Origin of the sequence: Halorussus salilacus (assembly GCF_024138125.1) — an archaeon.
Classification (GTDB): Archaea; Halobacteriota; Halobacteria; order Halobacteriales; family Haladaptataceae; genus Halorussus; species Halorussus salilacus.
Map to the genome: position 1 here is coordinate 1,939,139 of NZ_CP099993.1, position 55,456 is coordinate 1,994,594.

Sequence of the window (55,456 nt, forward strand, 5' to 3'; positions counted from 1 at the left end):
TCGGAACGCCGGACACCTCATCGTCCGTGCTACCTGACCAGTCCTCGTCGTCCTCCTGGTCCTTGTCGCTACTGGAGGCTCCGTCCTCGGTGGGCATCAGACTCGCGATGTCTGCCACGGGTCCGGCGCGATTCGGTCTCCCGCTTCGGAGGTCGACGGCCCCGACGTCTGTCGATTCGACGAGGAACTCGACGCCGCCGCGGTACAGAAACCGACCGGTCAGGGATTTACTGCTGGCGGGAGTCTTTCGCTTCGCTTCGGTCAGTTTCCGCTGTGGGGCCTCGCTTCCGCCGTATCCGAGTACCGCTCGCTCGGTCTGGCGGGCGCTCACGTTGATGTATCCGACGTCCTCGCCCCGGTTCTCGATGGGGAATATCCACGACCGGGGCGCGTGCTTCGTCGTTCCGCCGTCTTCGACCCTGGTGTAGAACAGTTCCGGCGACTTGACGCCCTCCGCGCTCCACCGTCCGAACTCGTCCCTCTGTCCGATATCCCCCACGGCCGACCGGGCGATTTTCCGGGCCGTGCTCTTGTCCACGGGTGCGTCGCGTTTCGTGGCCGCAGTTCCGAGTGACGAGAGCGCCGCTCCCGCGAGTCCCGTCGCTCCGATACTCTTCAACACCGTTCGTCTGTTTGTATGATTATCTATCATACAGAACCGATATGTAGATACAGTAACTTAAAATTACTTACTAGATTAGGGATGATATTATTAACTCTTCGTCGAGTGCAACCCGCCCGACCGGGCCCGTTCCCGACCGAAGAAGCCAACATCTTTCCCGCCGGACTGACTAACCGGTTAGTATGAACGCGACGGAGGACACCGGCGACGAGCCAGACACCCGGACCGACATCATGGAGGCGACGTACGCCGCGCTCTGCAAGCACGGCTACGCTGGCCTCACGATGCAGGCCATCGCCGACGAGTTCGACAAGACGAAGGCCGTCCTCCACTACCACTACGACACCAAGGAGGACCTGCTGGTCGCGTTCCTCGACTACCTGCTCGACCGTTTTCTCGACACCGTCGACATCGACGCCATCGACGACCCCGAACAGCGCCTCGTGGCGCTCGTCGACGCCCTCCTGCTCGGGACTCACGAGTCGCGCTCGGAGACCGACCACTGGGAGTACCACACCGCGCTACTCGAAGTTCGCGCACAGGCCCCCCACGACGACGCCTTCCGCGAGCAACTCACCACCAACTACCGGTTCGTCGAGGACGCCGCGGCCGCCATCATCGAGGAGGGAATCGAGCGCGGGGTCTTCCGCGAGGTCGACCCCGCGCGCACCGCGACGTGGTTGCTCGCGACCGTCAACGGCGCGCGACTCCACCAGGTCACGCTCGACGCCGACGTTGCCGAGGACGTTCGCGAGGCCGTGGTCGAGGACTGGGTCGCGTGGCTCCGGAGGCCCGATACCGAATGAGTCGGCTGGTCGGCGGCGACGACCCGAGCGTGCGGTACGTCGTCGGAAGTCTCGTCGCGGGCGTGTTCCTCGGCGGACTCGGCGGCGGGGTCGCGTTCCCGACCATCCCCTCGCTCGGGAACATCCTCGGTCTCTCGTCGCTGTTCGTCGGGCTCATCCTCTCGATAAACCGGTTCACTCGACTCCTGATGAACACGCCCGCGGGCCAGATACTCGACACGATGGGGACCCGCAGGCCGATGATCGCGGGCTTCTTCGTCCAAGGGTTCGTCCCCTTCGGGTACGTCCTCGCGCTGAACCCCGGGCCGATTCCGCTCGACAGCGGCACCATCTTCTTCCTCTCGCGGGCGTGCTGGGGCTTCGGGTCGGCGTTCGTCTTCGTCGGCGCGTTCAGCACCATCACCCACATCACGACGCCCGACAACCGGGGCAAGTGGGTCGGCTACATGCGCGGCGGCCAGAGCCTCGGGTTCCCAATGGGGCTGGTGGTCGGCGGCATCGTGACCGACGCGTTCGGCTACACCGAGGCGTTCCTGGTCGCGGGGGTCGCGGGCCTGTTCGCCGCGGTGGTCGCGGTGGCCGTCCTCCCCGACATCAACGCCGACGTGGAGACGACCAGCAGTCTCCGCCAGCTCCCCGCCATCGTCGGGGCCGACGTCCGCATCTTCACGGTCGGAGCCATCAACTTCGTCGTGCGCTTTCTGTTCGCGGGCGTCCTGCTCTCGACCATCGTGCTCTACGCCGAGGAGTTCGGCATCGGCATCGGGAGCCTCTCGGGCGTCGGCGCGAGCGGCCTCGTAATGGCCGTGAGCGTCGCGGGGTCGAGCCTGACCACCCTGCTCGTGGGCCGGTACTCCGACCGCCTCTCGAACCGGGCCGCGCTCACCCTGCCCGCGCTGACCGTCTTCGCCGCCGGGTTCGCCCTGCTCGCGCTCTACCCCACGCTCGAAGCGACGCTCGTCGGAGTCGCGCTCGTCGGCATCGGCGTCGGCGGGACGAACCCGCCCCTGCTCGCGTACCTCGGGGACATCAGCCCCGCCGACGACGTGGGGAAGCTCGGGGGCGTCTACAACGTCTTCGGCGACCTCGGGTCGACGCTCGGCCCGCTGGTCGCGCTCCCGTTCGCCGAACTGTTCGGCTTTCAGGTGGAGTATCTGGCCTGCGTCGCGCTCGTGGGGGTGGCTGGCCTGCTCGCCGCGAGAACGCTGTACGGCGATAGTTCGACGACCCGGGCCGTGGGCGCGCACGCAGACGACTGAGCAGGACCTGTCTCTAAGAGAACTCCAACGTCGTCGGCGCGCGCTGGCGCGACGCCCGCGGCGTCGCGCCCTCATGCGCGAGGGATGAGGACCGCAGACTGCGAGCAGAGCGAGCAGTCGAGGACCGCAATCGGTTGGGGAGGGTGTGGCCCGCGGTCGCGGTGCGGTTTCGGGAGGACCGAAAGGGGCCGCCCGGTCGCGGTCACGCGAGCGAAGCGAGTGTGACCTCGGGGGCTTTCTGAGTAGTCCTTACTCTTTTTACACTCGCCGCCAAAGCGGAGTCTATGGTCTCTCACGGCGATTTTGTCCCTGATGACTCGAAGTGCATCCGAGTCATCTATGACAAAGAGAATTCCCCGATAAGGGTATTACTTTATGAAGACTGGTATAACCGTCTAAAACCACTCTACGTCCATCTCGAAAAGATTTCTGCTTGTGTATCTATCGATGATATCCCGGATTATATTGAAACACATTTCGAGTGGGTTTCCCAATTATTCGTCGAGATTAGTGCTTATGGGTGGCAAGTCTCATTTGGAATATTTGACCTAATCTACCGACTAATAATGGGATTGGTCATTCGATGGGCAAAAGGACAAATTAGCCTTGGAAAGTTCACTTACAGAGCAGTTGGTCATTCTGGGAAATCGCGAACTGGGATGGCCCCTACTGGTGGTGGAACACAGCTCTTAGAACTACCTGTCGAAGGATAAGATATCGGATATTTGTAATAGTCCCAAAGCGGGAGCAGAGCTATCTACACCACTCCGACAACTCCTTTAGCTCCGCCACCACCGCCGAAATCCCCTCCGCGTCCAGCACCCCGCGCTCGGTAATCACGCCCGAAACGCACTCGCTGGGCGTCACGTCGAAGGTCGGGCTCAGCACCGACACGTCCGCTTCACCCTCGTACACCTCCCCCGAATCGCCTTCCTCCAGATGCACCGCGTCGTCGGTCCGGACCTTGTCCGTGGCCGCCACGGCGTAGACCGCGACCCCCTCCCGCGGGGCCGCGAGCGCGGCCCCGCGGGTGCCGGTCTTGTTCACGACGCGGCCGTCGGGCAGTACCGCGTCGGCACCCACCACCACGGCGTCCACGTCCTCGGTCGCCAGTACGTGGGCCACCGCGGCGTCGGTGTGGAGGGTCGCGTCCGGGCCGTTTTCGAGGCTCGCGAGTTCCTCGGCGACTCCCACGCCCTCCCGCGCCGGGCGCGACTCGGCGACGAAGACCCGGCTCGCTGAATCGAGCGCGTTGAGGACGGTGCCCGACCGCGAGAGAGTGAGGACCGTGGCGTCCCGAATCTCGTCGGCGGCGTTTTCAGCGGCTTCCTCGTCGGCGCGAAACGCTCGCTCGATTCCCTCGCGGGCCGCCCGCTCGACCGCCGCGGGAGTCTGCTCATCGCTGGAATCGGCCATCGCGCGGTTCACGCGGTTTCCGACGGCCGCCATGCTCGGTCGGGCGTCGAGGAGTCGCTCGGCGATTGCGGCGAGCGCCGACCAGTCGCCGGTCTCTCGGACCGCGAAGCTCCCGGCCCGGTCGCGCAGGACTTCGAGCGCGCGCACCGAGACGTACGCCGAGCCGTGGTCCGAATCCTCTGCGACCGCCTCGATGGTGGGCGCGACCCGCGAGTAGGCGGCCCAGAGGTTCGGGACCGTCTCGCGCCGGAGCATCTCGGTCGGGTGGACCCACTCGAACTCGGTCGTCTCCCGGTTCGTCTCGACGTTTCTGTCCTCGCAGTCGAAGAGGTAGGGGGAGACGACCCACCGCACCCCGAGGTCCTCGTCGCCGGGCGATTCCCGGCTTTTCGAGGCGGTCCCCGCCTCGCTGTCGGTGAACTCGAAGGCGACGCCCTTCCGGGCGAGTTCGCAGGCCGACAGCAGGCCCGTCTCCTCGGCGACCTCCTCGCGGGCCGCTTCGTCGGGAGCACCCTCGGCGTGGCCCGCGACCCCGCCCCACAGCCCCGAGTAGGAGCCGACCGCCTCCGAGCGCTTCAGCAGCAGGACCTCCCCGCGGTTCCGGAGGAAGCAGGTGACGACGTGGGTCTCGTCCATGCTCGACTCGTGGGTCGCGACCGGCTTGAAATTGCGGGACGACTCGACTCGGCTCGACGCGACCGCGGTCCCCGCGGTCGCGTCGGTCGGGCTACGACGCCGCGAGTTCCTGCCCGACGGCCTCGCTCGCGGTTGTCTCGTTCGTGGCGGTCTCGTTCGCTTCGACTTCGATGGTCGCAGAATCCGCCGCGTCGTCCGTTTCGGTCGCCGTCTCGGTCGCCGTCCCGGCGTCGTCTCCCGCGGTCTCGTTCGGCTCGGCTTCGGCCGCCGAGACATCCACGTCGGTCCGGACCTCCGACAGCTCTTCGACGGTCGGCGCGTTGGTGATGGTCACCGTCGTCCCCTCGACTTCGACGTGGAACGCGTCGGCGAACTCGCCGCCCGGGACGCGGTAGGTGTTCGGCCCGACCTCCTCGGCTCCCCAGTAGTCGAGGACCTGCCGGTAGCCCTCGACGAACTGCCGGGCGTCCTGCGGGGAGTCCCACGCCAGCCGCCAGACGTACCCGAGTTCGTCGTCGTCGTTCCGGTAGGCGTGGAGCCGGTCGCCGTCCCAGCCGGTCGAGTAGTTCGACTGGTAGCTCAGCGGGTCGAAATCGCCGACTTCGCCCGTCTCGTTGAAGTTGAGCCAGTCGACGGTCGGGACGATCTCGGTCCGGCCCTGACTGTCGTAGTAGGGGTAGACGAACATCGACATCAGCGCCGACTCGCCCAGTTCGGCGTAGCCGGGCCGGTCCCGCGGGTTCACGCGCGTCCACTCGTCGGTGGCCGCGTCGTCGAGGCTGACGTTCGTCGGCGAGTCGGTCCCGTACTTCTCGGGGTGGATGACCTGCTCGGTCGACTCGGGCGGGTCCTCGTAGAGGGCGTCGACCGCGTCCCAGCCCCCGACGTTACGGACGAACTGCACGAACCGCGGGCCGTCGCTGTACGGCTGGAAGTTGAGGAAGTACACCCCCATGTTGGCGAGGTCGCCCGAGGGTCCGGCGGGCGCGTCGAGACACTCCCACTCCTCGCTGCAGCGTTGCTCGTAGAGCGATTCGGTGTAGCTCGCGTCGCCCTCGACCAGTCCGTTCCGGGCGTTGGCGTCGTCGCGCAGGCGCGGGCTGAGGTGGTCGCCCGAGAGATTGTGCGTCCGGTCCTGCCACGCGTGGACGAGTTCGTGTGCGAGCGTCAGTTCGCCGATTCGGAGGTCGTCGGCGCTCTCGGCCACGACGACTATCTCGTCGGCCTCGGGGCTGTAGAAGCCGAGGACGCTCCCCCCGGCGTTCTGGTTCTGGACCTCGATGGCGTCGGTGCCCTCGCCCACGAGGAACATCGCCTCGAACTTCGCGTTGTCGAAGGTCCGGAGTTCGGGCGTGACCTCGCCGAAGAACTGGCGTTCGCGGAGTTCGTCGCGGCTGATGACCGACACCGGCACCGACCCCTCGAACTCGATGCACCTGACCGCCTCGACCCTGGCGGTCGTCCGGGCGACGACCGCCTCCAGTTCGTCGTCGCTCAGCCCGCCGCTCTCGTTCACGTCGAGCGACTCGTCGTACCAGTAGCCGTCCTCCCACCCGATAGCGTCCTCGTCGGGGTCCGAGCCGTCTGACGGCGGCTCGGCGGCGCACGCCGACTCGGCGGCTTGCTCGCCTCCCTGTGCGGTCGCTCCCCCGGCGTCGTGCGCGGTGGCTCCGCCCTGTGCCGCGGTGGCGACCGCAGACTCGTCTGCGGTCGCCTGTGCGCCCATCGCCCCCGCGACCCCCGACGCGGCCACGACGACGACCAGCAGTATCGCTATTTTCTCTCTGCGTGTTGTTACCACAGTTCTTCCCCGTCGGCACCACCACGGCATCCGGGAAAAGTACACCGTCCGTGGCGGGAGTACACCGTCCGTGGGAGGCCCCGCGCCTCTGGGGGTCGCGCTCGCGCGACCCCCAGAGGCGCGCCGGACCTCTCGACCCGCGTCTGACGGGGACCGAGACGCCTCAGCTCCCCGACGATAATCCCTGCCTATCAGGTCGTTTCCGGTCGTTGACGGCCCAATAACAAAGCGCGAACCCGCCGTCTTCCGGGCCGGATACAGCCATGACACGAAGGAGTTCGGACGACGACACGTTCAGTATCGACCGGCGCGACGTGCTGAAGCTGACCGGCGCGGCCGTGGTCGGCGCGGGTGCGTTCGCCGGGTCGGCGAGCGCCTCCAGCACCCAGTTCATCGGGTGCACGCAGGTCTGCACCGGCACCGACGGCGACCACGTCGTCGTCTCGACCGACGACGGCTACGAGTGCCGACTGCTCGACAAGAGCGACGAGGAGCAGGCGACCGAGCGCGACGACCTCGCGTTCGCCGCGGAGGTGTACGCGTGCTACCAGACCGACGAGGGCGAGGCCATCGTGGGCGTCCTCCACCGCGACGCCGACGCAGGCGGCGAGGACACCGCGGTCGCCGGGTTCTGTCTCAATCCGAACGACTGCGCGAGCCAGTACTACGAGTCGGCCGAGGAGGTCCTCTCGGGACTCGACTGCGACGCCTACGACGAGATTCGGCCCGAGTGCGTCGGGTGGGTGTACGACGAGGCCGGAGAGGAGTACCCCGAAGACGAAGAGAGCGACTGAACCGCGGGCCAGCGTTCGAACGCGACGCTCGGACTCGACGTTCGAACGCGACCGGCCGGTGAGCGCTCGCGTGCGAGCGCTCACCGGCCGAGAGTTGCCGTTGCCGAGTAGGCCTTGCCCGTTTCGGACGGGTTTTTATCCGCGACGCGCCAACGACCCGACATGGACGTGTTCGCGGTTCCGGGACTCCCCGAAGTCCGGCCGGGCGACGACCTCGCGGCGCTGGTCGAGCAGCGGGCCGACCTCCGCGACGACGACGTGGTGGTCGTCGCGAGTACCGTCGTCTCGAAGGCCGAGGGTCGACTCGCCGACCTCGACGACTTCCCGCCGAGTCCCCGCGCGAGGGAGATCGCGGCCCGACTCGAAGACCTCTCGGGCGAGCAGAAGGACCCCCGATTCGCGCAGGCGGTGCTGGAGGAGAGCACCGAGATCATCATGGAGGCCCCGTTCCTGCTCACCGCCACTCGGTTCGGCCACGTCGGCGTCAACGCGGGCATCGACCGGTCGAACGTCGGCGACGGCGACCACGACCTCCTGCTCCTGCCCGAACGCCCGAGCGAGAGCGCCGACCGAATCCGGTCGGCGCTCTCGACGGACTCGGCGGTGGTCGTCAGCGACACCTGCGGGCGGCCCTTCCGGCACGGCCAGCGCGGGGTCGCGCTCGGGTGGGCGGGCATCCCGGCCTCGCGGGACTGGCGCGGCGAGCGCGACCGCGACGGCCACGAACTCGAAGTCACGGTCGAGTCGGTGGTCGACGAACTCGCCTCGACAGCGAACCTCGTGACCGGCGAGGGCGACGACGGCCTCCCGGTCGCGGTGGTCCGGGACTGGGACTTTGGCGACCACGAGGGGAGCGAGAACCTCTTTCGCGACGTGGAGGGCGACTTCGTCCGGCAGGCCCTCAGGGGGTGGGAGTTTGCGCGGGATTGAGATAACCCCCGAACACCCGGTCGAGGAACTGGTCGAGCTGGGGACCACGGCGGAGCAGGAGGGCTTCGACACCGTGTTCGCGAGCTGTCACTACAACAACCGCGACCCCTTCATCGCGCTCGACCGCATCGCGGCCGCCACCGACGAGGTCCGGGTCGGGCCGGGCGTCGCCAACCCCTACGAGACCCACCCCGCGACGCTGGCCTCGCGGGTCGCCACTCTCGACGAGGCCAGCGGGGGCCGGGCGGTCTGCGGCCTCGGCGCGGGCGACCGCTCGACGCTCGCCAATCTGGGCTACGACCGCGACCGACCCCTCCGGCGCGTGCTGGAGGCGATGAAGGTCTCCCAGCGGCTCTGGGCGGGCGAGCGCGTCGACCACGACGGCACCTTCCGAGCGACGGACGCGGGCCTGAACTACGAGGTCGGGGCGTCCTCGGACGCCCCGACCTCGGACTCCGAAAGCCCCATCCCCGTCTACGTCGGCGCGCAGGGCCCGCACATGATCCGGATGGCCGCCAAGCACGCCGACGGCGTGCTGGTCAACGCCGCCCACCCGAAGGACTTCGAGTGGGCCGAGACGCAGGTCGAGACGGGCCTCGCCGAGCGCCCCGACGAGCGAGGGGCGTTCGACTTCGCGGCGTTCGCCAGCGTCAGCGTCGCCGACGAGGCGGAGGCGGCCCGCGAGGCCGCCCGACCCCCGGTCGCGTTCATCGTCGGCGGGGCGGCCCCGCCGGTGCTGGAGAGACACGGCATCGACCGCGAGCGCGCCGAGGCCATCGGCGACGCCATCGAGTCGGGCGAGTTCTCGGCGGCGTTCGAGGCGGTCACGCCCGAGATGATAGACGCGTTCTGCATCGCCGGAACGGTCGAGACGGTCGCCGACAGGATAGCCGCGGTGCTAGAGTTCGCCGATAGCTTCGTGGCGGGGTCGCCGCTCGGCCCCGACCCGAGAGAAGCGATCAGCCTTGCTGGGGCGGCCTGCGACCGAGCGACTCGGGAGTGACGTAGTCGACCGCCGCGCCAGCCGCGAGGTAGGCCATCACGAGCGACGACCCGGCGACGAACAGGAACCCGAACAGCATCAACAGCGCCGACAGCGGACTGCTCAGCGCCACCTCGCTGAAGTAGCCGACCATGTCGACGACGTTCTGGATGATACTCACCATGTCCGAGAGTGCGCGTTGGGGGTACTTGTTTTCTGCCATCCGCGAGCGACCGCGTCGCTCGACCCTACCCCGTGAGCGTCGCCGGGCCCGCGTACCGGACGAACTTCGTCGCGGTGTCGAACTCGATGAGTCCGGTCTCGGCCAGCGCCGGGAGATACCGGTGATAGAGTTGGAGCGTCGTGCGCTCGGGGTCGCTCGGAAACGAGTTTCGCGGGTCCTGTGCCAGCATGGTCGCGAGCTCGTCGAGCGAACAGTCGCCGCACGCCGCGACCGCTTCGAGGGTCGCCCACTGGCGGGTGAGGCTCCGTTCGCTGGTGCGCGACCGGAGGAGTTCCGGTCCCCCGAAGTCGTCGTCGGACCGCGAGCGACCTGCGGGTCGCTCGCGGTCGGACTTCCTGGACCGGGAGCTATCCGCGGGCTCCGTGGTCCCAGCGCTATCGGCAGACTCCGATTCCAGCGAGGAGTCGACCACGCGCGTCGTGTGGAGTTGCGCGACCGCGGTCGCGAATCCGCCCACGCCGCCGATGAGCGACAGCACCGCGACGAGGAAGATCGGCTCGACTATCGCGGTCCCCTCGAAGTGTTTGTGCAGGAGAACGAACCCAGCGATGCTCGTGAGCGAGACGATGCCGCCGACCGTCCACCAGAGGGTGCGCCAGAGCTCCTCGGTGGTGAAATCCTCCGTCGCCAGCCAGTAGGCACCGTACATCAGCGTCGCGGGGAGCGCGAGCGTGAGGCCGTACTCGACCAGCATCCACACCGGCGGCGAGTAGGCGTCGGTCATGAGCCTGAGGCCCGCGACCGCGCCGAGCGCGAGCGCGAGCGAGGCGAGCAGGAGCGTCGGGATTTCGACCGAGTGTCGCTCCTCGCGGTCCGATGACGTGTACATTGAACTATCCTCCGAGAATGATGCCTATAATTCTGTCCCCTCTCAAGATGGCGAGAGGTGTGCGTTCGCCGCCGAGGGGGCCGTCTCGACCCCTGACCGGTCGCGCGGGCTCGCGAACCCACCGCGATTCGCCCGTCGCGTCGCCTCCGTGCGGAGACGCCGCTCCCGAGCGCCGCCCGGACGCCGCTGTCCGCCCGGGACGCCTCCGCTACGCTTACCACGGGGGGCTCCGTAGACTCGGCCGTGACAGAGGACGCATCGCTCGACGCCTTCGCCTCCGGGGAGCGGGACGACGAGACCGGCGACCCCGAGACGGGCGTTTCGGGGGACGATTCCACAGCGGACCACGCGGAGACCGATTCCACAGCGGACCACGCGGCGACCGATTCGGCGGCCTCGGCCGCCGAATCGGTCGAACCCGCGAGCTCGACCTTCGCGTGGTCGCCCGAGGGCGGCGAGTGCGCCAACTGCGGCGCGTCGGTCGAGCGACGGTGGCGTGCCGACGGCCAGAAGGACGGCGGGCTGGTCTGTGCCGACTGCAAGGAGTGGTGACCGGCGCGGAGCGATAGACGCGACGCGCGGGCTTTCCTATCGAACGATCCGCCGAGAGCGATGCGGCTAGTACAAGCCAGTATAATACAGTACAAAGCAGTACTACCAGTACAAAACAGTACTACCAGTACAAAACAGTACTACCAGTACAAAACAGTACTACCAGTACAAAACAGTAGGAAACGGTTGGACGCAGTGGGGAACAGTAGCTCCTTGTCCGGTCGTCGGCTCTCGGGAGACCCGAGAACCGACGGCTTCGCGGTTCGCTCCACGCCGAAGCCCAGAGCGAACCCCCCGCTCGGGACAAAAGTTTCAAAGGTGGGGGAGTAAGGTAGTGCCAACAGGCGCACGCGCTCGGCGGCCCAGACGGCCGCCGACTTTCTCGCCCTCCCGCGCCGACACAGCAACCCATGACGGAAGCCAATCAGAACCCGAAACCGCGGCCGACCGACGAGTCGCCCGAGCCCCTCTCGATAGACGAGACGGCGGCGCTCGCCGCCAGCGTCGTGGAGAACGTCGAACGGGTCATCGTGGGCCACCACGACGTGACCGAGCACATCGTGACCACCATCCTCGCTCGCGGGCACCTCCTGCTCGACGACGTGCCGGGCGTCGGCAAGACCATGCTCGCCCGGTCGCTGGCTCGCTCCATCGATTGTGAGTTCAGCCGGGTCCAGTTCACCCCCGACCTCCTCCCGACCGACGTGACCGGGGTGAACGTCTTCGACGAGCGCACCCGCGAGTTCGAGTTCCGGCCCGGGCCGGTGTTCGGCAACGTGGTGCTGGCCGACGAGATAAATCGAGCGCCCCCCAAGACCCAGTCGGCCCTGCTCGAAGCCATGGAGGAGGCACAGGTCACCGTCGACGGCGAGACCCGCGAACTCGACCAGCCGTTCGTCGTCATCGCGACCCAGAACGACGTGGAGGCCGACCGGACCTACGACCTGCCCATCGCCGAGGTCGACCGGTTCACCAAGCGCCTCACGCTCGGCTACCCCTCTCCCGACGAGGAGTCGGAGGTCCTCCGACGCGTGACGGGCCGCCACCCCATCGAGGACCTCGACCCCGTGGCGACCGGCGAGGCGGTCCGACGCGCCCGCGAGGCGGTCGCGCGCGTGACCGCCGAGGACCCCGTCCGGGAGTACGTCACCCGGCTCGCAAACTACACCCGCGACGAGGCCGACCTCGGGGTCAGCCCCCGCGGGTCCATCGCGCTCCTCCGGGCGGCGCAGGCCCGCGCGGCGCTCGACGGCCGCGACTACGTCGTCCCCGACGACGTGCAGGTCGAGGCCGAACCGGTGCTGGCCCACCGGGTCCGGACCGGCGCGGAGACCGGCGGCCGGACCGGTGCCGAACTGATCCGCGAGGCGGTCGAGACCGTTCCGGTGAAGTGAGATGCTGACGCGACGCGGATGGGCGCTCGCGGTCGCCGTCGCGGCCGCGCTGGCGATGGCGACGTGGTTCGGCGCGCGCTCGCTGAACGCCGTGGTCGCCCCGGCGCTGGTCGCGCTCGCGGCGGGGGGCGTCCAGCTGTGGCGCACCCCCCGGCCCGACCTCCGCATCGAGACGCCCGACTACGGGTTCGCGGGCGAGACCGCGACCGTCTCGCTCGACTTCGACGCGGCGACGCCGCTGGCCGGGACGGTCCGCATCTGGACCGACGACGGCCTCCGGGTCGCCGAAGACCGGGTCGAGACGACCGTCGCCGCCGACCCGATAGACTTCGAGGTCGAGCTTCGCGACCGCGGCGTCCGGTCGGTCGAGCGGGTCGAGGTGGTCGCGACCGACGTGTTCGGCCTCGTGCGTTCGCGCTACCGGTACCTCCACCGGTCCGAAGTCGTGGTCTTCCCGAGGGTCCGTCGGCTCCGCGACGCCGGGGAGCTCGCGGCGCTCCACCGCGAGTTCGGTCTCGGCGGCCGCGAGCGGTTCGACTCGCTGCGGGAGTACGCCCGGGGCGACCCGCTCCGGGACGTTCACTGGAAGTCGAGCGCCAAGCGTGCCGACGCCGACCTCGTGGTGATGGAGTTCGAGGCCGACGAGCGACGCCGCCGGGTCGAACTCCTCGCGGAGGCCGACCCCGGCCGGGCCGACGACGTGGCCGAGGCGGCCGCGAGCGTCGCGGCCTTCCTGCTCGACGCGGGGCTGGCGGTCGGGCTGACCGTCCCCGACGACCGGGTCGAACCCGGCGCGGGACCCGACCACCGGACCGACCTGTTCGCGGCGCTCGCCCGGACCTCGGCGGGGAGCGTCGGCGGCTCGCGCCGCGAGCGCGCCGACGCGGTCGTGACGGGACCGGCCGACGCCGACGCGGTCCGGGTCTCGGTCGGCGACCGGACCGTGACGTTCGACCGACTGGTCGGCGACGCGCCGGGCGGGGCCGTCTCCGCGGAGACGGCCCCGCCCGGCCGGGGTTCCGCCGGTCGGAGCGGTCGCGATGGCGGGGGAGGTCGCGCTGGCGGGGGAGGTCGCGCTGGCGGGGACGATTCCGCCGGTCGAAACGGGGGTGAGCGCGCGTGAGCGCCCCGACCGACGCGTCGGTCGGGCGCGCACTCGACCTCGGGGACGCGAGCGTCCCCTACCACCGGCTCGCGGTGGGATCGACCGCGGTGCTGATGGCGACCTACCTCGGCGTGCTATACCACGTCACCGACGTGGTGGGCGGGACGACCGCCCTGCTAGCGCTGGTCGCCGGGACCCTGTTGGCGGGGGCGCTGGTGGCCCGCCGCCTCCGGCCGTTGCAAGCGGGGCTCCTCGGCGGCGGCCTGCTGGCGGTCGGTCTGGTGGCGTACTACCTCGCGGTGCCCAGCGCCTACGTCGCGGCCGGGTCGGTCGGCAAGGTGGTCGCCGACAACGTCGCGCTCCTGACCGGCCTGTCGGTCCTCCGGATGACCGAGGTCGGCGCGTGGGCGCTCGGCGTCGCGCCCGGACTGGCGTTCGGGCCGTGGTACCTCGTCCTGCGTCGGCGCTACGCGCTGGCGGTCGCCGCTGGCGGGGCCGCGCTCGGCTTCTTCGTCCTCACGGGCGACGCCGGGAGCTTCGCCACCCTCGTCGGGTCGCTCGCTGGCGCGGCGACCCTCGGGTTCGGGACGCTGGCGCGCCGCGGCGGGACGCCAGCGCAGGCCGACACCGTCGCGGTCGTGCTGGTGGCGATGGTGGTCGTCTCCTCGACGGTCAGCGTCGTCCCGGGCGGCGCGGCGAGTCCCGTCCTCCCCGGCGGGTCCGGCGGGTCGACGCCGACCGTCGAGGCGAGCGCGGTCACCAACGACGACCGGACCGACATCGTGGGGGCGATTCGGCTCTCGCCCGAGGTCCGATTCAGGGTCGAGGCCGACGAGTCGCGCTACTGGCGGGTCGGGGCGTACGACCGCTACGACGGCGGCGGCTGGATTCGGACGGGCGAAGTCGAGGAGTACGGCCCGCAGGGGTCACCCCCCGGCGAGACCGAGACGGTCACCCAGACCGTCACGGTCGAGACCGATTCCTTCGACGCGATGCCCGCGGCCTACAGGCCGACCGAACTCGTCGAGGGCGACGAGTCGAACACCCGCGTCACCGCGGAGGGGTCGTTCGACCCCGTGGGCACGCTCCGGGACGGCGAGCGCTACGCGGTCGTCAGCCGGACGCCCGACCCCGACGCCGAGGACCTCGAAACGGCCGGGACCGACTATCCCACCGAGGTCGAACAGCGCTACCTCCAACTGCCCGATTCCTCCGAGGACCGCATCCGCGAGCGCACCGACGAGATAACCGCCGACGCCGAGACGCCCCACGCGAAGGCGGTCGCCGTCGAGGACTGGCTGGAGTCGAACAAGGGGTACTCGCTGTCGGTCGACCGGCCCGAGGGCGACGTCGCCGAGGAGTTCATCTTCGAGATGGACGAGGGCTACTGCACCTACTACGCCACCTCGATGGTCGCGATGCTCCGGTCGCAGGGCGTCCCCGCGCGGTACGCGGTCGGCTACACCCCCGGCCAGCGGGTCGCCGAGGACGAGTGGGTCGTCCGGGGCCTCGATTCCCACGCGTGGGTCGAGGTGTACTTCCCGGACGTGGGGTGGGTCGAGTTCGACCCCACCCCGGCCGAGCCCCGCGAGCGCGCCGAGTCGGCCGAACTCGAAGGTGCCCGCGAGAGCGACGCCTCCGACGTGGACACCGACGAGAGTGCTGAGGGGACGTGGACGACGACCGAAACCCCGACGACCGCGACCCCGACGACGACCGAGTCGGGGACCGATTCGGACGGCGAGACGACGGCGACCGCGACCGACCCGGACACCGGCGACCGCGGCGGGACGGCCCCCGACCGCGACGACCTGCTCGACCCCGAAGACGGCGCGACGACGGGGACGACGACGGCGACGACGGGGACGACGCCGACCGCGAGCGGGCCGACCGACGACGAGGGCGTCGGCGTCCCGATGGAACCGCCCTCGCGCGAGGGGGCCGCGCTCGCCGCGCTGGTCGCGGTCGGACTCGCGGCGGCCGCCCGCCGGACGGGCCTGCTCGCGCGGGTCCGCCGGACGGTCTGGCTCTACTGGCAACCCCGCGAGGACCCCGAGACCGACGTTTCCCGGGCGTTCGACCGACTGGAGCACGCGCTCGGTCGGGAACGCCGCGAGCGACGCCCGGGCGAGACCCCCCGGGAGTACCTCGCGGCGATGGGCGACCTCGACGACCGGGTCGAGCGGGTCGGCCGCCTCCACGAGCGCGTCCGGTACGCGGGCGAGCGCGACGCCGACCTCGCCGACGAGGCGGTGGCGCTCGTGAACGAACTGATTCGGGAACGCCGTCCCCTCGGGTAGTCCCCGGGTCGCTTGTCGCCGCCGCGTGACCTCGCGGAAAATAGCGTCGGCCCCGACGCGCTGGCTCGCTCGCGGCTCACGGTTCGGCAGCCCTAGCGATACTGTTTTGTACCCCTACGACCAATCCCCAGACTGTAATGTCGGAAGTCTGCTCGACGTGCGGGCTGCCCGAGGAGCTTTGCGTCTGTGAAGACGTCGCAAAGGAGTCTCAGCAGATCAACATCCGCATCGACGAGCGCCGTTACGGGAAAGAGGTAACGATTATCGAAGGATTCGACCCGAAAGACGTCGATTTGGACAGCCTCTCGTCGGACCTCAAATCGAAGTTCGCGTGCGGCGGGACGGTCGAAGACGACCAGATCGAGCTCCAGGGCAATCACACCGGGCGCGTCGAGGATTTCCTGCGTGACAAGGGCTTCAACGTAGCCTGACCGCTCGCGCGGTTCGCCGACGTTTCAGGGAGAGCGAGTGGCGACGCTTTCGGCGTTTCTAGAAGGGCGCGTCCGGTCCCTCGGACCGCGACTCGCTCTCGCTTTCGTCCCCGCCGTCGGACCGTGCGAACTCGCCGTCCCACTCGTTCAGACCGCCAGCCATGCTCTCGACCCGGGCGTCGTCCGGGACGCCCTCGTAGGAGGCGATGAGTCGGGCGGCCTGCACGCTCGATTTGCCGTGGGGACAGACCGTGACGACGCGCTCCGCGCCGTCGAGGCGCTCTATCTCGTCGGCGAGCGCGTGGAAGGGGATGTTCTCGCTGTCGGGGATGTGGCCCCGGTCGAACTGCGCCTCGGGGCGGATGTCCACGACCCGAACGTCGCACCCCGTTTCGAGCAACTCGCGGACCTCCTCGGGGGAGATTTCTGCGTCCATCGTCTCCCCGTTGTGGGTCGGACCGAATAAGCCCCGCGGTGGCGGGGGCGGTACGCTCCGCTTACCGCCGGGGGAGCCCTCTCACCGGCGTGGCGGGTCCCGGCCACCTGCCGAACAGGTGACCAAAAACCGCAAGTAACGGCGTCCCGTTGGTGAGCGTATGTGGGGTTCCCGGAGAAGCCGGGGAAACGACTCGGTCGAGTGCATCGCGTGCGGTCTCTCGCTCAGTCGGTCGGACGCCCGGGAGTACGACAAGGAGGGAGACCGCTGGGAACGGAAAGGCAAGGAGTTCGAGCACCTCTGCAAGGAGTGTCACGACGACCTCTGTCACCAACCGCGGAACGAACTGGAGGGACTGCTCGTCGATATCGAGGCCGGGAGACTCGACGAACGGGAGTTCCTCGACCGCTACGCCCGGGCGGTCGAGGAGCGTTACGGCCCGCTGGACTACGAGCGGTGAGCGCCCGTTGAACTACGAAGGGCGAGCGCCCGCCGACCCACGAGCGGTGAGCGCCCGCCGAGCGGCGGGCGCTCACCGCCGTTCCGGCGTCGCGGCGTTTCGGGGCGTCGCCGCTCGTGTTCCGCGCTCCGATACTCCTAACTACTCGTCGCCGTAATCGTTCGGTATGACGAGCGACGCGCAGGCCGAGGCCGGAACCGCGGAGGGACAGGGCCCGGTCGAGATTTCGCCGGAACTCGCCGAGCGACTCGACGAACACCGCAAGGAGCTGTTCGAGAAGTTCGAGATTCGCGACGAGTTCCCCCAGTCGGTGCTCACCGAGGCCGAGAAACGGACCGAGGACGTTCAGGAGGACATCCGCGAGGAGGTCGAGGAGCGCCGGGACCTCCGGGAGATGACCACTTGGACCACCGACCCCATCGACGCACAGGACTTCGACGACGCCCTCTCGGTCGAGGAGCGCGACGACGAGTACGTCCTCTGGGTCCACATCGCCGACGTGACCCACTACGTTGACCCCGAGTCGAACATGTGGGCCGAGGCGGTCGAGCGGGCCAACACCGTCTACCTGCCCGCCTACACCATCCACATGTTGCCGCCGGTCCTCGCGGAGACGGTCTGCTCGCTCGTGCCCAACGAGGACCGTCTGGCTCACACCGTCGAGATGCACCTCGACAAGGAGCATCTGGGCTACGAGTCCATCGACATCTACAAGTCGGTCATCCGCAGCGACGCCCGCCTGACCTACACCGAGGCCGAGCGCCTGCTCGACGAACCCGAGACCGCCGCCGACCTGCTGGAGGACCCCGAGGTCGACCTCGCGGAGAAGACCGAACTCGTCTGGGAACTCGCAGACCGGATGCACGAACAGCGCAAGGAGGACGGCAGTCTCGTCCTCAACCCCCGGCGGGACCGCGCCCACACCATCATCGAGGAGTGCATGCTCAAGGCCAACAAGGCCGTGACCCACCAGCTGATGTGGGACCGGGGCGTCGAGGCGATGTACCGGGTCCACCCCCAGCCCAGTCCCGACGAGTGGGGCGAGGCGCTGCGGGAGATTCAGGAACTCGACGGCGTCTCCATCCCGGGCGAGGCGTGGGACGACCCCCGGAAGGCGGTCAACGCCACCCTCGAAGAGGCCCCCGCCCGCCAGCTCGACAAGATCCAGTGGGCGGTGATGAAGGTGATGCCGCGCGCGAAGTACATGAACGACCCCTTCGGCGGCCACCACGCGCTGAACTTCGAGATATACGGCCACTTCACCAGCCCCATCCGTCGCCTGTCGGACCTCATCAACCACTGGATCGTCTACACCAACGACGTTCCGGAGGACCTCGTGGCGCTCTGCGACCGCGCGAGCGACAAGCAGGCCGACGCCGAGGCGTGCGAGCGCGAGTACAAGCAGTTCCTCGAAGAGGTGGGACTCGACCCCAACGCGGTCAACAACCGCGGCATCGAAGTGGTCGAGGAGGACTGAGACCTCGGCCGCGTGCGACGCGGTCGCACGCGGCCGAGAACAGCCGCGGAACCCGGAACCGCACGACACCCGAACTCGATTGCGTGTTATCTCCGACTGTTCGGGGTTAGAGTGCGAAAGCATTGCCGTTCCTCGGTGGTTCGGTTACGACTCTCCTACTCGCCCGAGTTCTAACCTCGAAAGAGTAGTCGGAAATTTTATAATCGGCAACCAGTGTTTACACGTCATGGCATCCCCTCACAAGCGCGTACTCCTCGTGGACGACGAACCGGGGGTCGCCGACCTCGCGGCCGAGTATCTCGAACGCATCGCCGACGACATGTCGGTCCGGACCGCGACGGCTGCCCCCGACGGACTCGAACTCGTCGGCGACGAGGAGTTCGACTGCGTCGTCTCCGACTACAACATGCCGGAGATGAACGGGCTGGAGTTTCTAGAGGCGGTCCGTGACGGGTACCCCTCGCTCCCGTTCATCCTCTACACCGGCAAAGGGAGCGAGGAGATCGCGAGCGAGGCCATCTCGGCGGGCGTGACCGAGTACCTCCAGAAGGAAACCGGAACTGACCACTACGAAGTGCTGGCAAACCGCATCGAAAACGCCATCTCGGAGAACCGCGCGCGGGTCGAGTTGCGCGAGACGGGCAACAAGATCGAGGCGCTTCACGACACCGCGGCGCGCGCGGCGACCTGCACCGACCGAACGCCGCTCTGTCAGCTCGCGGTGGCCGCTGCGGAGGAGATTCTGGCGTTCGACATCTGCGACCTCAGCCTGTGTGAGAACTCCCAGCTCGTCCCGAAGGCCGTCTCGAAGGGCGTCCCGACCGACGGATACTACCGCTCGACGCCGGTCGACGCCGACGACAGTCTGGCCGCTAAGGCGTACCTCGCCGGAGAGACCATCCGCATCGACGACCTCCGGAGCCACGGGGTCGCCCCGGCCGAGTCCGACTACCGGTCGGCGCTGACCGTCCCGCTCGACGACCACGGCGTCTTCCAGGCGGTCTCGCGCGACGTGAACGGGTTCGACGACCGCGACCGCGAGCTGGCCGAACTCCTGTTGGCCCACGTCTCGGCCGCGCTCGACCGCATCGAGTCCGAAGAACAGCTCCGGTCGGAGCGCGACCGGTTCGCCGCGCTCTTCCGCAACATCCCCCACGCCATCGGCGTGGGCAAGTTCGAGGAAGACGCCCCCGTTATCCGGGATGCCAACCCCACGTTCGAGGAGGTCTTCGGCTGGAGCATCGACGAACTCTCGGGCGAATCCATCGACGACTTCATCATCCCTGACGACGAGCGGGCGGCGGCCGAGGCCGAGCGAATCAACAACCGGATGCGCGAGGGCGACCACGTCTCGGCCGAGGAGGTCCGTCGGATCACCGCCGACGGGCCGCGCGATTTCCTGTTGCACACGGTCCGCGCGCCGAGCGACGACACGGACGGCTTCGTCATCTACACCGACATCACCGAGCAGAAGCGCCGCGAACGCGAACTCCAGCGACAGAACGAGCGACTCGACGAGTTCGGTAGCGTCCTGAGCCACGACCTCCGGAATCCGCTCGAAGTGGCCGACGGCAACGCGCGACTGCTCGCCGAGGAGTGCGACCACGACTCGATCACCGCGATTCGGAACGCCCTCGCCCGAATCGACGAGCGGGTCGAGGAGGCGCTCGAACTCGCCGAGCAGGGACGGACCGTGCGCGAGCCCTCCGCGGTGTCGGTCCCCACGGTCGTCGAGGAGGCGTGGACGATGGTCGAGACGGGCGAGGCGACGCTTCGCACCCGCGACCTCCCCGGGGAGGTCGCGGGCGACCGCTCGCGGCTCAGGCGGCTGTTCGAGAACCTGTTCCGGAACTCGGTCGAACACGGGTCTGGGACCGCCGAGCCCGACCCCGAAACCGAATCCGGCCCCGACTCCGGGGACTCGGCGACCTCCATCTCGGTCACGGTCGGGTCGCTCGACCGCGGCGGCGTCTACGTCGAGGACGACGGCGAGGGGGTCGAGGGCGACCACGAGCGACTGTTCGAGCGCGGGTTCACGACCCGCGAGGAGGGCACGGGACTGGGCCTCCGCATCGTCGAGGACATCGCCCACGCCCACGGCTGGTCGGTCCGGGCCGCCGACGGCGACGAGGGCGGCCTCCGGATAGAGATCGAGTTCCGGAGCGTCGACGCCTGAGCCCACCGAGCGTGAGATTCACCACCGCTCGCCGCCAAGGCCGTCCATGGCCGACTTCCCGGACCCTGACTCCCGTCTCGTCCTCGAACCGGACTGCGCGCGGTGTCCCGCGCTGGTCGAGTCCCGCGAGCGCATCGCGTGGGGCAACGGCGACCCCGACGCCGACGTGGTGGTGGTCGGCGAAGCGCCCGCCTTCGGAAATCCCGACGCTGAGACGTGGCGCGGCGGCAACCGGACCGGGATGGCCTACACCTCCCGCCACTCGGGTCGGGCGGTGCGGGACCTGTTCGCCGACGCCGGATTCGCCGACGCCTGTTACTTCACGAACGCGGTGAAGTGCTTCCCCGCCGATGGCGACGACCCCGAGACGAACCGCGAACCCACTGCCGAGGAGCGCGCGAACTGCCGGGGTCACCTCCGGACCGAGATCGAACGGGTCGACCCCGCGGTGGTGGCGACCACCGGCACGCACGCGACGCTGGCGGTGTTGGGGGAGGACGCGCTTTCCGGCGGCTTCCTCGACTCGGTGCTCGAACCGGTCGAGTCGGCCGAGTTCGACGCCGTGGTCCTGCCGCTGGTCCACCCCTCCTACCAGAACGTCTGGCTTCCCCGTCTCGGATACGCCCGCGAGGAGTACGTCGCCGCGATTCGCTCGCGAATCGCGGCGCTGGTGTGAGCCCTTTTGTGTTTGCGGGTCGAATTCGGGAGCGATGAGCATCGTCGCGGAGTTCAGCACCCCCGCGGAGGCGTTCGCGCTCGGCGAGGCGCTCGCCGAGCATCCCGGGATACGAGTCGAACTGGAGAAGGTGGTTCCGACCCGCAAGGAGGTGCTCCCGTTCTTCTGGGCGTGGGGCGGCGACCTCGACGCGTTCGAGGAGACGGTCCGTGACCAGTCAATCGTCGCGGAACTGGAGGTCGTCGACACCATCGACGACCAGCGGCTCTACCGCGTCGAGTGGACGCGGGTACTGAACGACCTCGGACGCATCCTCCGGCGGGCCGACGCCACCGTGCTGGAGGCCAGCGGTCGAGACGACACCTGGCGGTTCGAGCTCCGGTTCGCCTCCCACGACGAGGTCCGCGGGTTCCAGACCGCCTGCATCGACCACGACATCTCGCTGGACCTCGAACGCCTCCACTCGCTGACCGAACTCGACGCCGAGGGCAAGTACGACCTCACGCCCGAACAGCGCGAGGCGCTACTGACCGCGCTCGAAGAGGGCTACTTCGAGGAGCCGCGCGGGATAACCCTCGAAGAGCTCGCCGACGAACTCGGGCTCTCCTCGACCGCGGTCTCGGGCCGGATGCGACGCGCCCACGCGAAACTTGTTACGAGAACACTCGTCACAGATTTCTGATTCTATAATAAAGGGCCTGAATACTACACCCCAAGGTCCAACACTCGACCGCCGAGTTATACTGTAGTGGTCGTCGAACCCGGTCGCTCGGGTGTTCGGCGAATCAGAGGTGTGACAATGGTTGTCGACACGAGCAATACACGGACCGACATCGGTACAGCAGAGCACCCGCCGGACGCCGAACGACGCGTCGGCGAGGGGGACCAACTCGGACGGGCGGTCGTCGCGACGGTGGCGGAGGCGCACGGCCGTGACCCGATGGAGATACCGCCCTTGCACGACACGGTCGACCTCGACGCGCTGGAGACGCTGTTCGGCTCCCAGTACGACGGCACGCCCCGGACGGGCGGTCGCGTCGCGTTCGTCCACGGCGAGTGCGAGGTCGTGGTCGAACCGGGGGTCGTCCGGGCGTATCGGGGCTGAGTCGGCGAGTCGGACTCGTCGACCGACTACAGCAGTCCCTCGGCTTCGGCCAGCAGTAGCGCCTCGATGGTCGCGTCGTTGGCGGGGTCGGCGCGCGCGGCCGCCAGCGCCTCCTCGACCGGGAGCGACCGGACCGACAGGAACTCGTTGTCGTCGAGGTCGGGCTCGACGGGGGACAGTCCCTCGGCGAAGACGATACCGCGCTCGTGGCGGAGGACGCCGGTCGAGCAGTGGAAGTCCTCCAGCAGGCTGACACCGGCGGGCTCGAACCCGGTCTCCTCGCGGAGCTCTCGGGCCCCCGCGGCGGTGTAGGACTCGCCGTCTTCCACGATGCCCGCGGGGCACTCCAGACACGTCTCGCGGATGGTCGGCCGGTACTGTTCGACGAAGACGACCCGGCCGTCGGCCACGGCCACGACGACCACCGCGGGCGGTAGCTCCGCCCAGTAGTACTTCTTGGTCGAGCCGTCGGGCTGTTCGACGAGGTCGTAGCCGCCGGTGTACCAGCCGGTCTCGTACTCCGCGACCGATTCGATGACGCGCCAGTCGTCGCTCATGTCCGGGTCGTCGGCCCCTGCGCGCTAAAGGGTGGCTATCGCTTTTCGGATTCCGCAGTCACCGTGAATCCCGGATTTCTACAGCCCACCGCGAATCTCGAATCCAAGCGGTCAACCGTGGACCGCCCGGAAAATCAGCCGACAGGGTGGGACTGAAAGGGGCCGCCCGCTCGCGTGCAGTTCAGTCGCCTCCGACAGCCCTATTCGCGGCGGGCGTTGCGGAGAGCCGCGAATATCTGTCGGAGCGACCGCGAGCGGGCGGGGGCTTTCTGGGTGTTAGTCGTTGCGTCTGCTCCAACGGTTGGTAGCGAGCGGGCGGGGGCTTTCGGGGCGTTCTCGCTCTCTGAACCGTTTGCTCGGCCTAATCGAACACGCCATCTCCGAGCGACTTTTCACCCGGACGCTCCTATCGCTCTCCACCAGTGAACCTCCACGTCCGGTACGAGGGCGACGACGACCCCGACAAGTGCACCGCGCGCAAACTCGCGCGGTTCGACCTCGCGCAACTCCACCGCACTGCCCGGGAGACGCCCTACGGTATCGTGCTCAACCCCCACGCCGAGCGGGCGCTCTCGCCCGCCGACCGCGCCGAGACGGACAATCTCGTCGCGCTCGACTGCTCGTGGGAGACCGCCGAGCGCGCGCTGTTCGAGATGCCGGGCGTCCACCGCGCGCTCCCCTTTCTGGTGGCGGCCAACCCCGTCAACTACGGTAAGCCCTTCCGGCTGAACACGGTCGAGGCATTCGCCGCCGCGCTGGTGATTCTCGGCGAGCGCGAGCGGGCCGAGCGAATCCTCTCGAAGTTCAACTGGGGCGAGACCTTTCTGGAACTCAACGCCGAACCCCTCCGGCGGTATGCCGACTGCGAGGACTCGACCGAGGTCGTCGCGGTCCAGCAGGAGTACCTCGACGCCGGGAACGCCGAGGCCGAGTAGTCGCCGAAGGCCGCGACCGAGACACGTCCAATCGCGGGGGTCAGCCGACCAATCGCGGGGGTCAGCCGAGCCCGCGAGTCGGGCGGGCGGCGGGCGGGCCCGCCCGCCGCCCGCTCGACTCTGCAAGGTTTAAATGCGGCGACGGCCAACCCCTCCGTATGGCCAGCTTCGACAAAGCGGAAGCGCGAACCCTCGACAAGATGATCTGCATGCGCTGCAACGCTCGCAACCCGAAGGGCGCGGACAACTGCCGGAAGTGCGGCTACGGCAAGCTCCGACCCAAGAGCAAGGAACCCCGGAACGCGTAATTCGCTCGCGTTCTCGGCTCCCCGCGGGATAGTTACTTCTTTCTCGACCGTAACGCGAGCGTATGGACGATTCCGACAGCGACGTCTCGGACCCGCGAATCGCCGCCGAGAACGAGATGGAGTGGACGACCACCGAGCGCGGCGACACCGAATTCCGGCGCAAGCAGTTGGGCCGGGCGACCGGGGGCGAGAAACTGGGCTGTAGCCTCTACGAACTGCCGCCCGGCAAGCGGTCGTGGCCCTATCACTTCCACACCGGCAACGAGGAGGCCGTCTACGTCCTCTCGGGCGAGGGCGTCGTCCGGACGCCCGACGGCGAGACCGAACTCGCGCCGGGCACCTACGCCTCGTTTCCGGTGGGCGAGGAGGGCGCTCACCGGATTCGCAACACCGGCGACGAACCGCTCCGGTATCTCGCGGTCTCGACCATGAACGACCCCGACGTGACGGGCTATCCCGACTCGGGGAAACTCGGGGTGTTCGTCGGAGCGCCGCCGGGCGGCCGAAGCGACGAGCGGATGCTCTCGGGCTACTTCCGCGAGGACGACGCGGTCGAGTACTGGGAGGGCGAGGAGTGAGACCTGCTGGTAGCCAAATCGTTATCCGCTCCAATCACCGAGGTCGGGCATGGACCTCTCGCTCGTCGACCTCTCACCGGTCCCGGACGACGGCACCGCGACCGACGCCTACGCGAACACGGTCGAGACCGCGCGGCGGGCCGAACGGCTCGGCTACTCGCGGTTCTGGGTGGCCGAACACCACGGCATGGCCGACACCCTCGCGGGCACGACCCCCGAGGTGTTGCTCGGCCACCTCGCGGCCGAGACCGACGCGATTCGCCTCGGGTCGGGGGCGGTCCTGCTCAACCACTACAGCCCGTTCAAGGTCGCCGAGGAGTTCGGTGCGCTGGACGCGCTCGCGCCCGGTCGCGTCGACGCCGGACTCGGGCGGGCCAACGGCTCGCCCGCGGCCGACCGCGCGCTCGGGACCGAGCGCCACGTCCAGAACCCCGACGAGGACCACCGCGAGAAGATCGAGGCGGTGGTGAACCACCTCTACGACGAGTACCCCGACGACCACCCCTACGCCGACCTGCAGATACCGCGCTCGGACGGAGAACCGCCCGTGCCGTGGGTCCTCGGGTCGAGTCCGTCCAGCGCGGCCGTCGCGGCCGAGCTCGGCCTGCCCTACTGCTTCGCGGCGTTCATCCGGCCGCAGTTCGCGGTCCACGCCTTCGAGGAGTACCGCGAGCGCTTCGAGCCCTCGCGACTGGCTGGCGGTACCGACGAACCGCAGGGGATGGTCGCGGTCAACGCGGTCTGCGCCGAGACAGACGAGGAGGCGGCGAGGCTCCGGGCGGTGGCCGAGGCGTCGTACCGCCGGATGCAACGCGGCGAGGTCGGCACTCGGCCGTCGGTCGAGGAGGCTATCGACGAACTCGGGGGCGTTCCCGACCCGACGCCCGCCGCGCTCGATTCCGACGAGTGGCCGCGGGCGATATCCGGGAGCCCGGAGACGCTCTCGGGGCTGTTGGAACAGCTCGCCGACCGCGTCGGCGTCGAGGAGGTGATGATCCAGCAGGTCGTCGCCGACCACGAGGACACGCTCCGCTCGCACGAACTGCTGGCCGAGGCCGTCGGACTCGCGCCTCGCTGAGCCCGGGTTCTCACTCCTCGGGGTACTTCGGTTCGCGGCGCTCGGCGCGCTCCAAGGCGCGCTCTATCACCTCGCGAACGTCCCCCTGAAATTCGTCGCCGTGCCCGGCGTACATGCGCTCGACACCGTGAGACTCCGTCTCACGAGCCGCCGAGCTTCGCTCGGCAACGCCCTCGGGGAGCCTGTCGAGAATCTCGCGGATGCTCTCTATCTCGCGCTCGCGGGACTGACCCGCCATGTCGGTCCGGCCGAAGCTCCCGTCGTCGAACGCGCCGTCGCTGTAGACGACCACGTCGCCGCTGAAGATGGTCGACTCGGAGACGAACGCGAGGTGGTCGTCGGCGTGGCCCGGCGAGTAGACGGCCTCGAAGGTCTCGTCGCCGATCTGCACCTCGTCGCCGTCGGCGAGGGCGCGGGTCCGGCGCGGGTGGTCGTCGTAGCACAGCAGTTCGGGGTCGAAGGCGTCGAGGACCGAATCGAGTTGCCCGACGTGGTCGCGGTGCTGGTGGGTCAGCACAACCGCGTCGAGGTCCTCGACGCGGTTCCGAATCGCGTCCACCACGCCCGGCATGCTCCCGGCGTCGACCAGCACGGTCCGGTCGCCGACCGCGAGGTAGGCGTTGCAGGTGAACGTCGCGGCGTCGGCGGTGACGTTGTGGACTTGCACGCCGGGTTGTTTCACCCCTCCTCTCAAAAGCCTGACGGGCGGGCGGGGGACTTTAGTGGACCAAGGCCATAGTATCAGGTAGCCATGGGATTTGGGAGCTACGACGAGTCCGAACAGGACAACCAGGAGTACGACGCCGACCTCGACGACGACACCGGCGTCTCCACCGAGGAGAACTCCCACGAAGGTTCTGTAGACTTCGAAATTGGCGCGTCGAACGACGAACTCCTCGACCGGCTGAAGGACATCAAGGACGACGAGAACGAAGCCTGACGTGAAACCCGGCGTTCGAGCGCTGGGCGTCGCCGAATCCTACCGCGGACCGACGAGTACGCTCGGCGGTGCGGTTGCCCGTGCGAGCAGGGTCGTGGACGGCTTCGCCTACGAGACCTGCACCGTCGGCGGTCTGGACGCCACCGACGCAATCGCCGACCTCTTCGATTCGCTCGACCGCGAGGACGTGAGATACGTCTTCGTCGCGGGCATCGCGCTGGCGTGGTACAACGTCGTGGACCTGCGACGACTCCACCGGCATATCGGCCGCCCGGTCGTCTCGGTCACCTTCGAGGAGAGTCCGGGCCTGCGAGACGCCCTCGCCGCCGAGTTCGAGGGCGAGGAACTGGACCGACGAACCGAAATCTTCGACCGCCAGCCACCCCGCGAGCGACTGCGAGTCAACGACCAGACCGTCTTCGTGCGCTCGGTGGGTCTCGACCGGAGCGAGGCCCGGGACGCCGTGCGCGCGTTCACGCCCGAGGGCGGGCGACCCGAACCGCTCCGGGTCGCCCGCCTCGCGGCCCGCGCCGCCGACGACTTTCGACGCGAGGAGTGACCGCCCGAGCGCGCGAACCGGCAGGCGAACCGACCGGCGGGAAACGGTCGGTGAGCCATCCACCAGTAGCGCCCGGTGAGCCATCCGCCGGAAAACGCCCGGTGACACATCCTCTGGGGCGGGACTGAAAGGGGCCGCCCGCTCGCGTGCAGTTCAGTCGTCTCCGACAGCTCTATTCGCGGCGGGCGTTGCGGAGAGCCGCGAATATCTGTCGGAGCGACCGCGAGCGGGCGGGGGCTTTCTGGGTGTTCCCGGTTTTGAAGGCTGTCGTTAGTAGTGAGCGGGCGGGGGCTTTCGAGGACGAATTCACGGTGACTTCTGTTCCGTCTCGTAACGAAGAGTCGGAAACTTCCAGCTAATTTACTCCCGGAGAACACCCGACGATTCGTAGCCGCCGATTCTTAATACCCCCACCCCGTGGCCCCACGCATGGGAGACATGGACGGCCTCGAAGTCACCGAGTGCGCGCGCTGTCCCGAACTCGTCGAGAGCCGAAGCCGAATCGTCAACGGCACGGGTCCCGCCGACGCCGACATGCTGTTCGTCGGTGAGGGACCGGGCGAGCAGGAGGACGCCGAGGGCGAGCCGTTCGTCGGCCGCAGCGGGTCCATCCTCGACGACAAACTCCGCGAGAAGGGACTGGTCCGCGCCGACGTGCGCATCACCAACTGCGTGCGGTGTCGGCCTCCCGGGAACCGCGACCCCACCGGCGAGGAACTGGAGCACTGCCGGGGGTACCTCGAAACCGAGATCGAACTCGTGGACCCCGACGTGGTCGTCACCCTCGGGAAGGTGCCCAGCGAGCACCTGCTCGGCAGGGACGTGGCGGTCACGAACGAAGCGGGGTCGGTCGAGCGCGCGACCCTCGGGGGCAGCGAGCGCGACGTGCTGGTCTGCGTCCACCCGGCCGCGACCCTCTACGACCGGAGCCAGGAGGAGACGTTCGACGCCGCCATCGAGACGGCGGCGACGATGGCGGGCGAGGGCGGGTCGGGCGGCCAGTCGCAACTGGGCGACTTCTGAAGACCGCGAGAACGGGGACGGGGAACTAGGGTTACTTCGCCAGCGACTCGGCCATCCGCTGGGGGAAGCCCTTGAGGAGCTCGATGATGCCCATCGGGTTCTCGTCGGCGCGGATGTACGAGCGCACGCGCTGGCTGAACATCTCGACCGAGATGATCAGCGTCAGGATGACGAGGATGGTCGCCATCATGTTGGTGTACTCGAACAGCCGCTGCTGGGTCGAGAGCACCTGCCCGAGCCCGCCGCCGCCGATGATGCCGAGCGCGACCGCGATTCGGACGTTGATCTCGAAGATGTACAGCGTCCAGGCGATGAACGGCGTGTGGACCTGCGAGAGCATCCCGAAGGTGATGACCTGCAGGCGGTTCGCCCCGGTCGTCTCGATGGCCTCGATGGGGCCGTCCTCGACCTCCTCGAGCTCGTCGGTGTAGAGGCGACCGAGGTTACCGATGGTGTCGGTCGCGATGGCCATCGTGGCCGTGAACGGCGAGACGCCGCCCAGCGGCACGTAGATGAGCGCCCACACCAGCGCCGGGATGGCGCGGATGGCCGACATGGCCCCGCGGAAGATGAAGTTGAACGGGAAGGGGGTCACCCGACCCGACCCGAGGACGCCGAACAGCAGCGCGAGCGGGAAGCCGAGGATGGTCCCGGCAAAGCCCATCGCGAGGGTGATACCCGCCTGCTGGAAGAGGTTCCGCTCCTGAATGAAGTCCCAGTACTGGTTCACGTCGAGCACCGGCACCCCGTTGACCGTGGTCTGGGGGAAGTACTGGTCGAGCGCGTCGATGAACTGGGGACCGTAGTGGAGTATCTCGGCGACCGAGAACTCGACGCGGACCAGCGCCTGATAGAACAGCGCCATCACGACGACGAAGAGGACCAGACTGACGGTGACCCGGACCCGGCGCTTGCGCCGGATGGTGTCGTAGCGGTCCTTGACCTGTTGGGAGGCGTCCATCAGCCCATCACCTCGTCGGTGGCGTCAGCCGCGTCACTCGCGCTCGCTTCGCCCCCGAAGTCGTCCTCGTCGGCGGTCAGCTGGTCGATGTCGACGGTCTCGTAGATGTCGTCGATGACGTCGAGCGAGAAGTCCTCGGCGTAGCCGTCGAACACCTTCTGACCGTCCTTCAGACCGATGAACCGCTGGCCGAACTGCCGCGCGAGGTTGACCTGGTGGAGGCTGACCATGGTCGTCAGGTTCCGGTCCTGAGTCGCCGCCAGCAGATATCCCATCACCTTCTGGGAGCTTCCGGGGTCGAGGCTCGCGACCGGTTCGTCGGCCAGTAGCGTGTTCGGTTCCTGGACGAGTGCGCGTGCGATGCCGACCCGCTGTTGCTGGCCGCCGCTCATCTGTCGGGCGCGCTGGCGCGCCTCGTCGAGCAGTCCGACGGTTTCGAGCGCGTCCAGCGCGCGGTACTTGTCCTCGCGGTCGTTGAGTTGGAAGACGCTCCGGAGGAACGACGTCCGCTGTAGGGACCCCGTGAGCGAGTTCGCGTACGCGCTCATCTGTCCGATGATGTTGTGTTGCTGGAAGATCATCGCGGTGTCCGGCTGCGGCTCGGTGATCTCGGTCTCGTCTATCGTGATCGTTCCCTCGGTCGGCTTCGTCAGTCCGTTCATGCACCTCAGTAGGGTAGATTTCCCCGACCCAGAGGCACCCAACACGACGACGAACTCCCCTTGGGGAATCTCGAAGCTGACGTCGTCGAGCGCCTGGGTGGCCCCGAACCGTTTACTCAACCCCTTAACGCTGATATAAGCCATTGGTTGTATTTGTCTGCTAGCCCGTAAGAATCGTTTGGATTGGAGTGGACGCTCAGGCGTCGGCGATGTCGGCGAATTCGAGCCCGAGTTCGTCCATCACGTTCTCTATCGGTTCGTAGTCGTCGACCGACCCCTCGACGAGGCCGGTGAACCACAGCGGTTCCTCGGCGTCGGGGTCGACGATGTCGTCTTCCTCGACTTCGAGCAGTGCCGTCTCGATGTCCTCCTTGAGCGAACTGTCCCAGTTGCTCCGGGAGACGATGGGCGCGCGCGGAATCGGGTCGGACTCCGCGAGCAGGACGAGCTCGTCGTCCTCCTCACCGACGCCGTCAGCCTCCGCGGAGACCTCCATGAACTGGTCGGAGAACTGGTCCTCCGGGACGTACGGCGCGGAGACGAACGCGCCCGTCCCGGCGGCGTGGACATCGTCGCGCTCCATCATCGTGTTCAGCGCGGTGTCGTGGTCGGAGTGCTCGGTCTCGAAGTTCTCGGGGTTGCCGTCGGGCGCGCTCCCGGTGTCCAGACCCGCCTGACTGAGCATGTACAGCGGGAACAGGCTCCCGCTCACCGACAGTCGGCCGCTGAGACCGATGACCTGGTCCTCGATGTCCGAGAGCTCCTCGATGCCGCTATCGGGCGTCGTCGTGATGAGCGAGAAGTATCGCTCGGCACCGTAGGCGACGCGAATCCCGACGATGTCCATCTGATCGGGTGCGGCGATGACGCCGCTCGGCGAGATGTCGGCCAGTTCCGCTTGGTCGTTGCGGATCGCCTCGACCGTTGCGGTATAGCTGTCTGCCTCGGTCGCCTCGATGGTCGCGTCGGTCTCCTCTTCGAGGTAATCGAACAGCGGCTGGTACTGCTCCTGCATGTCGACCGAGCCCTCGGCCGGATTCAGGACCATCCGTACCTCTTCGTCACCGCTACTTCCGCCACCGGTGATGTCGCCGATACAACCCGCCGTGCCAGTTATCCCGACCGCTCCAGCGGCGGCCGCGGACTTCAGGAATCTGCGTCGATTTGCCATGACCGAATCGTCTGTAGAATCAGACAGGTAGTGGTTAAAACTTCCTATTTTTTCTATATATGTGTCGAGATTTGCCACGGTTCGCTAACGGTAGGTTCATACTCTTCGCCTAACGCGGTTGTCGTTCAGACACGGGCTTGCGTTGAGCGTGCTCCCACTCGCCGGTCTTGACGCGAGCGTCGTCGGTGGCGCTCTCGCTTGCCGGGGTCACGAGAACCGTGGAAAAACGGGACGGGCCGACGCGGGACCGACCGTAGTCGTCTGTCTCCGCTCGTCGATGGCCGTGAGACGCGATTAGCTGTACGCGCCCCACACGGAGAAGTCGGCCGTGTTGAGATTTGACGTGTACAGCAACTCGGCGGTATCGACGTTGTTGTCGTCGTCGAGCACGCGGTCCTCGTTCAGGCGGAGGTCGGTGCCGATGGCGGCCGCGAGGTCGTTGAAGTTGCGACGCGTGTCGGGTGCGAGCTTGCCCCAGCCAGCGCCCATGAGGACGACCGAGCCCCCGTTGTCGATGTAATCGGTCAGCGCGTCGACCTCCTCGGCCGTGTAGCACGACCGGGGTGCGGTGACGATGACGGCGCGGGCCGTCGACAGCGCGTTGTCGCCCGAGGTCGTCAGGTCGTTGATCTGCTCGAACGCGATGCCCTGTCCTTCGAGGTAGCGCTGGTAGTTGACCGCGTCCTCGTTCGACAGCGCGTACCCCTCGCCGAACTGGCCGTGGCCGCCTTCGATGAGTATCTGGCCCGACTTCTCCGAGAGGGAGTCGATGAGGTTCGTCAGGAAGACCTCGTGTTGGTAGTCGCTCGCGTCGTCGTGGTAGCCCTCGTCGATGGGCAGTCCGCCGACGAGCGCGGTGCGGTTGGCCGAGTCGACGCCGACGAGGGGAATGTCGCTGTAGTCGACGCCGCCTTCGAGTTCCTGGTAGGCCGTCTCCTCGGCGAACACCGGCACGCGCGAGGCGGAGATGGCACCGCTGTCGGTACGGACGCTGGAGGCGTGGGGCACGAAGACCTCCTCGACCGCATCGTCGCGAACCTCGGAGGTGTTCTCCGGGTCGCTGTCCTGCCAGACGCGGAGCCCGGCGTCACGGGCGTCGCGCTCGGCCTGCCAGAGCTCGTCGTGCTTCGAGAGGTTCGAACCGTACACGCGGGCGTAGCCCTTCTCCACGATGTCCTTGTTGTACAGCGTGTCGATGGTCCCGTCGCCGTCCTGATCGTAGTGAATGTACGCCAGCAGGCGGCCGAACGGGTCCCAGACGTCCTCTGCGGGGTCGATCTCGACCTCGACCGTCTCGCCGTCGAGTTCGCCTTTGGCGTAGTCGGAGGCCTCCTCGCCCCAGTCCGCGAGGTACTTGTCGTCCTCGATTCCCTCCCAGCCTTCGACCTCCTCGTACTTGCTGTTGCGCTTGGTCTCGGCCGTGTCGAAGCCGAGCGTTCGGATCTCGGCTTCCGAGCCGTCGGGGAACTCCACGTCCACTGTGTCGCCGTCCGTCACGTCGGTGACGGTCGCCTCGTAGCGCACGCCAGCGTCGAAGCCGATACCGGCCCGGTCGGCGAACAGGTCGAACTCGCTGACGTTGAACTCGTGGGTCAGGATGTCGTAATCGCCGTCCACGTTGCTGGAGCCGTCGTTGACGTCGTCGTCGTTGAATCGGTAGGCGAGGTCGAGATACTCGGCGACGTCGTTGAGGTTCTGGGTCTCGTCGTTGTCGTCGTAGTCCGACTGGTCGTGGAGGTAGAGCGCGCCTCCGTCGCTCACGAAGTCGGCGAGGTCCGAGAGCTCGCTCGAACTGAACGCGTCGCCGGGCGAGGTGATGACCACGCCGTCGGCGTCCGAGAGGTCGCTGGACAGCGACGTGGTGGCGTTCACGGTGTAGCCGTTGTCTTCGGCGTAGCTCTCGAACTTCGAGCACGACGAGAGGTCGTAGTACTGGCCGTGCCCCTCGTCCCACAGTACGGTTCCCGACCCGCCCATCTCGGCGTCCCAGGCGTTCAGCACGAGCTCCTCGTTGCCGTAGTCGAAATCGATCTGGCTGTCTTCGAGCATGATAGCACCGAACCCGTAGACGCCATCGTCGACCGAGACCAGCGGAATCGACGTGTCATCGTCGTAGATGTAGGCGTCGCCGTTGCCGTCGTCGTCGACGTTCTCGGCGGATGGCTCGGCCCACACCGCGACGACCGACTCGTCGGTGAGCGCCTCGTAGTCGGGGGCTACCTGACTCGCGCTGGAGTAGAACTCCACCTTGGGGATGGTGTCGACCCCGCCGCAGTCGGAGCCTGCGGCCGCGAGCGCGGTGCCCATCAGTTGCACGTCCGTACTCGTCGTCGCGCCGCCACCGACGGCGGTAGCGGTCAGTAGTTTGAGGAAGTTGCGTCGTTGCATTGCAACTGATTTTCGGATATAGAGGCTATTAAATTTAATTATTATAGAATAATTGGAATCATGATGGAATACGTTAACAATGCTGTTGTACATTCTCAAAGGATGTGGAATATACTCTCGATTCGCACGCCGAGTTCGGACGCCCAGTGCCGCGAAGGAAAGGCACTTGACCGAACCGCCCGACGTTCCGATATGGAGAGTCAGCAGACGAGTCAGCCCGAGCGCGAGGGCGTAGCGTCCGTGGTTGTCGTGGATTACGGCCTCGGGAATCTCCGGAGCGTGACGCGCGGGCTCGAACGAGCGGGAGCGAGCGTCGAGGTCAGCGACGACCCCGAGGCGTTCGCCGACGCCGACGGCGTGGTACTCCCCGGCGTCGGAGCGTTCCGCGAGGGCGTCGAGAACGCCGGACCGTACCGGGAGGCCCTGCTCGACGTGGCCGAGGACGGGACGCCCGTCTTCGGCATCTGTCTCGGCATGCAGATGCTGCTCACGACGAGCGAGGAGGCCGACCGCGCGGGCGACGCTGGCACGCGGGCGGGCGAGGTGCGCGGCCTCGACTTCGTTCCGGGGACTAACGTCCGATTCGACGAGGGTCAGAAGGTCCCGCACATGGGGTGGAACCGACTGTCGGTCAAGCGCGACCACCCTCTCGTTGAGGGCGTCGACGGCGAGTACGCGTACTTCGTCCACTCCTACTACGCGGTCCCCGACGACGAGGACGCGGTCGTCGCGACCGCCGACTACGGCGTCGAGTTCCCCGCGGTCGTCGCCGACGAGACCGGCACCGTCTTCGGCACCCAGTTCCACCCTGAGAAGAGCGGCGAGACCGGACTTCGAATCCTGCGGAACTTCGTGGAACTCTCCGCCGAGTAGTCCGGGCCGTCCTCGGGACGCCGAGGCGGCGTCCACTGACGGCTCTCGCCGAGTGCGTGACGAATCCCGGTCTTCGCTGGGCCCCAGACCGGGCCGCTATCGCAGACTCGTTTCGTCAGACTCGTTCGTTGCGTCTCTCGATGATCGCGAACCTCCGAGAGAGAACGACTGCACCCGTCGTTCTCCGAACTGGATGGGATTCGTAACTGCATACTTATATATCGTCTTGGATATGTTCTTTATGCTAGGACATTACTTATACTATGTAGAAAACTTTTAGGGTATAGGGGGGACTAATACAATCTGGCACCACGCCATGATTGATATGAACTCACGATCACTCGGAGTCCTTCTCGGATTCGTCGTACTCGGAATCGCTCTCACCGGCGGCGTTGCCGCCGCTGATGCACCGATAACGCAGGACGGGCCGATAACGCAGGACGGGCCGATAACGCAGGATGCACCGATTACGCAGGACCGGCCGATAACGCAGGACGAGCCGATTACACAGGACGGGCCGATAACGCAGGACGAGCCGATTACACAGGACGGGCCGATAACGCAGGATGCACCGATTACGCAGGACCGGCCGATAACGCAGGACGAGCCGATTACACAGGACGGACCGATAACGCAGGGCGCACCGATTACGCAGGACCGGCCGATAACGCAGGACGAGCCGATTACACAGGACGGACCGATAACGCAGGGCGCACCGATTACGCAGGACCGGCCGATCACGCAGGACGGACCGATAACGCAGGGCGCACCGATAACGCAGCACTGATCGGTCGCGCAGGGTACCGCCCGCTCGACACGCTCTTCGTATTTCGAGACGATTCCCAAGACGTCTCCGCCGACCCGCCGACTCGGTTACCGACCCTCCGCTCTCAGAGAAAGTCCCGCACGTCGGAGTACCACATGTCGTGGTCGTCGACCGCACCGATGCGCTCGGCGATGGCGACCGCGATGACGTGCCAGCAGAGGTCGGTCGGGTCCGCGGGGTCGAGGTTGTACTCGCTGTCCCGACAGCCACAGCCCTCGCCCTCGACCACGTACTCGTCGTCGTGGCCCACGACGACCGTGAAGTCCCGGTACTCCTTGACCCGACCCTCCGAGACGGCCTCGATGGCCTGCGCACCGCGGTCGTCGTGGACCGAGAGGATGCGTTCTGTGATCTCGGGGGTGAGCCGCCCCGCCTCCGCGAGGTCGGTCTGCCACCGCTCGACGTCGTTCACGGGGACCGCCCCCCGCGGCGTGTCGAGCGGTCGCCGTTGGTACCGTCGGCCGGGAACACGGACGAGGGGTTTGCAGGGTGGGCCTAAACAGGTTCCGGTGTCGTACGTCGGTGCGACCGGTCGTCTCCGCCGCGATGCTGGTCGTGTCGCTCTCGTGACGGTAGCGACTGCCGGTACCGAGGAGACCGCACAGCACCCCGACCGCACCGCGCCCCCGGACCTCCCCGCGTGCACGAGTCGGTCGCGCCCTCTGGCGCGACCGACCCGCGCGGCGCGTCCCGCGGCCGGTCGGGCCGCGCGAAATCGGCAGGAGTCGAGCCCACCGACACGAGAGTTCAAATACGAGAGCGCGGCCAATCCTGTTCGGACGCTTCGTGCGGTTGCGGGCAGATAGTCGGCGAGTCAGTCGGCAGTGTCGAACTGGTGTCGGGGCCGCCCGCATCGCGGGCGGCCCAGACGCCCCTACCCCGTAACCGCCAGTCCGACTACCCCGAGAGGGCTGAGCCCCCCAATAGCGACGCAACCGTCTCGTCTCCCGAATCGAACCGGGGTATCGCACACCCGGACGAAACACGGGACAGCGCGCCCCAGGCGCGCGCACCAGCTCCCGTCCCACGAACGAGACGATTTCGGGCCGCCGAGCGGCCCGAAATCGCCGAGCGAATGGCTCCTTTTGGTGTCTTCGTGAGCCAAGCGAACGAAGTCGTTCGAACGTCTAAGCGAACGAAGTCGTTCGAACGGCTCGCCGTTCGTGACACCAGAAATCTCCGAGTTTCGGGTAGCTCGCTGGAGCTTCGCTCCCTCAGTGCGAATTTTCGGGAGGGTTCGCCAGCAGAGGCGACCGCGATGCGGTCGCCTCTGTGCACACCCGACGAAGAAAAAAGCTGGAACCGCTTCGCTTTTCGCCGCGGAGTCCCGACTCCGGGGTATGCACGTCAGCGAGGGCCGGGTCGAGGTCGAGGTCCCCGAGCAGGGCGGGGAGGGAATCGGCGACGAGGTGTTCTTCAACCCCGTGCAGGAACTCAACCGCGACCTCACGGTGGCGACCCTGCGGGCCTACGGCGACCGCGAACCCCGGGCGGAATCGTACCTCGACGCGATGGCCGCGAGCGGGATTCGGGGCGTCCGCGCCGCGGCCGAGGGCTGGGACGTCACCCTCGCCGACATCGACGCCGAGGCCGTCGAGCTGTGCAGACGGAATCTGGAGCGCAACGGACTCGACGCCGAGGTCGCCCATCGCGACGCCAACGCGCTCATGCACGAGTCGGTGTTCGACGTGGTGGACATCGACCCGTTCGGGACGCCGATACCCTTCGTCGACGCCGCGTTCGCGAACACCCGCGATCTGGTCTGTGTCACCGCGACCGACACCGCGCCCCTCTGTGGCGCGCACTTCCACAGCGGCGTCCGGAAGTACGGCGCGATACCGCGCAACACCGACTACCACACCGAGATGGGCGTCCGCATCCTGCTCTCGGCGATGGCCCGGACCGCGGCCCGGTACGACGCGGGCGTGACGCCGATTCTGACCCACGCGACCAACCACTACGTCCGGACCTACCTCGAACTCGACCACAGCGCGAGCGACGCCAACGCCGCGATAGAGGAACTGGGCCACGTCTATCACTGCGAGGACTGCCTCTACCGCGAGCACGACGAGGGTCTCGTCGCCGACCCCCTCGACTCGTGTCCCGAGTGCGCGAGCGAGCGCGTGCTGACCGCGGGACCGCTGTGGCTCGGTCCCGCCCACGACGCCGACTTCGTGGCCGAGGTCCGCGAGGAGGTGGACGACGAGATGGGCACGGCGACCCGCGCGAGACGCCTGCTCGACGCGCTCGAAGCCGAACTCCACGAGCCGACCCACTACGACCAGCACCGCCTCTGCAAGGAGTGGACCCGGTCGGCCTCGGGCATGGACGAGTTCCTCGACCGACTCCGAGACGCCGGGTTCGAGGCGTCGCGCGCCCATTACGGCGGAACGACGTTCAAGACGCCCGCGACCGTGTCGGAGATACGCGAGGCGACCCGCGCGGAGTAGCTCCCGGGCGTCGCCCCCGACTCTCCGACCGAAGTGCCAATGAATATTTGTATCCGGTAAGCGAAATGAGTCGCGTGTCCAGTCGACTCGGAACCGCCGCGAGCGTCGGCCGGTCGGTGCTTGAGGAGGCAAGCGACCAACAGGTGACCTTCCTCGCTGCGAGCATCGCCTACTACGCGTTCGTCTCGCTAATTCCCGCGCTTCTGCTGGCGTTCGTCGTCGTCTCGTTCGTCGCGGGCGACGCGCTCGCCGAGCAGGTGGTCACGCGGGCCTCGGGGCTGTTGACCGCGACGGGCGAGGAGCAGTTGCGGGAGTTCATCCTCGACCCGGAGGGCCGGGGCGGCGTGACGGCCATCGGGGCGGTCGTGCTGGCGTGGAGTACGCTCAAGGTGTTCCGCGGGATGGACCAAGCGTTCTCGGACATCTACGCGACCGCCGACGACCCCTCCATCGTCGACCAACTCACGGACGGTCTCGTCGTGCTGACCGCCATCGGGGCCGCGGTCGTGGTCCTCGTGCTGGCGGGCGCGGTCACCGCGCTGTTCCCCGACTTCCCCTTCGTCGGCGTCGTGACCACGGTGATCCAGCTCGCGGCGCTGGTCCCCGTCTTCCTCCCGCTGTACGTCGTCTTCCCCGACGCCGGGGTGTCGATTCGCGAGGCGCTCCCCGGCGCGGTCGTGGCGACGGTCGGGTGGTCGGTCCTGCAGGTGGTCTTCCGCGTCTACGCCCAGTTCAGCTCGACCGGCCCGTCCCAGTTCCTCGGCACCGCGCTGTTGCTGGTGACGTGGCTCTACTTCGGTAGCATCGTCCTGCTGTTGGGCGCGGTCGTGAACACGGTGCTCGCCGACCGAGGGAGCTACGCCGCCCGCACGACCGAATCCGAGCCCACCCGAGTCGAACGGAAACAGGAACTACTCTCCCGATACATGACCGACGACGAATCCGCTCCCGACATCGTGGAACTCCGCGAGGAACTCCGGGAGCTGCGAGCAGACGTAGAATCGTTCGAGGAGGACATCGAATCGCGCACCGTCGAGAAGCCCGAGGTCGAGTCGGAACTCAAGCGGTACGTCCGCAGGCGGATGCGGCGGGGACGCGCCCGCGGCTGGGGCCCGTACCTCGTCCTGCTGTACGGGACCGCGATGACGCTCGGCGCGTTCTTCTGGCTACGGGGCGGGTGGGCCATCGCCGCGATGGTCGTGGTCTGGCTCTCGACGCTCGGTCTCTACGTCCTGATGGTGCTGACGGGGTTCGGCGTCAGCGCGCTGGGGATTCCCGGTCGAATCAGCGACCGAATCGGCGACCTCCGGTCGTAGGCTATAACTCCCTCCCCCGACGACGTGAGCGCGAATGAGTGACCGAAGCCTCGGCGTGGTGGAGACGCTCGCCGAGACGTTGCCCCCGGTCGTCCGGGAGGCGTTCACCGTGGTGACCCAGCTCGGCGACGCGTGGTTCCTCATCGTCGTCGCCGCACTGCTCTACTGGTTCGGCGACCGCGAACGCGGCGCGTTCGCGGTCGCGACCGTCCTCGGCGCGCTCGCGCTGACGGTGACGCTGAAGGGGGCGTTCGCGCTCCCCCGCCCGCCAGCGGAACTACACGTCGCGTACACCGACAGCTACGGCTTCCCGAGCGGGCACGCCATCGCCTCGACAACCCTCTGGGGACTGCTCGCGCTCGTGGTCGAGCGCGGCACTCGAACCCAACGCGGGGCGGTCGCCGCGCTCGCGATACTCGCGGTCACCTCGGCGCGGGTCATCATCGGCGTCCACTACGTCGTGGACGTTCTCGCGGGCATCGCGGTCGGACTGACCTACCTCGGAGTCCTCGTGCGCGCGACCCGCTGGGACCCCACCCGGGCGTTCGCGGTCGTGGCCGGAATCTCGCTCGCGGGGCTCGCGACCGCGGGGTTCACCGCCGACTCGGTCGCGTCGGTCGCGGGCGTCGGCGGTGCCGCCGCGACGTGGCTTGCGCTCGACGCGCCCCCGCGCGGGCGAGTGAGCGCCGCGAGCGCGCTCGCGGCGCTCGCGGCGCTGGGTGCGGTCGGGTACGCCGGGAACGAACTCGCCCTGCCGCTCGTCGGCGTGTTCGGCCTGAATCTGGTCGTCCCCGCGGGAATCCTCTTGGTCCCGCTGGTGGTCGAACGCGCGAGAAAAACCCGGTCGGCGTCGCCGACCTAGAAGCGCTCGAACGCCGGTCGCTCAGAACTTCTCGAGGTACTTCGCCTTCTCCCACGATGAGACGTGGGTCTTGTAGTCGGCGAAGTCGGCGCGCTTGGCTTCGAGGAACTTCTCGGTGACGTGGTCGCCCAGCGCCTCGGTGACGACCTCGTCGCCCTCCAGCGCGTCGAGGGCCTCGCCGAGACTGCCGGGGAGCGTGGTGATGCCGTACTCCTCGCGCTTCTCGTCGTCGAACTCGTAGATGTCCTCGCGGACGGGGTCGCCGGGGTCGGCGTCGTTCTCGATGCCGTCGAGTCCGGCCTTGATGACCACCGCCAGCGCGAGGTAGGGATTGCACGACGGGTCGGGGCTCCGGATCTCGAACCGGGAGCTCGCGCCCGCGGCGTCGGGGACCCGGAGGAGCGCCGACCGGTTCACGTCGCTCCACGCGACGTACACCGGGGCCTCGTAGCCCGGAACGAGGCGCTTGTAGGAGTTGACGGTGGGGTTGGTGACCGCGGTGAACGCCTCGGCGTGGTCGAGGACGCCGCCCATGAACTTGTAGGCGACCTCGCTGAGGTTGAACTCGTCGTCCTCGTCGGCGAAGGCGTTACCCTCCTCGTCGAAGAGGCTGATGTGGCTGTGCATGCCCGACCCGTTTATCTCACCGATGGGCTTGGGCATGAACGTGGCGTGGATGTCGTTCTGCTCGGCCACGGCGCGCACGACCGCGCGGAACGTCGAGATGTTGTCGGCCGCGGTGAGCGCGTCGTCGTACTTGAAGTTGATCTCGTGCTGGCCGTCGGCGACCTCGTGGTGGCTGGCCTCGACCTCGAAGCCCATCTGTTCGAGCGTGAAGATTATCTCCCTGCGCACGTCGCTCGCGAGGTCCTTGGGCGCGAGGTCGAAGTAGCCGCCCGAGTCGTGGGGTTTGGTGGTCGCGCGCCCCTCTTCGTCCTTCTCGAACAGGAAGAACTCGGGTTCGGGACCGATGGAGACGGTGTAGCCCATCTCTTCGGCCTCCGCGAGCACGCTCTTGAGCACCTGGCGGGGGCCGCCCGCGAACGGGGTCCCGTCGGTGTTGACCACGTCGCAGATGAGCCGAGCGCTCGCGGTGTCGCCGTTCGAGCGCCACGGCAGGACCGCGAACGTCTCGGGGTCGGGTTCGAGACGCATGTCGCTCTCCTGTATCCTGACGAACCCCTCGATGCTGGAGCCGTCGAACCAGATTCCCTCCTCGAAGGCCTTCTCGACCTGCGAGGCGGGGACGCTGACGTTCTTGACGGTCCCGGTGATGTCCGTGAACTGGAGGCGCACGAAGTCGACGTTCTCGGCCTCGATGCGGTCGAGTACGTCCTGTTCGGCTTCGGTCAGTCCCGATTCCTTGCTGGCGGCGATTTGTCCATCCGTCATCTTTGTCGTCATTCTCCACCACTACGTCCACTATTAAAACGCTATTGGTCTGCGCAATTCTGAGTTTAGCGAGTAAAAATGGATATTCGTAAAGTTCTAAAGGCGGGGTCCCGTTCGTGAACGTAATGACGTACGAAAATCTCGACGCGAAGTTGGTGAACGCACTATTGGGCGACGGTCGGGCCAGTCTCCGGAGCCTCGCGGAGGACCTCGACGTCTCGGTCACCACCGTCTCGAACCACCTCAAGGACCTCGAATCACAGGGCGTCATCGAGGGCTACACGCCGAAGATCGACTACGACGAACTCGGCTACGACGTGACCGCCATCATCCAGCTCAAGGTCGAGGGCGACGCCCTCCCCGACGTGACCGACAGCCTCCGCGGCCACGACCAGATGATCAGCGTCTACGAGGTGACCGGCGACTACGACATCATCGCGGTCGGGAAGTTCTCGGACACCGACGGGATGAACCGCCAGATCAAGACCCTGCTCAACGACCCCGACATCAAGGAGTCGAACACCAGCGTGGTGCTGAACGCCGCGAGCGAACACGAGCAGTTCGAACTCGACATCGAGAGCTGAATCGCCGCCGAACCTGTTTGATATGTTACCGACAGGCTTTCAAACAATCGAGAGAAGATAGCTCTTAATGAGTCTCATCGCCGAATTCTCCCTCCGGTCGTCCGATTTGATACTGACGACGGCCCTCGATGCCGCCCCCGGTACGACCGTCGAACTCGAACAGCAGATGGCGACCCGCTCGGACGCGCCGGTCGTCCTCTTCTGGGCGTTCGGCGGGGAGTTCGACCGACTGGAGGACGGACTGAGACGCGACGCGACCGTCCGGGACAGCACCGTCATCGAGGAACTGGGCGAGAAGGTGCTCTACCGCGCACGCCTCGAATCCGACGAACTCGTCGCGATCTATCCCTACTACCAGCGACTCGGGGCCGCGCCGCTCGCGGCGACCGGGACCCACGAGGGATGGCAGCGCCGGGTCCGGTTTCCCGACCGCGAGTCGGTCATCGAGATGCGCCAGTTCTGCGCCGACAGCGGCGTCGAGTTCCGACTCCACCGGCTGTACACGCCGGGCGACGCCGAGTTCGAAGACGAGTTCGGGCTGAGCCCCGAACAGCGCGAGGCCCTGACGGTGGCCCAGCGGGCGGGCTACTTCGACGTACCGCGGGCGGTATCGCTCGACGAGCTCGGCGAGCAGCTCGACATCAGCGGCCAGTCGGCCTCCGAGCGACTCCGGCGCGGCGTCTCGAAGCTCGTCACCAACACTCTCCTCAGCGACTTCTCCTGACGTTTTCTCGGCGACTCCGCCCGACGCTCGCGGGGTCGGGTGACCGGCGACTCCCGGTACGGACTCGGAGAAGCAGGAACTCGAAAAATCTCTGCGGTGTCGGACGACCGCAATCGATTCGGCGCGGAGGCCGGGCGATGGCGCGGGGTCGATAGGGGCTACGCGAGGTGGCAGTCGGCCTGCGTCACATCGCGCCGCCCATACCGCCCATACCGCCCATGCCGCCCATGCCGCCGCCCATTCCGCCAGCGCCGCCGGGCGCGCCGCCGTCGCCGCCGTCGTCGCCGTCGACCTGACCGCCCTTCAGGTCGCCCGCGGCGATGACGTCGTCGATGCGAAGCAGCATGACGGCCGCCTCGGTGGCCGACTCGATGGCCTGAGTCTTGACGCGGAGGGGCTCGACGACGCCGTCTTCCTCCATGTCGACGATGTCGCCGGTGTAGGCGTCGAGGCCGGAGCCGAAGTTACCGGCGTCGTGCTGACTGCGGAGGTCGACGAGGCTGTCGATGGGGTCGAGGCCCGCGTTCTCCGCGAGGGTGCGCGGGATGACTTCGAGGGTGTCGGCGAAGGCCTCGACCGCGAGCTGTTCGCGGCCGCCGACCGAGTCGGCGTAGTTGCGGAGTTCGAGCGCGAGCTCGGTCTCGGGCGCGCCGCCGCCGGGGACGACCTTGCCGTCCTCCAGCGTGACGCGGACCACGCCGAGGGAGTCCTCGATGGCGCGCTCGACCTCGTCGACGACGTGCTCGGTGCCGCCGCGCAGGACGAGCGTGACCGACTTGGCCTCCTCGACGTCCTCGACGAAGATGCGCTGGTCGCCGCCGACGTCCTTCTGGGCGACGCTCCCGGCGAAGCCGAGGTCGTCCTCCTCGATGTCCTCGACGTTGCTCACGAGGCTCGCGCCGGTCGCGCGGGCGAGCTTGTCGAGGTCGTCGGACTTGGCGCGCCGGACCGCGATGATGCCCTCCTCGGCGAGGAAGTGCTGGGCCATGTCGTCGATGCCGCCGTCGACGAACACCACGTCGGCACCCACGTCGACGAGCTCGTCGACCATCTCGCGGAGCTGCTCTTCCTCCTGGTCGAGGAACTGCTGAAGCTGGTCGGGGTCGGTGACGTTGACCTCGGCGTCGATCTCGGTCTCCTTGACTTCGAGGGCCGAATCGACCAGAGCGACGGTGGCGTCCTCGACGAAGTAGGGCATGTTCTCGTGGACGCGCTCTTTGTCCACGATGACGCCCTCGACGAGTTCGGACTCGTCGATGGAGCCGCCGACGACCGTCTCGACCTTGACGTTGTCGGTGTCGATGCCCTCCTCGTCGGCAACGCTCTGGACGCCGCGGACGACGAGTTCGGCGAGGTAGTCCTTGGCGTTCTCCGCGCCCTTGCCGGTCATCGCGGTCGCGGCGATCTTCTGGAGGTACTCGGTGTCGTCGGCGTCCACGTCGATGGCCTTCTCTTCGAGGATGCGCTTTGCCTCCTCGGCGGCCTGTCGGTACCCCTGCGCGAGGGTGGTGGCGTGGATGTCCTGTTCGAGCAGCTCCTCGGCCTTCTCGAGGAGTTCACCCGCGACCACGACCGCGGAGGTCGTGCCGTCGCCGACCTCGTTCTCCTGTGTCTCGGAGACCTCGACGATCATGTTGGCCGCCGGGTGCTCGATGTCCATCTCCTTGAGGATGGTGACGCCGTCGTTCGTGACGACGACCTCGCCCGTCGAATCGACGAGCATCTTGTCCATCCCCTTGGGACCGAGCGTGGTCCGGACGGCCTCGGCGACGGCCGTCCCGGCGGTGATGTTCATCGACTGGGCGTCCTTGCCCTGTGTGCGCTGGCTGTCCTCGGAAAGTACGATCATCGGCTGATTGCCCATTCGCTGTGCCATAGTCACCTGATAGATTGATTGCCATTCTATATAAATGTTGCCCTACCAGATGCGGTATCGGCCGCAGGAGGCCGGAAACGTGATATGGTATTCCTTAACACGGACGGGTTTATAAGAAACCGGACGTGCCGGTTCGGACCGGACGTGCGGTTCGAACCGGGCCTGCGGGTTCGAGCGCGACTCGCGCTCGAACCCGCGGCCACTCGGTGACGCACCCGGAGAGAACGCTACCCATCCGGAAAATCACTCCCGAGGCGCGTCCTCGGAATCCGACGAGGGTTCCCACCTACCCCGTGAACCGGTGGAACTCCATCCCCTGATGTTTCATCTCGTTGCGCTTGCGTTCGAGGAACGAGTACACCGACCCGTGGGGCGCGCCGTCGAGTATCATCTCCGCGGCGCTGCGGACCGCGTCGACCTGCGGCGGCTGGCCGATTATCCCGAGGGTCGTCCCGTAGATGACCACGCTCGCGCCGGTCAGTTCCTCCATGAGCTGGCGGGTCCGGCCGTTCTCGCCGATGAGACGCCCCTTTTGGCGTTCGAGGTCGTTCTTGTTCCGGGCGGCGGCGTCGATGTCGACCACGTCGAACATCATCATGTCGTCGTCGAGCAGGGCGAGGGCCTCCTCGGGCGCGAACCCGCGGCCGATGGCCTTCACGATTTCCGGGCCCTTGAGCCCGAGGATGGGGTCGCCGGTCTTCTCGACCTCCACCGAGCCGTTCTCGGAGTCGATGTCGAGTCGGACCTCCGCGCGACTCTCGATCTCGCGCATCGTCTCACCTCCTTCGCCGATGAGAACGCCGATTCGGTCCTGCGGAATCTTCACATGTTGCATGACTACTCCTAGTCACTGGGGGTGTTTTAAGGCTTTGTCCGCGATGTTCCGGCCTCGTGGATTCGACCGTCTCGGATATCTGTTCGAGAGAGACGACGACCTCGAAAGCCCTCGCACGCTCGCCCTTTCAGTCCGCTAGGGCGGTGGTTTCGGCCGCCCGACGCGAACCCACGGGTCGGTCGCTCTGCACGAACCCCCGACAGTCAGCCGAACAGATTCGTTCCCTCGGGTCGCGCTCGCGCGCTTTCGTCCTGAGTAAGCCGGTACGGCTCCAGTTCGGCGTCGAGGTCGCCCAGCGCGGCCCGTCGCTCCTGATGGGCGTCGAGGAAGTCGGCGATTCGCTCGGCGGCGTAGGCCTTGAGTTCGCCGCTGAGGAGGTCGCCCGCCCGGTACTCCTCGGCGAGTCGTTCGAGGGTCGCGTCGTCGTCCTCGAAGAAGAACGCGAGGTACTGATAGGCGACGTCGACCTCTGGGTCGCCGCCGTGTTCGCGGTGGGCGTCGAGGTCAGCCCGACCGCCAGAGTAGGCGTGGGTCCGGACCTTCCGTGCGACCGTCTCGCGGCCGTCGGTGAGTTCGATGGCTGGCGTGTCGGTCGAACTGCTCATCTTCCCCGGGCCGTCGAGGGTGGGGAGGAACTTGCTCAGCAGGGCCGCGGGCTTGGTCACGTCGACGGCCTCCTTGCCCGCCACGTCGCGAGCGAGTCGGACGTGTGGGTCCTGGTCGACCGCGATGGGGACGAGGCTGGCGTGTCGGCCGTGGACCAGTTGGGGCAACAGGAGGTGGGCGATCTGGACCGCGGGGTAGAACGACAGGCCGACGTTGTCGGGTCGGCCGTAGGTCGCCTCCATCGCCGACTGGGTGACGTGGTCGGCGAACCGGACCGCGAGGGGGTAGACCACGTCGGCGTCGGCGGTGTCCACGACGATTCGCGTTCGGTCGGGGTCGAACCCCACCGCCAGCAAGTCTCTGAGGTTCTCTCGCGCGTACTCGCCGATTTCCGCGAGCGTGAGGTCCTTCGCGAAGTGCTTCTCGTCGTCCGACAGGGGGACGTAGACGTGCGCGCCGGTGCGGTCCTGCAGGTACTTCGCGAAGTAGAAGGGCATGACGTGGCCGAGGTGCATCGGCCCCGAGGGGCCGATGCCCGTCACGAGCGAGACGGTCTCGCCGCGGTCGGCCGCGGCGAGGAACCGGTCGACGTCCCGGCCCGCGTAGAACACCCGCCGCCGGACCAGCGGGTGAACCGGGTCGGGAAAGCGGGCTCTCTGGTCGTCCGTCAGTTCCGCCGCGCCGAAGCGGTCGAGGAGTTCGCGGTAGTCTACCTCTCCCTCGACGGCGTAGGGGGTGACGGTGGAGTCGGCGTCGGTCGTGGCGTGGTCGGTCGTGGTGTGGTCAGTCGTGGTGTCGTCGGTCGTCGTATCGTCTGGCATGTGTGATGGATTCCGGTCGCTGTCGCTCGAAGGTCGATTCGCGAGGAGAAGCGAGTGAGCGTCGCCACCTCCGAGCGGCGGTGAGGCCGTCGCGCGGCGGTTACGACACTGTCGGCTCTCCGGGCGTCTGCCAGCGCCAGGTGCGGAGAGCCGACTCCATCGCCGATACGTAGCCGCTTTCGCGGTTTGAACGTTTCGCTCAGCGGTCGGGTTCGGCGTTCTTCCTGACCCACGCCTCCAGTTCGTCGCCGCGCACGTCCATCCCCTGTCGCTGGAAGAACGAGGCGACGTTCGCGCAGTCGCGCGTGAGGAACTCGCCGCTGTTGGGGTGGTGGACCGTCACCGCCTGCCCGAGGTCGATGATGCAGAGTTCGCCGTCGTGGACCACGATGTTGTACTCGCTGAGGTCGCCGTGGACGAGCCCGGCGTCGTAGAGCCGTCGCATGTACTCCCGGACCACCTCGAAGGCGGTCTCGGGATTCTCGAGGTGAGCATCGTCGAGCGTGGGCGCGCGCTGGTCGACGGTTCCGAGTAGCTCCATGACGAGGACGTTGCGCTCGACGGCGATGGGTTCGGGCACCCGAACGCCAGCCTTCCGCGCGCGCTTGAGGTTTGCGAACTCCTTCTGGGTCCACGCCAGCACGACGCGCTTCTTGTCGCCCGAGAGTTCCTCGAACCGGGGGTCGCCGACGAGGTACTCGCGCATGTCCCGGAAGTCCGAGGCGTTGATGCGGTAAATCTTGATGGCGACTTCGCCTCGCTCCTCGCTACCGAGGGCGGTGTACACCGTCGCTTCCTTTCCCGAGGAGAGGGGACCGCCGAACGCCTGCACGTAGCCGTCCTGAACCAGTTTGTAGAGCGCCGCGAGGGTCGCGTCGTCGAACACCGACTGCTCGACCTTGAACTGCTCGGTGTCCTTCAGGCGCTCGCGGAACTGGTCGAACTCCCGGTCTCGCCGCCGGGCGACCCTGTCGGCCTCGGTGTCGGATACGTCTATCTCCTCCCACTCGTCGCCGACGCCGTCGGCGTTCTCGGGGTCGAGCAGACCGTACTCCTCCTCGGACATCTACCCCGACCTAGCGCGCCAAGCGATAAAAGGGTGCGTCTTGGGAAGGCGATATGTGTCGTCCATCCGCCCCACGCGGCCCACCAGCGATTCTCCCGCGACGAGCAACGCGCGGAGGCGACCGGGGACCTTCGACCGGGGACCCTCGACCGGGGACCTTCGACCGGGGACCCTTGACCGAGGACCTTCGACCGAGGAGATGCGGCGGCAGAGCCGCCGCATCTCCGAGGGAGGAACGGGACGCGGTTCGCTCTCCGGCGTTTTCCGTGAACGCCTCACCAGCGAAGCGACTCGAAAGTCGGAGACTTTCGAGTCGCCGAGCGCGCCAAAAGGTCGTCTTACTGGATGTGGCCTTCTTCGCGGAGCTGGTCGGCGTCCTGCTTCTCGTAGCGCCATGTGATGTCGGCTTTCTCGTCCTGCCAGTCCCACGGTTCCACGAGGACCACGTCGTCCTCGCGAATCCAGATGCGCTTTTGCATCTTGCCCGGGATGCGGGCGGTGCGTTCCTTGCCGTCGGCACACCGTACTTTCACGCGATTCGCCCCGAGCATGTTGGTGACGGTGGCGAATACCTCGTCGTCGTCGGGCATACGGAGGTTCTTTCGCCGTCCGCCATCGTTGTCGCTCATATTTCCGCCTTTGTCGCGGGGAGGTTTAAATCCGCCGTCGTTTCGTCCGGGCGTATCCCGGGAGCATCGGCTTTTAAGTCGCCGCCGGACACACCCCGTGATATGATAGACAAACTCGGTGCGAAAGGAATCGTCGGGGTGCTGTTACTCCTCGGCGGCATCGCCGTCATCGCGCTTCAGAACCTCCTCATCGCCGCCGGAATCGGTCTCGTGGTCGTCGGGTTCGTCCTCGTGGCGTGGGGGCTGATCTCGGGCCTGATGGCGAGCTTCGGGATGGGCGGGATGATGGGCGGCGGATTCGAGTAGGGACCTACTGCTCCAGTTCCTTCAGCTTCTCGCGACCGGGCGCGACCAGTTCGTCGAGGTACGTCGCCAGCGCCGACTTCGCGTCGGCGGGGTGGAGTTCGCCGCTCTCTAAGTCGTCGGCCAGCGACTCGTAGCTCTCGTACTCCAGATTGCCGCCGTACTTCTCGGGGCGCTCGACCACGACCGCCTCGAACCGCGGGAAGACGTGGTACTGGAAGATTTCGAGCACGGGATTTTCGAGGTCGCCCTCGGGGTCGCGGGTCGGCGGGCAGAACGCCGAGTTCACCTTCTCCTCGATGTCCTCGGTCGAGTCCTCCATCGAGATGGTGACGCCCGAACTGCTGGACATCTTGCCCTCGCCCGTCCCGAGGTCGGCGAGGATGGGCGTGTGGAGGCAGGGCCGGGCGTCGTAGCCGATTTCGGGCAGTTCCTCGCGCATCAGCATGTGGACCTTGCGCTGGTCCATCCCGCCCACGGCGAGGTCCAAGTCGAGGTACTCGATGTCGAGCGCCTGCATCAGGGGGTAGACGACGTGGCTGACTTTCGCGGTCTCGCCGCCCTGTATCTCGGCCATCGCGCGCTGGGCGCGGTTCAGCGTGGTGTCGAGCTCCAGTTTGTGGAGGTCGAGCGCGTAGTCGTCCTCCAGCTGGTACTCCGAGCCGTAGACGAACTCGGTCTGCTCCTCGTCGAGCCCGTACGCCAGAAATTGCTTGCGCATCTTCTCGGCGGTCTCCTCGATTTCCTCGAAGGTCCCCTTCCCGTTGAGGTAGGCGTGAACGTCGGCGAGCAGGATGACGACCTCCATCCCGGCCTCCTGGAGGTCGATGAGCTTGTTCGCGGTGAGCATGTGCCCGATGTGGAGCACGCCCGAGGGCTCGTAGCCGACGTAGACCCGCTTTCCGGTCGGGTCCTCGGCGAGTTCGCGCACCTCCTCGTCGGTCACTACCTCGTCGGTGTTCCGCGTGATGCGTTCGTAGGCGTCCATACGCGAGACGTGACGCGCGCGCGGCTTGAGGCTTCCGACACTCTGCGAGCGGTTCTCGCGGTAGTTCTCCGCGAACCACCGGAAGGAATTTATGCCGCTATCCGCTCGCGCCCGACGACTCCTCCAGATACCGAACCGCATCGCTGGCGACGCAGTCGGTGAACTGCCGGGTGCGACGTCCCTGTCGGAATCGGACCTGCCCGGTCTTGAGGGTGTTCAACAGCCACGGCGAACAGTACGACTCCTCGTCCGTCGGCTGTCCACCGTCGGTCCAGTGTCGGTCCTCCAGTTCGTAGTTCATCGGGTACCCCGAGCGAGTCACCGCCGCACAGAGGAAGTCGCCCGGAAACGGCATCGATTCCGCCGCGAGAACCACCCACGGACGAGGATTCTCGCTCGGCTTGAACGGGTCCGGCGCGAAGATAACGTCCCCGCGTTCGCTTCTCACTCCGTCTCACCGACCTGCTCGGGGTTGTCGACGGCGTACTCTGCCCATCTCTCCACGTCGAACTCTTCGCCGTCGTCGTACTGTCGGGCCGTCTCCGCCGTCAGTCCGGTACCGGCCCGAGCCGCCAGTTCGTGGTCGCTCACCCGCCAGTAGTCGGACTTCCGTTCGACCGACCCTCGCTCCTTCAGCCTGTCGAGCAGGGTGCCGACGCGCTCTCGATTCGAATCCACCTCCTCGGTGAGTTCGGCCTTCGTGTAGGCCTTCTCGTCGTTGCGAATCAGGAAGTCGAGGAGTCGGTCGGCTTCGCCATCGGGGGGCTCCTCGTCGTCGATTCGCTCGAAATCGTCCTTGGTGATGGGCATAGCCTCCGTTGGTTCGCTTCCACGTATAAACTTCCGGACGTATTAAACACACTGCCGATAGCCGCCACGCTCGCGGCGTCTACCCGCTCGCGCCCGACGACCCGTACTTGCGCTCGGCGCGGTGTTCGCTGATGAGCTGGTCCAACTGCTCGGCCTTGCGCTCCTTGCGACGCTCCTCGGCGCGCTCGGCCCAGTCGTCGATGACCGCCTCGACCTCGCGCTCGCGGGCGACCGCCAGCTCGTCGACCTCCTGAATCGTCACGTCGTCGGCCGGACCCACGGGAATCTCGTTCTCGAAGAGGACCCGGTCGGCCACCTCCGAGAGCCCGCCCGCGCCCGTCAGCACGACCTTCGGCTCCACCTCGACGAGTCGCTCGGCGGTCGACCGGCCCGCGCCCGAGGCGTCTCGGAGGTAGACCACGTCGTCGCTTGCGAGTCCGAAACTCTCGTGGGCGTCCTCGATGGCGTCGCGGGTGAACTTCTCGACCGGCTTGACCGGCGTCAGGCCCGCCTTCTTCTCGGAGACGTCGGCGAAGTTCGAGTGGTCGAGCTTCCAGAGCTGTTTGAGGCGTTCGAGTTTGCCCTCCAGTTCCTCGATGCGCTCGTCGCGCTCGTCGAGTTCGCGCTCCAGTCGCCGGTTCTCGCGTTCGAGTCGCGAGACCTCCCGGCGCTCGCGGACCTCCTTTCGCTCCTCGCTTCTGGCCTTTTCGAGGTCGCCCTTGAGCTGGCCGATTCGGCCCTCCTTGCGCTCTACGGTGTCTTCGAGTTCGTCGACGTGGTCTTCGAGTCGCTGGACCTGCGATTCGAGTTGCTTGATGCGCTTTTCCTCGGCGGTGAGTTCGCGGGGCGCGTGCTCGGTCTCCTCTTCCTCGGGCTCCTCGTCCTCGGAGAGGGCCGCGAGCGCGGTCTCGACCGAGTCCTCGCCCGCGACCACGCGCGCGGTGACCTCTCCCCGGTCGATGCTCGGGGGCACCTTCTCGGCGATGCGGTCGAACTGGTCTTCGTGGTCGTCGAACGCGCAGAGCGCGGCCGCCATCGCGTCGCGCTCGTGGTCGTTGTCGTAGTCGAACTCGCGGGTCCGGTGGAGTTTGTCGTCCACGGGGAGGTCCGAACTCGGAATCCACCCCGCCGCGTCGAAGCTCCGGCGTATCTTCTCGACAGTCTCTGGCATCGGCTCGACGTCGGCGGCGACCACGACGGGCCGCCCGCGCTCGATTATCCACTCGATGACCTCGGCGGTGTCGGCGGTCCGCGTGCTCCAGACGTCCAGTACGGTCCCGTCGAGGTCGGCCACCGCGACCGCGGTGGTCGTGCCGGGGTCGATGCCCACGAGGACGTGGTCCCGGCGCTTCGCGAGGGGCTCGAACTCGATGCCGTCCCGGCGCTGGCGCTCGACCTCGACGCGCACGTCTCCCGACCGCCGGTTCGAGACGGGGATGTCCTCGGGGCGACCCTCGACCCGGAAGACGGCGTTCGAGAGGCCGCCGTACTTCTCGGTCGCGTCCTTCTCGTAGTCGAGGCCCGCGCCGTCGAGGTCGCTCTCGATTTCCCTCGCGCGCTTGCGGACCGCGCCGTGGATGCGCCGGGTGTAGCGGTCCTCGCTCCACCCGCCCTTGCCGGTCGACCGGCCGCGCGAGACCTTGACCTCGGTGGTGTCGGTGAACGCCGACACCTCATGGCCGACGTTCCCGGCCGCGAGGCGCGCGGCGGCCTCGGCTTCGGCCATCGGCTTCTTGTCGTAGGGCACGCCGTGGCGGGAGGCGACCCGCGAGAGGGGTTCCGGACGCTCGGCCCCGGTGACCTGCACGAGCCGGGTCTCGTCGGGGAGTTCGCGCAGGAAGCCGACCAGCGCGTCCTTGTCCGGGGCGAGTTCGTACATGTTGTCGGTGGCGACGAGCGCGGGTTCCTCGCGCTCGATGAGCCGCCGGAGCTTGCGGTGGGATACCACGTCACGGTCGATGTGTTCGCCATCGAACGCGACGAGCGCGTAGGAGGGCGCGTCCCCGCGGACGTCCCCGCTCTGAACGTCCACGCCGAAAACGAGCGTGTCGAGGGCACTCGTGCGCGTGTTCACGCCACCGGATAGGGTCCCGCCGGATATAAATCCGACGCGGGGTCGCAGTTCTGGTCGAGTCGCGCCGAGTCGAGTCGCGCCGACCGCGCGTCGGTCGCGACCGACGCGCGGTCGGCGGTCGGAGTGTCGGTGTCGAGAGCGCTCCGGCTGTCGGCGACGAGAGCGCGGTCGCGTCCCCGCGTCGGCGACCGGAACGGCGTCGTTACTGCGCGTCGATTCGCGAGAAATGAGATGGATAGCGGTGGAATCGCGCCGCGGTTCGGCGCGCCCGTCAGGCGCGCCGGACCGCGACCAGCGCCGCCGCGACCAGCGCGACGAGCGCAGTAATCGCGGTTAATCCGGGGATGTCGCCGGATTCGGCGTCGGTCTCGGTCTCGGTTTCCGTCTCGGTTTCGGTTTCCGTCTCAGTTTCCGTCTCTGTCTCGGTCTCGGTTTCCGTCTCGGTGGTCGTCTCGGTCGTCGTGTCCTGCTCGGCGAAGTCGCTGGCCGACACGTCGGCGTTCACCACGGAGTGGTTGAAGTACACCCGCTCGTACTCGGCGGTGTCGTACTCGCCGTACACCTGGACCTCGTCGCCGTCCGACAGCGTCCTGAGGTCGGCCACGTCGAACTCGACCTCGACGGTGTCGTCTTCGAGCGCGACCGACTCGGCGGCGAGTCGGTCGTGGTCGGCGTTCCTCGCGTGGAAGTCGTCGGTGACGTTCTCGGTGCCCTCGGGCGCGTCGAACGCGACCGTGGCAGTGCCGTCTTCGACCTCGACGGCGTTCGTCTCGACCTCGGCGTCGACTCGCCGGATGCGGTCTTCCTCGACCTCTTCGACCGGACTCTCGTCCTGAACGTACTCAAGCAGGGCGGTGCCGTACAGCATGTCGGTCTCCTCGACCACGGTGGCGTTCTCGAACACCGAGTCGTCCCAGCCCGCCATGTAGGAGTTGACCGTGACGGTGTAGGTCTCCTCCTCGTCGAGGGGTTCGCCGTTCACCCACGCGTCCCGGATCATCTCGTCGGTGTCGTTGTGGCCGACCCACTCGTAGGTCACGCCGCTGACCTGGAGGCTGGGCTCGGCTCCGAACTGCTGGCCCTCCTCGCTTTCGAGCGTGACGACCTGACTCGCGAGCAGCGATTCGAGCTGCGCGCCGGTGAGTTCGACCGTCACGAGCGTGTTCTGGAACGGCAGGACGTTGTACACGTCGCCGACGCTCAGATTGCCCGGGCCGTAGGCGGCGTCCGACCGGATGCCACCGGCGTTGGTGACCGCCACGTCGGCGTCGGACTGGGCGCGGAACGAGTCGCCGATAAGGTTGCCCAGCGTGGTGTCGTCGTGGTAGCTCGCAGAGGCGCTTGCGTCGAGTTCGACATCGGTCCGACCCGCGCGCTTGTCGAGTTCCTCGTCGCGGGCCTCGGTGATGTCGGTCGCGACGGTCTCGTTCTTCGTGACGTTCTCGTCCACGTCGAGCAGGCGACCGTCCCACGAGGTCACCTCGCCGTCCTCGACGGTGAGGTTGACCTCGCTGACGTGTTCGCCGCGGGCCTCGGCCTCGGTGACGACCGCGCCGCCGACCTCCCGGGGCGGGTACTCGCGCTCGTCGTCGCCGACGACGACGACGTCGACGTCGTCGGTCGTGTTGGCGAGGTTCTCGGCGACCGGCACGCCGAGGTGGGCCGAGACGACGACCACGTCGGCGCCTTCCTCCTCTTTGAGTTCGGTCGCGTACTCGTCGGCCACGTCGGAGTAGTTCCGGAGTTCGTAGCCCTCCTCGTCGAAGTCGGTCGCGGTCTTCGACTTCAGCTTCTCGTCGGCGACCCCGACGATGCCGACCTTCGTGTCGCCGCGCTCGACGACGTGGTACGGCTCGGTGCCGGGCATGGTCTCTCCGGTCTCCTCGTCGACGAGGTTCGCGAGCAACCACGGGTACGAGGAGGCCTCGCTGAAGTTCTCGACCGCGTCGAAGCCGTAATCGAACTCGTGGTTACCGATGACGTCGGCGGCGGGGTCGAGGGTGTTCATCGCCTCGACCGGGACCTCCCACTGGCTCAGCGGCGACAGCGAGTGCGGACCCATCTCGTCGCCGCCGCCCACGACGACGGTGGGGTTGTCGTGCGCTGCGCGCCGCTCGTTTATCATCGTCACCATCCGCGGCAGGGTGCCGTTCTCGGCCGCCGCGGTCTGAACGTCGTTGTACGACAGGACCGTCACCGTGGTGTTGTTGGTCTCCTGGGCCGCGTCGGCCGCCGACGCGGGCGATTCGGTGCTCTCCTGTGGCGTCGCGGTCGTCGCGCTCGCCGCGACCGCCGGTGGGGCGACCCCGGCGACGACCAGACACAGGACCATCGTCAGTGCTATCGACCGTTGCATGCAACCGAAAGATAGCAGAAGGCTTGGATAAAACCTCCCTATTTTCTCACGGTTCGTCAATAAATGACACGGAAATATCCTCGGACCGCCCCGAGAGCGACTCGGCTACTTGTCGGGATACGGTATCTCGCGCATCTCGCCGTCGTCGGGAACGAACACCTCGCCGTCGAAGGCGTCGCGGGCCTCGGCGAGGTGGTCGGATACGTCGCCCGCGTACCGCGAGGAGATGTGGGTGAGCGCGAGCCGGACCGCCCCGGCATCGCTCGCGAGTTCGGCGGCTTCCCGGGCGGTCGCGTGGCCGGTCTCGCTCGCGCGCTCGCGGCGGTCGTCGGCGAAGGTGGCGTCGTGGACCAGCAGGTCGGCGTCGGCGGCGGCTTCGGAGACCTCGTCCGTCGGGCGGGTGTCGCCGGTGTAGACGAACGTCCGGCCGGGCCGGGGGTCGCCGACCACCTGCTCGGGCCGGACCACGGTGCC

The 55,456-nt window shown here is 67.5% G+C and carries 57 protein-coding genes (2 of these 57 cut by a window edge); 31 read left to right on the plus strand and 26 right to left on the minus strand.

The genetic code is table 11. The annotated features are described in order from the left end of the window. Positions 1 to 538, minus strand: partial view of a C39 family peptidase gene (locus NGM10_RS09985; protein WP_253478060.1) — the start only. 548 nt of this gene lie to the left of the window's left edge; the window shows 538 of its 1,086 coding nt (coding positions 1-538); the start codon lies at positions 536 to 538; the stop codon falls past the left edge of the window. Positions 539 to 804: 266 nt separating this feature from the next. On the opposite strand from NGM10_RS09985, the gene NGM10_RS09990 reads away from it, so the two are divergent. The 3 genes from NGM10_RS09990 (at position 805) to NGM10_RS10000 (ending at position 3,400) form a co-directional block, all read left to right on the plus strand. After that, positions 805 to 1,428 carry a TetR/AcrR family transcriptional regulator gene (locus NGM10_RS09990; protein ID WP_253478062.1) on the plus strand — a complete coding sequence of 208 codons (624 nt, stop codon included), beginning with the start codon at positions 805 to 807 and terminating at the stop codon, positions 1,426 to 1,428. Further along, on the plus strand, positions 1,425 to 2,687 hold the full coding sequence (locus NGM10_RS09995; RefSeq protein WP_253478065.1) for an MFS transporter: 1,263 nt from the start codon (positions 1,425 to 1,427) through the stop codon (positions 2,685 to 2,687). The genes NGM10_RS09990 and NGM10_RS09995 overlap by 4 nt, the downstream gene beginning before the upstream one ends. Before the next feature lie 284 nt (positions 2,688 to 2,971). After that, positions 2,972 to 3,400, plus strand: a complete 429-nt coding sequence (locus tag NGM10_RS10000; protein WP_253478068.1) for a hypothetical protein — start codon at positions 2,972 to 2,974, stop codon at positions 3,398 to 3,400. 40 nt (positions 3,401 to 3,440) lie between these two features. Here NGM10_RS10000 and NGM10_RS10005 read toward each other — a convergent pair whose 3' ends face one another. Both NGM10_RS10005 and NGM10_RS10010 read right to left on the minus strand, forming a co-directional pair. Beyond that, complete coding sequence (locus tag NGM10_RS10005; RefSeq protein ID WP_253478072.1) at positions 3,441 to 4,739, minus strand: eIF2B alpha/beta/delta subunit family protein; 1,299 nt, start codon at positions 4,737 to 4,739, stop codon at positions 3,441 to 3,443. Positions 4,740 to 4,830: 91 nt separating this feature from the next. After that, a complete protein-coding gene (locus NGM10_RS10010) occupies positions 4,831 to 6,540 on the minus strand; it encodes an Hvo_1808 family surface protein (protein ID WP_253478075.1) in 1,710 nt (569 codons plus the stop codon). Between the two features lie 263 nt (positions 6,541 to 6,803). Here NGM10_RS10010 and NGM10_RS10015 point away from each other — a divergent pair, with 263 nt between their 5' ends. The 3 genes from NGM10_RS10015 to NGM10_RS10025 all read left to right on the plus strand — a co-directional run bounded on the left by NGM10_RS10015 (position 6,804) and on the right by NGM10_RS10025 (position 9,267). Beyond that, entirely contained in the window at positions 6,804 to 7,334 is a 531-nt protein-coding gene (locus tag NGM10_RS10015; RefSeq protein WP_253478078.1) for a twin-arginine translocation signal domain-containing protein, read from the plus strand. A gap of 162 nt (positions 7,335 to 7,496) precedes the next feature. Then, positions 7,497 to 8,264 (plus strand): coenzyme F420-0:L-glutamate ligase, encoded by a 768-nt coding sequence (locus NGM10_RS10020; protein WP_253478082.1) that lies wholly within the window; start codon positions 7,497 to 7,499, stop codon positions 8,262 to 8,264. After that, positions 8,251 to 9,267, plus strand: coding sequence for a 5,10-methylenetetrahydromethanopterin reductase (locus NGM10_RS10025; protein WP_253478086.1), 1,017 nt, complete (start codon positions 8,251 to 8,253; stop codon positions 9,265 to 9,267). The genes NGM10_RS10020 and NGM10_RS10025 overlap by 14 nt, the downstream gene beginning before the upstream one ends. Here the strand turns inward: NGM10_RS10025 and NGM10_RS10030 are convergent. Further along, positions 9,224 to 9,469, minus strand: a complete 246-nt coding sequence (locus tag NGM10_RS10030; protein ID WP_253478088.1) for a DUF8024 family protein — start codon at positions 9,467 to 9,469, stop codon at positions 9,224 to 9,226. The genes NGM10_RS10025 and NGM10_RS10030 overlap by 44 nt on opposite strands. A gap of 25 nt (positions 9,470 to 9,494) precedes the next feature. After that, the gene (locus NGM10_RS10035; protein WP_253478091.1) at positions 9,495 to 10,319 is read right to left on the minus strand and encodes a hypothetical protein; all 825 of its coding nucleotides are present in this window, start codon (positions 10,317 to 10,319) and stop codon (positions 9,495 to 9,497) included. Positions 10,320 to 10,562: 243 nt separating this feature from the next. Here NGM10_RS10035 and NGM10_RS10040 point away from each other — a divergent pair, with 243 nt between their 5' ends. From NGM10_RS10040 to yciH, 5 genes are all read left to right on the plus strand, one after another. Then, positions 10,563 to 10,871, plus strand: coding sequence for a DUF7573 domain-containing protein (locus NGM10_RS10040; protein ID WP_253478093.1), 309 nt, complete (start codon positions 10,563 to 10,565; stop codon positions 10,869 to 10,871). A gap of 410 nt (positions 10,872 to 11,281) precedes the next feature. Further along, complete coding sequence (locus tag NGM10_RS10045; RefSeq protein ID WP_253478095.1) at positions 11,282 to 12,265, plus strand: AAA family ATPase; 984 nt, start codon at positions 11,282 to 11,284, stop codon at positions 12,263 to 12,265. Between the two features lies 1 nt (position 12,266). After that, the gene (locus tag NGM10_RS10050; protein WP_253478097.1) at positions 12,267 to 13,388 is read left to right on the plus strand and encodes a DUF58 domain-containing protein; all 1,122 of its coding nucleotides are present in this window, start codon (positions 12,267 to 12,269) and stop codon (positions 13,386 to 13,388) included. Further along, entirely contained in the window at positions 13,385 to 15,670 is a 2,286-nt protein-coding gene (locus tag NGM10_RS10055) for a transglutaminase TgpA family protein (RefSeq protein ID WP_253478099.1), read from the plus strand. Before NGM10_RS10050 ends, NGM10_RS10055 begins: the two co-directional genes overlap by 4 nt. A 137-nt stretch (positions 15,671 to 15,807) precedes the next feature. Further along, positions 15,808 to 16,101, plus strand: coding sequence for a stress response translation initiation inhibitor YciH (yciH, locus tag NGM10_RS10060; protein ID WP_253478101.1), 294 nt, complete (start codon positions 15,808 to 15,810; stop codon positions 16,099 to 16,101). Positions 16,102 to 16,159: 58 nt separating this feature from the next. Here the strand turns inward: yciH and NGM10_RS10065 are convergent, their stop codons facing one another. After that, a complete protein-coding gene (locus NGM10_RS10065; protein WP_253478104.1) occupies positions 16,160 to 16,537 on the minus strand; it encodes a rhodanese-like domain-containing protein in 378 nt (125 codons plus the stop codon). Between the two features lie 160 nt (positions 16,538 to 16,697). On the opposite strand from NGM10_RS10065, the gene NGM10_RS10070 reads away from it, so the two are divergent. The 6 genes from NGM10_RS10070 (at position 16,698) to ddfA (ending at position 22,431) form a co-directional block, all read left to right on the plus strand. Then, complete coding sequence (locus tag NGM10_RS10070) at positions 16,698 to 16,997, plus strand: DUF7562 family protein (protein WP_253478108.1); 300 nt, start codon at positions 16,698 to 16,700, stop codon at positions 16,995 to 16,997. Between the two features lie 166 nt (positions 16,998 to 17,163). Then, positions 17,164 to 18,474, plus strand: a complete 1,311-nt coding sequence (locus NGM10_RS10075) for a ribonuclease catalytic domain-containing protein (RefSeq protein ID WP_253478111.1) — start codon at positions 17,164 to 17,166, stop codon at positions 18,472 to 18,474. 226 nt (positions 18,475 to 18,700) lie between these two features. Then, the gene (locus tag NGM10_RS10080) at positions 18,701 to 20,650 is read left to right on the plus strand and encodes a hybrid sensor histidine kinase/response regulator (protein WP_253478115.1); all 1,950 of its coding nucleotides are present in this window, start codon (positions 18,701 to 18,703) and stop codon (positions 20,648 to 20,650) included. A 46-nt stretch (positions 20,651 to 20,696) separates the two neighbouring features. After that, entirely contained in the window at positions 20,697 to 21,326 is a 630-nt protein-coding gene (locus NGM10_RS10085; RefSeq protein WP_253478119.1) for a uracil-DNA glycosylase, read from the plus strand. Between the two features lie 34 nt (positions 21,327 to 21,360). After that, the gene (locus tag NGM10_RS10090; protein WP_253478122.1) at positions 21,361 to 22,008 is read left to right on the plus strand and encodes a helix-turn-helix domain-containing protein; all 648 of its coding nucleotides are present in this window, start codon (positions 21,361 to 21,363) and stop codon (positions 22,006 to 22,008) included. 117 nt (positions 22,009 to 22,125) lie between these two features. Continuing rightward, the gene (ddfA, locus tag NGM10_RS10095; protein WP_253478125.1) at positions 22,126 to 22,431 is read left to right on the plus strand and encodes a DdfA family disk-determining factor; all 306 of its coding nucleotides are present in this window, start codon (positions 22,126 to 22,128) and stop codon (positions 22,429 to 22,431) included. A 26-nt stretch (positions 22,432 to 22,457) separates the two neighbouring features. On the opposite strand, the gene NGM10_RS10100 is transcribed toward ddfA, so the two are convergent. Further along, positions 22,458 to 22,988, minus strand: a complete 531-nt coding sequence (locus NGM10_RS10100; RefSeq protein ID WP_253478128.1) for an NUDIX hydrolase — start codon at positions 22,986 to 22,988, stop codon at positions 22,458 to 22,460. 422 nt (positions 22,989 to 23,410) lie between these two features. Here NGM10_RS10100 and NGM10_RS10105 point away from each other — a divergent pair, with 422 nt between their 5' ends. The 4 genes from NGM10_RS10105 (at position 23,411) to NGM10_RS10120 (ending at position 25,887) form a co-directional block, all read left to right on the plus strand. Further along, positions 23,411 to 23,923 (plus strand): DUF367 family protein, encoded by a 513-nt coding sequence (locus tag NGM10_RS10105; protein WP_253478131.1) that lies wholly within the window; start codon positions 23,411 to 23,413, stop codon positions 23,921 to 23,923. Between the two features lie 158 nt (positions 23,924 to 24,081). After that, complete coding sequence (locus NGM10_RS10110; protein ID WP_253478134.1) at positions 24,082 to 24,231, plus strand: 50S ribosomal protein L40e; 150 nt, start codon at positions 24,082 to 24,084, stop codon at positions 24,229 to 24,231. Between the two features lie 62 nt (positions 24,232 to 24,293). Next, complete coding sequence (locus NGM10_RS10115) at positions 24,294 to 24,809, plus strand: cupin domain-containing protein (protein ID WP_253478137.1); 516 nt, start codon at positions 24,294 to 24,296, stop codon at positions 24,807 to 24,809. Positions 24,810 to 24,858: 49 nt separating this feature from the next. Next, complete coding sequence (locus NGM10_RS10120) at positions 24,859 to 25,887, plus strand: LLM class flavin-dependent oxidoreductase (protein ID WP_253478140.1); 1,029 nt, start codon at positions 24,859 to 24,861, stop codon at positions 25,885 to 25,887. Positions 25,888 to 25,897: 10 nt separating this feature from the next. Here the strand turns inward: NGM10_RS10120 and NGM10_RS10125 are convergent, their stop codons facing one another. Beyond that, positions 25,898 to 26,554, minus strand: coding sequence for an MBL fold metallo-hydrolase (locus NGM10_RS10125; protein WP_253478143.1), 657 nt, complete (start codon positions 26,552 to 26,554; stop codon positions 25,898 to 25,900). 84 nt (positions 26,555 to 26,638) lie between these two features. Between NGM10_RS10125 and NGM10_RS10130 the strand changes: the two genes are divergently transcribed. The 3 genes from NGM10_RS10130 (at position 26,639) to NGM10_RS10140 (ending at position 28,409) form a co-directional block, all read left to right on the plus strand. Beyond that, positions 26,639 to 26,827, plus strand: coding sequence for a DUF5786 family protein (locus NGM10_RS10130; protein WP_253478146.1), 189 nt, complete (start codon positions 26,639 to 26,641; stop codon positions 26,825 to 26,827). Position 26,828: 1 nt separating this feature from the next. Continuing rightward, positions 26,829 to 27,386 (plus strand): endonuclease dU, encoded by a 558-nt coding sequence (locus NGM10_RS10135; protein WP_253478149.1) that lies wholly within the window; start codon positions 26,829 to 26,831, stop codon positions 27,384 to 27,386. A 429-nt stretch (positions 27,387 to 27,815) separates the two neighbouring features. Beyond that, positions 27,816 to 28,409, plus strand: coding sequence for a uracil-DNA glycosylase (locus NGM10_RS10140; RefSeq protein ID WP_253478152.1), 594 nt, complete (start codon positions 27,816 to 27,818; stop codon positions 28,407 to 28,409). A 31-nt stretch (positions 28,410 to 28,440) separates the two neighbouring features. On the opposite strand, the gene phnE is transcribed toward NGM10_RS10140, so the two are convergent. The 4 genes from phnE to NGM10_RS10160 all read right to left on the minus strand — a co-directional run bounded on the left by phnE (position 28,441) and on the right by NGM10_RS10160 (position 33,591). Further along, on the minus strand, positions 28,441 to 29,373 hold the full coding sequence (gene phnE / locus NGM10_RS10145) for a phosphonate ABC transporter, permease protein PhnE (RefSeq protein WP_368408662.1): 933 nt from the start codon (positions 29,371 to 29,373) through the stop codon (positions 28,441 to 28,443). Then, positions 29,370 to 30,176: a phosphonate ABC transporter ATP-binding protein gene (phnC, locus tag NGM10_RS10150; protein ID WP_368408623.1), complete on the minus strand. Its 807-nt coding sequence runs from the start codon at positions 30,174 to 30,176 to the stop codon at positions 29,370 to 29,372. Before phnC ends, phnE begins: the two co-directional genes overlap by 4 nt. A gap of 52 nt (positions 30,177 to 30,228) precedes the next feature. Then, positions 30,229 to 31,203 (minus strand): substrate-binding domain-containing protein, encoded by a 975-nt coding sequence (locus NGM10_RS10155; RefSeq protein WP_253478158.1) that lies wholly within the window; start codon positions 31,201 to 31,203, stop codon positions 30,229 to 30,231. A 294-nt stretch (positions 31,204 to 31,497) separates the two neighbouring features. Next, the gene (locus tag NGM10_RS10160) at positions 31,498 to 33,591 is read right to left on the minus strand and encodes a thermonuclease family protein (protein WP_253478162.1); all 2,094 of its coding nucleotides are present in this window, start codon (positions 33,589 to 33,591) and stop codon (positions 31,498 to 31,500) included. 192 nt (positions 33,592 to 33,783) lie between these two features. Here NGM10_RS10160 and hisH point away from each other — a divergent pair, with 192 nt between their 5' ends. Next, positions 33,784 to 34,464 (plus strand): imidazole glycerol phosphate synthase subunit HisH, encoded by a 681-nt coding sequence (gene hisH, locus NGM10_RS10165; RefSeq protein ID WP_253478165.1) that lies wholly within the window; start codon positions 33,784 to 33,786, stop codon positions 34,462 to 34,464. A 276-nt stretch (positions 34,465 to 34,740) separates the two neighbouring features. Here hisH and NGM10_RS18280 read toward each other — a convergent pair whose 3' ends face one another. Both NGM10_RS18280 and NGM10_RS10175 read right to left on the minus strand, forming a co-directional pair. After that, on the minus strand, positions 34,741 to 35,205 hold the full coding sequence (locus tag NGM10_RS18280) for a hypothetical protein (protein WP_368408663.1): 465 nt from the start codon (positions 35,203 to 35,205) through the stop codon (positions 34,741 to 34,743). 149 nt (positions 35,206 to 35,354) lie between these two features. Then, on the minus strand, positions 35,355 to 35,702 hold the full coding sequence (locus NGM10_RS10175; protein ID WP_253478171.1) for a hypothetical protein: 348 nt from the start codon (positions 35,700 to 35,702) through the stop codon (positions 35,355 to 35,357). Between the two features lie 928 nt (positions 35,703 to 36,630). On the opposite strand from NGM10_RS10175, the gene NGM10_RS10180 reads away from it, so the two are divergent. From NGM10_RS10180 to NGM10_RS10190, 3 genes are all read left to right on the plus strand, one after another. Next, complete coding sequence (locus NGM10_RS10180; RefSeq protein WP_253478174.1) at positions 36,631 to 37,740, plus strand: tRNA (guanine(26)-N(2))-dimethyltransferase; 1,110 nt, start codon at positions 36,631 to 36,633, stop codon at positions 37,738 to 37,740. 65 nt (positions 37,741 to 37,805) lie between these two features. After that, positions 37,806 to 39,056 carry a YihY/virulence factor BrkB family protein gene (locus tag NGM10_RS10185; RefSeq protein WP_368408624.1) on the plus strand — a complete coding sequence of 417 codons (1,251 nt, stop codon included), beginning with the start codon at positions 37,806 to 37,808 and terminating at the stop codon, positions 39,054 to 39,056. A 34-nt stretch (positions 39,057 to 39,090) separates the two neighbouring features. Then, entirely contained in the window at positions 39,091 to 39,918 is an 828-nt protein-coding gene (locus NGM10_RS10190) for a phosphatase PAP2 family protein (protein WP_253478180.1), read from the plus strand. Positions 39,919 to 39,939: 21 nt separating this feature from the next. Here NGM10_RS10190 and glnA read toward each other — a convergent pair whose 3' ends face one another. After that, entirely contained in the window at positions 39,940 to 41,310 is a 1,371-nt protein-coding gene (gene glnA / locus NGM10_RS10195; protein WP_253478183.1) for a type I glutamate--ammonia ligase, read from the minus strand. Positions 41,311 to 41,435: 125 nt separating this feature from the next. On the opposite strand from glnA, the gene lrp reads away from it, so the two are divergent. Both lrp and NGM10_RS10205 read left to right on the plus strand, forming a co-directional pair. Further along, entirely contained in the window at positions 41,436 to 41,894 is a 459-nt protein-coding gene (gene lrp, locus NGM10_RS10200; RefSeq protein ID WP_253478186.1) for an HTH-type transcriptional regulator Lrp, read from the plus strand. Positions 41,895 to 41,961: 67 nt separating this feature from the next. Beyond that, positions 41,962 to 42,618, plus strand: coding sequence for a helix-turn-helix domain-containing protein (locus NGM10_RS10205; protein WP_253478191.1), 657 nt, complete (start codon positions 41,962 to 41,964; stop codon positions 42,616 to 42,618). 184 nt (positions 42,619 to 42,802) lie between these two features. On the opposite strand, the gene thsA is transcribed toward NGM10_RS10205, so the two are convergent. The 5 genes from thsA to eif1A form a co-directional block, all read right to left on the minus strand. Continuing rightward, positions 42,803 to 44,482 carry a thermosome subunit alpha gene (gene thsA, locus NGM10_RS10210; RefSeq protein WP_253483824.1) on the minus strand — a complete coding sequence of 560 codons (1,680 nt, stop codon included), beginning with the start codon at positions 44,480 to 44,482 and terminating at the stop codon, positions 42,803 to 42,805. A 298-nt stretch (positions 44,483 to 44,780) separates the two neighbouring features. Next, positions 44,781 to 45,329, minus strand: coding sequence for a KH domain-containing protein (locus NGM10_RS10215; protein WP_253478193.1), 549 nt, complete (start codon positions 45,327 to 45,329; stop codon positions 44,781 to 44,783). A gap of 203 nt (positions 45,330 to 45,532) precedes the next feature. Beyond that, entirely contained in the window at positions 45,533 to 46,756 is a 1,224-nt protein-coding gene (locus tag NGM10_RS10220) for a tryptophan--tRNA ligase (protein ID WP_253478195.1), read from the minus strand. A 199-nt stretch (positions 46,757 to 46,955) separates the two neighbouring features. After that, positions 46,956 to 47,822, minus strand: coding sequence for a serine/threonine-protein kinase Rio1 (gene rio1 / locus NGM10_RS10225; RefSeq protein WP_253478197.1), 867 nt, complete (start codon positions 47,820 to 47,822; stop codon positions 46,956 to 46,958). A 338-nt stretch (positions 47,823 to 48,160) separates the two neighbouring features. Next, positions 48,161 to 48,451, minus strand: a complete 291-nt coding sequence (gene eif1A, locus NGM10_RS10230; RefSeq protein WP_253478199.1) for a translation initiation factor eIF-1A — start codon at positions 48,449 to 48,451, stop codon at positions 48,161 to 48,163. 102 nt (positions 48,452 to 48,553) lie between these two features. Here eif1A and NGM10_RS10235 point away from each other — a divergent pair, with 102 nt between their 5' ends. Beyond that, positions 48,554 to 48,757, plus strand: coding sequence for a DUF7470 family protein (locus tag NGM10_RS10235; protein ID WP_253478201.1), 204 nt, complete (start codon positions 48,554 to 48,556; stop codon positions 48,755 to 48,757). Positions 48,758 to 48,761: 4 nt separating this feature from the next. Here the strand turns inward: NGM10_RS10235 and NGM10_RS10240 are convergent, their stop codons facing one another. From NGM10_RS10240 to rnz, 6 genes are all read right to left on the minus strand, one after another. Next, positions 48,762 to 49,742 (minus strand): tyrosine--tRNA ligase, encoded by a 981-nt coding sequence (locus NGM10_RS10240; protein ID WP_253478203.1) that lies wholly within the window; start codon positions 49,740 to 49,742, stop codon positions 48,762 to 48,764. 97 nt (positions 49,743 to 49,839) lie between these two features. Then, on the minus strand, positions 49,840 to 50,118 hold the full coding sequence (locus NGM10_RS10245) for a hypothetical protein (protein WP_253478206.1): 279 nt from the start codon (positions 50,116 to 50,118) through the stop codon (positions 49,840 to 49,842). Positions 50,119 to 50,186: 68 nt separating this feature from the next. Continuing rightward, positions 50,187 to 50,552, minus strand: a complete 366-nt coding sequence (locus NGM10_RS10250; protein ID WP_253478209.1) for a MarR family transcriptional regulator — start codon at positions 50,550 to 50,552, stop codon at positions 50,187 to 50,189. 79 nt (positions 50,553 to 50,631) lie between these two features. Next, positions 50,632 to 52,626 carry a DUF460 domain-containing protein gene (locus NGM10_RS10255; protein WP_253478212.1) on the minus strand — a complete coding sequence of 665 codons (1,995 nt, stop codon included), beginning with the start codon at positions 52,624 to 52,626 and terminating at the stop codon, positions 50,632 to 50,634. 271 nt (positions 52,627 to 52,897) lie between these two features. Further along, positions 52,898 to 54,982 (minus strand): bifunctional metallophosphatase/5'-nucleotidase, encoded by a 2,085-nt coding sequence (locus NGM10_RS10260; protein WP_253478215.1) that lies wholly within the window; start codon positions 54,980 to 54,982, stop codon positions 52,898 to 52,900. Between the two features lie 105 nt (positions 54,983 to 55,087). Beyond that, positions 55,088 to 55,456, minus strand: partial view of a ribonuclease Z gene (gene rnz, locus NGM10_RS10265; protein WP_253478218.1) — the 3' portion only. Its footprint extends 558 nt past the window's final position; only the last 369 of its 927 coding nucleotides appear in the window; its start codon lies off the right edge, out of view; its stop codon occupies positions 55,088 to 55,090.

What these genes read in the sequence shown, in the direction of transcription:
- NGM10_RS09990 (WP_253478062.1), top strand. Translation starts at nt 805, where the DNA reads ATGAACGCGACGGAGGACACCGGCGACGAGCCAGACACCCGGACCGAC.
- NGM10_RS09995 (WP_253478065.1), top strand. Translation starts at nt 1,425, where the DNA reads ATGAGTCGGCTGGTCGGCGGCGACGACCCGAGCGTGCGGTACGTCGTC.
- NGM10_RS10000 (WP_253478068.1), top strand. Translation starts at nt 2,972, where the DNA reads ATGGTCTCTCACGGCGATTTTGTCCCTGATGACTCGAAGTGCATCCGA.
- NGM10_RS10005 (WP_253478072.1), bottom strand. Translation starts at nt 4,739, where the DNA reads ATGGACGAGACCCACGTCGTCACCTGCTTCCTCCGGAACCGCGGGGAG.
- NGM10_RS10015 (WP_253478078.1), top strand. Translation starts at nt 6,804, where the DNA reads ATGACACGAAGGAGTTCGGACGACGACACGTTCAGTATCGACCGGCGC.
- NGM10_RS10020 (WP_253478082.1), top strand. Translation starts at nt 7,497, where the DNA reads ATGGACGTGTTCGCGGTTCCGGGACTCCCCGAAGTCCGGCCGGGCGAC.
- NGM10_RS10030 (WP_253478088.1), bottom strand. Translation starts at nt 9,469, where the DNA reads ATGGCAGAAAACAAGTACCCCCAACGCGCACTCTCGGACATGGTGAGT.
- NGM10_RS10035 (WP_253478091.1), bottom strand. Translation starts at nt 10,319, where the DNA reads ATGTACACGTCATCGGACCGCGAGGAGCGACACTCGGTCGAAATCCCG.
- NGM10_RS10045 (WP_253478095.1), top strand. Translation starts at nt 11,282, where the DNA reads ATGACGGAAGCCAATCAGAACCCGAAACCGCGGCCGACCGACGAGTCG.
- NGM10_RS10050 (WP_253478097.1), top strand. Translation starts at nt 12,267, where the DNA reads ATGCTGACGCGACGCGGATGGGCGCTCGCGGTCGCCGTCGCGGCCGCG.
- yciH (WP_253478101.1), top strand. Translation starts at nt 15,808, where the DNA reads ATGTCGGAAGTCTGCTCGACGTGCGGGCTGCCCGAGGAGCTTTGCGTC.
- NGM10_RS10065 (WP_253478104.1), bottom strand. Translation starts at nt 16,537, where the DNA reads ATGGACGCAGAAATCTCCCCCGAGGAGGTCCGCGAGTTGCTCGAAACG.
- NGM10_RS10070 (WP_253478108.1), top strand. Translation starts at nt 16,698, where the DNA reads ATGTGGGGTTCCCGGAGAAGCCGGGGAAACGACTCGGTCGAGTGCATC.
- NGM10_RS10075 (WP_253478111.1), top strand. Translation starts at nt 17,164, where the DNA reads ATGACGAGCGACGCGCAGGCCGAGGCCGGAACCGCGGAGGGACAGGGC.
- NGM10_RS10080 (WP_253478115.1), top strand. Translation starts at nt 18,701, where the DNA reads ATGGCATCCCCTCACAAGCGCGTACTCCTCGTGGACGACGAACCGGGG.
- NGM10_RS10085 (WP_253478119.1), top strand. Translation starts at nt 20,697, where the DNA reads ATGGCCGACTTCCCGGACCCTGACTCCCGTCTCGTCCTCGAACCGGAC.
- NGM10_RS10090 (WP_253478122.1), top strand. Translation starts at nt 21,361, where the DNA reads ATGAGCATCGTCGCGGAGTTCAGCACCCCCGCGGAGGCGTTCGCGCTC.
- ddfA (WP_253478125.1), top strand. Translation starts at nt 22,126, where the DNA reads ATGGTTGTCGACACGAGCAATACACGGACCGACATCGGTACAGCAGAG.
- NGM10_RS10100 (WP_253478128.1), bottom strand. Translation starts at nt 22,988, where the DNA reads ATGAGCGACGACTGGCGCGTCATCGAATCGGTCGCGGAGTACGAGACC.
- NGM10_RS10110 (WP_253478134.1), top strand. Translation starts at nt 24,082, where the DNA reads ATGGCCAGCTTCGACAAAGCGGAAGCGCGAACCCTCGACAAGATGATC.
- NGM10_RS10115 (WP_253478137.1), top strand. Translation starts at nt 24,294, where the DNA reads ATGGACGATTCCGACAGCGACGTCTCGGACCCGCGAATCGCCGCCGAG.
- NGM10_RS10120 (WP_253478140.1), top strand. Translation starts at nt 24,859, where the DNA reads ATGGACCTCTCGCTCGTCGACCTCTCACCGGTCCCGGACGACGGCACC.
- NGM10_RS10130 (WP_253478146.1), top strand. Translation starts at nt 26,639, where the DNA reads ATGGGATTTGGGAGCTACGACGAGTCCGAACAGGACAACCAGGAGTAC.
- NGM10_RS10140 (WP_253478152.1), top strand. Translation starts at nt 27,816, where the DNA reads ATGGGAGACATGGACGGCCTCGAAGTCACCGAGTGCGCGCGCTGTCCC.
- phnC (WP_368408623.1), bottom strand. Translation starts at nt 30,176, where the DNA reads ATGGCTTATATCAGCGTTAAGGGGTTGAGTAAACGGTTCGGGGCCACC.
- NGM10_RS10155 (WP_253478158.1), bottom strand. Translation starts at nt 31,203, where the DNA reads ATGGCAAATCGACGCAGATTCCTGAAGTCCGCGGCCGCCGCTGGAGCG.
- NGM10_RS10160 (WP_253478162.1), bottom strand. Translation starts at nt 33,591, where the DNA reads ATGCAACGACGCAACTTCCTCAAACTACTGACCGCTACCGCCGTCGGT.
- hisH (WP_253478165.1), top strand. Translation starts at nt 33,784, where the DNA reads ATGGAGAGTCAGCAGACGAGTCAGCCCGAGCGCGAGGGCGTAGCGTCC.
- NGM10_RS10180 (WP_253478174.1), top strand. Translation starts at nt 36,631, where the DNA reads ATGCACGTCAGCGAGGGCCGGGTCGAGGTCGAGGTCCCCGAGCAGGGC.
- NGM10_RS10185 (WP_368408624.1), top strand. Translation starts at nt 37,806, where the DNA reads ATGAGTCGCGTGTCCAGTCGACTCGGAACCGCCGCGAGCGTCGGCCGG.
- NGM10_RS10190 (WP_253478180.1), top strand. Translation starts at nt 39,091, where the DNA reads ATGAGTGACCGAAGCCTCGGCGTGGTGGAGACGCTCGCCGAGACGTTG.
- glnA (WP_253478183.1), bottom strand. Translation starts at nt 41,310, where the DNA reads ATGACGGATGGACAAATCGCCGCCAGCAAGGAATCGGGACTGACCGAA.
- lrp (WP_253478186.1), top strand. Translation starts at nt 41,436, where the DNA reads ATGACGTACGAAAATCTCGACGCGAAGTTGGTGAACGCACTATTGGGC.
- NGM10_RS10205 (WP_253478191.1), top strand. Translation starts at nt 41,962, where the DNA reads ATGAGTCTCATCGCCGAATTCTCCCTCCGGTCGTCCGATTTGATACTG.
- thsA (WP_253483824.1), bottom strand. Translation starts at nt 44,482, where the DNA reads ATGGGCAATCAGCCGATGATCGTACTTTCCGAGGACAGCCAGCGCACA.
- NGM10_RS10215 (WP_253478193.1), bottom strand. Translation starts at nt 45,329, where the DNA reads ATGCAACATGTGAAGATTCCGCAGGACCGAATCGGCGTTCTCATCGGC.
- NGM10_RS10220 (WP_253478195.1), bottom strand. Translation starts at nt 46,756, where the DNA reads ATGCCAGACGATACGACGACCGACGACACCACGACTGACCACACCACG.
- rio1 (WP_253478197.1), bottom strand. Translation starts at nt 47,822, where the DNA reads ATGTCCGAGGAGGAGTACGGTCTGCTCGACCCCGAGAACGCCGACGGC.
- eif1A (WP_253478199.1), bottom strand. Translation starts at nt 48,451, where the DNA reads ATGAGCGACAACGATGGCGGACGGCGAAAGAACCTCCGTATGCCCGAC.
- NGM10_RS10235 (WP_253478201.1), top strand. Translation starts at nt 48,554, where the DNA reads ATGATAGACAAACTCGGTGCGAAAGGAATCGTCGGGGTGCTGTTACTC.
- NGM10_RS10240 (WP_253478203.1), bottom strand. Translation starts at nt 49,742, where the DNA reads ATGGACGCCTACGAACGCATCACGCGGAACACCGACGAGGTAGTGACC.
- NGM10_RS10250 (WP_253478209.1), bottom strand. Translation starts at nt 50,552, where the DNA reads ATGCCCATCACCAAGGACGATTTCGAGCGAATCGACGACGAGGAGCCC.
- NGM10_RS10260 (WP_253478215.1), bottom strand. Translation starts at nt 54,982, where the DNA reads ATGCAACGGTCGATAGCACTGACGATGGTCCTGTGTCTGGTCGTCGCC.